Genomic DNA, 56,168 nt, shown 5'->3' on the forward strand with positions numbered 1-56,168 from the left:
CCGTGCTGGTGAGCAAGACGACGGATTTCGCCTACGCGTGAGGCGCCGGCCCGCCGGATCCTCGGGTCAAATCCGGGGATCCGGCGTCCGGGCACGCCTCGAACGCGGCGCCTGAGAAATCACTCGCTGATAATCTTGAACTTTTCGCCCGGCCGCACCGTGCTGGTCGCCGTCATGGCATTGATCAGCCGGAACAGGTCGACCTTCCTGTCCGTGCCCATCATGCGCGCGGCGAGCGACCCCACGGTATCGCCGGCGCGCGCGGCAATGACGCGAATGCGCAACGGCTTCAATGAGGCGACTTCGGCCGGCGTCAGCTTGCGGAACGATCCCTTGAGCGTTGCCGCCGTGGGTTCCAGCGCCTTCGAGCCCGCCGGCACGGCCGTCAGGAAGCGGTAGATCTGCTTGTCGATGCGCACGACCGTGACATCGAACTCCCAGCGGTCGGCGGCGGCCTTGGCGGTCGCGCCCTCCAGGCCGTTGATCGTGATGGGCCGGATCGTCTCGGGCTTGAGGCCGGTCACCCAGCCGCTCGAAATGTAGTTGACCAGGTCCTGCCCGCGGCTGTCGGCCACGCCGTCGAAGCGGATCGCCACGTCGCCCGGGCCGGTTGCCAGCACCGCGTCGGCCTTGTTGTCGATCTGGAAACCGACCGGCACGTCGAAGCGGATGCCGAGTTTTCCATGCAAGAAGGTCTGGCCGCGCACATAGCCCTCTTCCGGCGCATCGCCGTAGAGCAGGCCGTCAATGCCGGCGAGGTAATAGTCGCGGCCGCGATCGCCCACCGTGCCCTCGGCACCGAAGGCCCGCGCATGCAGCCGCGCCAGTTCCACGCGCTGCGGCGCGTTCGGATGGCTCGACAGGAAGTCGAGGCTCTGGTCGGAATCGGGGTCGACCGCCGTGAAGCGCGCATAGGCCGCCATGGAATCGAGGAAACGCGCCGCCGCATAAGCGTCGTAACCCGCTTCGCCCAGCATGCGCACGCCGATGACGTCGGCCTGGAGTTCCTGGTTGCGCGAGAAGGCGGCAAGGCGCATTTTCCCGCGCGCCAGCGCCTGCTTGCCGGCGATGTTGCTGGACAGCACTTCCGCCACCACGCGGCTCGCGATGACTTCGGCCTCTTCCTTCTTCTGCCGCTCGATGCCGTGATTGGCGGTGACGTGCGCCATTTCGTGCGACAGCACCGCCGCCACTTCCGACGCGTCATTGGCAAGCGCCAGCAGGCCGCGTGTCACGTAGAGATAACCGCCCGGCAGCGCAAACGCGTTGATCGCCGGCGAATTGAGAATGGTGATGCGGTAGGACTGGTTCGGGTTTTCCGAGACGATCGTCAGCGCGCCGGTGATGCGCGCGACAAGCCGCTCGGTCTTGGCGTCCTTGTATTCCCCGCCATAGCTCGCGACGATGCGCGGATGCTCGCGCGCGCCCATCTGCGCACGCGGGTCGTTCTTCTGCACCTCGTCGACGATCTGCGGATTGGACGACGGCGAGATCGTCGGCTCATAGGTCTGTTCGATGATCGACTGGCAGCCGGCCAAAAGCGTGCCGGCCAGCAGCAGCGCCGCGATGGGTCTGAAGACCCCGCGTCCGGATACCACTGCAGTGTCCTGCATTGCTTTCGCCATTTCCCTTGCCCACAGCCCTGACGGAGCCCGCGCCCGAACGGCAACCCTGCGGTGCAGCCCGAACATGGATCCTCGCGTCCACGAAAGGATGAGATAGACGCACCATACCCGGCCGGCAACCTCCGATTCGACAAACGCTTCCCTTGTGGCTCCGGTGACACAGGGGGGCGACCAAATTGTGGCGTCCGCGTCCTGCGAAAAACCGCCTTTCCCGCTAAAGCGTGGAATGACCGAGGAATTTTGCAACTCCCGGCGGTTCCCGTCGCGAAAGGAAGTCGCGCACCGGCTCGTCGAGCACGATCGCGCCGGCCTCCAGGAACATCACACGGTCCGCCAGCCGGCCGATATCCTCCGGCTGATGGGTGATGAACAGCATCGTGCTCTTCGTCTCGGCACGAAGCTCCAGAAGTAGCTTCGCCATGTCCGCCCGCATGGCCGGATCGAGTGCGGCAAAGGGCTCGTCGAGCAACAGGATCGGCCGGCGCCGCACCAGCGCGCGGGCCAGCGCCACACGCTGCCGCTCGCCGCCGGAGAGCGAACCGGGCAGGCGCCGCTCGAAACCACCAAGCCCGACCCGCGACAGCGCCGCAACCACGCTCTGCCGCCCCGCCGTATCCAGTTTCAGCCCCGGATGGATGCCGAGCCCGACATTGTCGGCGATCGACAGATGCGCGAAGAGATTGTTGTCCTGAAAGATGACCGAAACGGGCCGCTCGGCCGGATCACGCCCCGCCATGTCCTGCCCCAGCAGGCTGACCGTGCCCGTCGCCGGCGTCTGGAAGCCGGCGATCACGTTGAACAGCGTCGATTTTCCCGCACCCGATGGCCCCGCCACGGCAACCGCGTCGCCCGCGGCAATGGCGCAATCGAAGGCCAGCCGTTTATCCTCGAAGCGCACGGTGACATCGGTCAGGCGAACGGCAGTATCAGGCATCGGCGGCAGGTCTTTCCGTTGGGCGCTCCGGCGCAGTCGACGGCAGCGTCAGGGCCAGGCATATCACGCCGAGGATCAGCGCGATGCCCGCCGCATCCGCCGTGCGATAGCTCGCCATGCGCGAGAACAGCAGCCAGGGCAGCGTGACAAAACCCTCGGCGCCGAAGATGGCGACGGCGCCGAGATCGCCGAGCGACAGCGCCATGGCGAAGGCAAAGGCCGTCAGGAACGGTTTTCGGAGCGCCGGCCAGTCGATCCATAGCAGGCGATGCATCCCCGTGACGCCAAGGCTGAGCGCCAGCCGCGCGGTGCGGGCAAGATGCGTGCGATAGGCCGGCTCCAGCACGCGCACCACGAAGGGCAGCGCCATCAGCGCATTGATGACGGTGATGACGGCCGGCGCGAACCGCCCCGTCTCGCCAAACAGCCGCAGCACCAGAAACCAGCCGGTCGCGACGACGACGGGCGGCACGAGCAGGATGAGCGAACCGACCGCCGGCAGCGCGCGGCCCATCAGCCGCGTCGAAACACCCGCGTCACCCGCCTCCGCAAGCCGCGGCACGAGCACGACCGGCAAGGCGATCGCAAGACTAAGGCATGCGGAGGCAAACGAGATCGCAAGGCTCGTGAAAAGCGCCCGATGCAGCAGCGGATCAAGCGCCAGCCGCCCGAAATCCGCAGCCAGCCCCGCGGCAAGGGTCGCGGCGAGCGGCGCGGCGGTGAACAGCGTGAAGACGACAATGACGACCCCATCGGCAAGACGCCGCCGGCGCCCGTCGAAGCGGCGAATGGCGCGTCCGGCCGTCGCCCCTTCTTCCGGGGGGCGGGCGAAGAGCGACAGGAGCCAGAGCAACACCGCCGTCACGGCAATCTGCAGGAAGGCCAGCAGCACGGCGCGCTGCGGATCGAAATCGAAGCGCAGCGCCTGGTAGATCGCCACCTCGATCGTTGTCGCCGCCGGCCCGCCGCCGAGCGTCAGCACGATGGTGAAGCTCGTCACGCAGAGCATGAAGACGAGCCCGGCAATGCCCGGCAGCACCCGCCGGATCACCGGCCATTCGATCAGCCGGAAGACGGCGCCGCCGCCCATGCCGAGATTGGCCGACGAAAGCCAGTATTCGGCCGGAATGCGGTCGAGCGCCGCCAGCAGGAAGCGGGCGGCGAGCGGCAGGTTGAAGAAGACATGGGCAATCAGGATACCGGCGAGCCCGTAGACGCTGACCGGGTTCTGCAGACCGCCGAGCCGCAGCAGATCGTTGACCACGCCCTGCCGCCCCCAGACCTCGATGACGCCGAGGGCCGCCACCAGCGCCGGCAGCCCGAGCGGCACCACAGAGAGACGGATGATCCACACCCGCCCCCAAAAGTCCCGCTGCCGCGCCAGCGCGCGGGCGACGGGAATGGCAAGCAGGATGGAAAGCGCAGTCGAGAGCGCCGCCTGCATCAGGGTGAACTGCGCCACGCGCCAGATATAGGCGTCGAACAGCGGTGCATCGCCGCCGCCGGCATGCGCCAGCAGCATCGCCGTCGCCACGCCGACGAAAGCAAACACGCCGCCGAGGGCAAGGCCCCCGGCGACGCGCAATGTCTTTCGTTCGGCGCGTGCGAAGATCACGTTACTTGGCGCTCATCGCCGCCAGCCATTCGTCGATCCAGGCCTTGCGGTTCGCCGCCACCTCGTCGGAAGCCATCAGAAAGGTCTTTTCCGGCTTGACCAGCGCGTCGAAGGCCGCCGGCAGCGGATCCTTCGTCTTGGCGGCCGGCATCATCCAGTTGGTTTCCGGGATGATCGACTGGAAGTCAGGTCCCGTCATGAAGGTCAGGAACTGCTTCGCCAGGTCCTTGTCGTCGGAGGTGCGCGTCAGGCCGGCCACCTCGATCTGCACATAGTGCCCTTCGGAGAAGGCCGCCGCCTTGTAGCGCTCCGACTTTTCGGCGATCACATGGTAGGCCGGCGAGGTCGTGTAGGACAGCACCATCGGCGCCTCGCCCTTGGTGAACAGGCCGTACGCCTCCGACCAGCCTGGCGTCACTGTCAGGACGCGGTTCTTGAGCGTGCCCCAGGCCTCGCCCGCCTTGTCGCCATAGACCGATTTCACCCAGAGCAGCAGGCCGAGCCCCGGCGTCGAGGTGCGCGGGTCCTCGATGACGATCTTCTGCGAGGCATCGCCCTCGACCAGCTCCTTCAGGCTCGTCGGCGGATTTTTCACCGTTTCCGTGTCGTAGATGACGGCGAAATGGCCGTAATCATAGGGCAGAAACGTATCGTCGGAAAAACCGCCCGGCACCGTCAGCCCCTCGGGCGTCAGGCCATGCGCCTCGAACAGCCCGGTCGCCTTTGCCTCGGTAATCAGGTTGGTGTCGAGGCCGAGCACCAGATCGGCCTTCGTGCCCTCGCCTTCCAGCTTCAGGCGCGTCAAAAGTTCGACACCGTCGGCCACGCCGACCCATTCGACCGTGCAGCCGCAGGTCTTTTCGAAGGTTTCCTTGACCTTCGGGCCGGGACCCCATTCGGAAACGAAGCTTTCATAGGTGTAGATCGTCAGCGTCTTGTCCTGCGCCATTGCAGGCGCAGCAAGGGAAACGGCGAGTGCCGCGATCGTGGAAAGAAGTCTCATGCGCATCCGCGCCTCCTTGTCTGGTCACAAAACGGGAGTAGGGCGCTGGACTGTGCCGTCTAATCCCTCCGCCGGTACGAGCCGGATCAGGTTCTTCGGGTTGGCGAAACCGCCTCTCAGCCCATGGGTCAAAAAACCCAAGAGCACCCCGTTAGAGCAGGAAAAGGCATAGTCCCGCTTGTGACAGTGCGCAAGGGCTTGTGCGGGCGGGAGAGCGAGTTGACGCAAAACGGCACGGCATCGACCTGTTCCATGCGGAACAGCGGACGGCCGCGCCCTGTGGGAAAGTCCAGTCACCGGATGAGAGAGGCTCATCCCCAGAAATCGGAGAGACCCATGCGCAACATCATCGTTTCCGCCACCATTGCCCTCGTCGCCGCCGTTTCCTTCGCCGCCCCCTCCCAGGCCGGCTACTACAGCTACGGCCACAAGCCCTACTGCTTCATCAAGAAGGTCAAGTCCTACGACTACTACGGCAACGTCATCATCAAGAAGATCAAGGTCTGCAAATAACCCGCCCACCCACTGACCTCCCCGAAAACCCGGATGTCCCTGCATCCGGGTTTTTGCTGTTTGGCGTGTGCCATGCCGCATGGATCCTCGGGTCGAGCCCGAGGATGACAGCGGGGAGGAAAGGCCAAGGGCCAAACGAACGGCACAGCATACTGCACCATGGTGGAGCATGGAGGAGCGCGGTGCAGCATGGTGCAGCACGGTGGAGCATGTGGCTGCGCAGCGCGTGCCACCGCTTCCTGCTGCCACACCCGCCCTCCTTTCGTCATCCTCGGGCTTGACCCGAGGATCCACAATCCCTCAAATTTCCCGCATGGCGGGATATGTCTACATCACCACCAACCAGAAGCACGGCACGCTCTATATCGGCGTGACCTCCGATCTGGAGCGGCGCATTCACGAACATCGGGAAGGTCGGACACCCGGCTTCTCCTCGACATATGGCTGCTCGCGCCTCGTCTGGTATGAGGAGCACGACAGCATCGGGACGGCCATCCAGCGGGAAAAATCATTGAAACGATGGTATCGGCAATGGAAGATCGCGTTGATCGAGGCGATGAACCCGGACTGGCGGGATTTGTATCTGGATCTGTGGTGAGCGCCGTGCCGCATGGATCCTCGGGTCAAGCCCGAGGATGACAGCGGGGAGGAAAGGTCACAGACCGACCGAAACGGAGCACCAGCCGGTGCGGCATGCAGGGTGCGGATATACCGTCGCTTCCAGGGCCGCCCCTCCTCTCCTTTCGTCATCCTCGGGCTAAGGATGACAGTGGGGAGGAAAGGTCACGGGCCGACCGAAACGGAGCCCAGCGGGTGCGGCATGCAGGGTGCGGATATACCGTCGCTTCCAGGGCCGCCCCTCCTCTCCTTTCGTCATCCTCAGGCTCGACCCGAGGATCCACGCCGCACGGCACGTCCCCCACCGTCCCCGCTTTCAACCGACATTTTCCCCGCCCACCGAATCCGTGCCTACAATCTTGCCATCCCGCCGAAGGATACGCTGCCAGGCGTGGCAGTCAGGCGGGATCGGCGCTTGTGATGCGGGAAGGACGTGCACCTTCATCGCAAGGGCCTGCGGAAAATGGTCTCCCTCCGGCGATCCGGGGGATTTGGCGGGGGTGTCGGACCGGACCTGCCATTTCCCCTGATAAATTCGGCGGGCGTGCCTGTGGGGCACACAAAGGGATCGGGTTTGGCGCGGGTGACGTCCGAGGGGTTTACCCCGGTTTGCCCGGCGCGATGGAAGACGGTGCCGATCGGCAGCCATGGCTGCGGCAGCGTAAGTCTGAGGGCGTGTATGGTGCTTTCCGATGGAAAGGCACGCCACCGTTCCCATAGACCCATCCTCCCAGAGAGACCGAAGTCGCAGGCAAAAACCGCTGAACGGGGCGCTGAGAGGTGTCACCTATACCAAACCTTACGAGGCAGCTCCCAGCGCCCCGTCCGATGCTCTCGCAAACCCACGGGCGGAAAAGCCGCCGCGTGGATATCTCCGCTGGAGCACGAGGATGAACGGACAAAACGCCAAATTCTTTCCCTTTCCCGGAAACATGCGCTAAGGGCATCAGCCATGACCTTGCCGGCACCGACAGACCAGACCTTCGTCGTCCTCCTCGGAGGCGCGCTCCAGCCGACGTCGCGGCTTGCCGCGGACGTCGCCGGCGCGCGTGTCGTGGCTGCGGATGGCGGCATGCGACATGCAAAGGCCCTTGGCCTCACGCCGGAAATCTGGGTCGGCGATTTCGATTCCACGCCGCCCGAGCTGCTGGACGCCTGGCCGGATGTCGAGCGCCAACCCTATCCCACCGCCAAGAACGAGACGGATGGCGCGATCGCCGTTTCCGTCGCCACCGAGCGCGGCGCAAGACACATCGTGCTGGCCGGCGCGCTCGGCGGCGAACGCAGCGACCATGCCCTAATGCACCTCCTCCACGCCGTTTCGCTGGAGGAACAGGGGGTTGCCATCAAGCTCACCTCCGGCGAGGAAGAGGCCTGGCCGCTTCTGCCGGGCAGCCGCGCGATCGACCTGCCGAAGGGCAGCCTGTTCTCCGTTCTCGGCCTGACGCCGCTTGCCGGCCTCGATATCGGCAATGTGCGCTATCCGTTGACGAATTTTTCCCTGCCGTTCGGGGCATCCCGCACCATTTCCAACGTCGCGGAAGGCACAATCCGCCTTTCGCTCGCCTCCGGCCGCGCGATCCTGATCGCCCGGCCCTATGACCATTCAGGAGCCTGACCCTTGGCACCGCCCATTCTCAAACTCGACGACATCTTCCTCAGCTTCGGCGGCACGCCGCTGCTGGCCGGCGCGAGCCTTCAGGTGGAGCCCGGCGACCGCATCTCGCTTGTCGGCCGCAACGGCTCGGGCAAGTCGACGCTGATGAAGATCGCCGCCGGCCTGGCCGAGGCGCAGTCCGGCGAGGTGTTCCGCCACCCGTCCGCCACCATCCGCTACCTGCACCAGGCGCCGGATTTCGACGGCTACGACACGGTTGCGGCCTACGCGGAATCGGGCCTCGGCCCGAGCGACGATCCCTACCGCGTCACCTACCTGCTCGAACATCTCGGCCTCGATGGCAGCGAGGACCCGAAATCGCTGTCGGGCGGCGAAGCCCGCCGCGCCGCCCTTGCCCGCGTCATGGCGCCGGAGCCGGATATTCTGCTGCTCGACGAGCCGACCAACCATCTCGATCTGCCGACCATCGAATGGCTGGAAGGCGAGCTGCAATCGACGCGCTCGGCCCTCGTCGTCATCTCGCATGACCGGCGTTTTCTGGAAAAGGTCTCCAACGCCACCGTCTGGCTCGACCGCGGCCAGTCCCGCCGCCTCAACCGGGGTTTTGGCCATTTCGAGGCCTGGCGCGACGAGGTGCTGGAGGCGGAAGAACTGGAACAGCACAAGCTCGGCAAGGCGATCGAGCGCGAGGAACACTGGCTGCGCTACGGCGTGACCGCACGCCGCAAGCGCAACATGCGCCGCCTCGGTGCGCTGCACGACCTGCGTGCACGCTATCGCGGCCACAAAGGCCCGCAGGGCAGCGTGCAGGCCAGCGCCTCCGACGCGCAGGAGTCCGGCAAGCTGGTCATCGAGGCGGAGAAGATCACCAAGGCCTATGGCGAGCGCACCATTGTCGCGCCCTTCTCGATCCGCGTGCATCGCGGCGACTGCATCGGCCTCGTCGGCCCGAACGGCGCGGGCAAGACCACCCTGCTCAAGATGCTGACCGGCCAGTTGGAGCCGGACAGCGGCACGGTCAAACTCGGCACCAACTTGGAAATCGCCACGCTCGACCAGCGCCGCGAGGACCTGAACCTCGACGACACACTCGCCCATTATCTGACGGACGGCCGCGGCGAGACGCTCATCGTCAACGGCGAGCAGCGCCACGTCACCGGCTATATGAAGGAATTCCTGTTCCAGCCCGAACAGTCCCGCACGCCGATCCGCAACCTGTCCGGAGGCGAGCGCGCCCGCCTGATGCTGGCGCGCATCCTGTCGCGGCCGACCAACCTGCTGATCCTCGACGAACCGACCAACGACCTCGACATCGAGACGCTGGACCTGCTTCAGGAAATCGTCGCGGGTTTTGCCGGCACCGTGCTGCTCGTCAGCCACGACCGCGACTTCCTCGACCGCACCGTCACCTCGACCATCGCGCCCGCCGACCCGGAAAATCCGGACGGCCGCTGGATCGAATATGCCGGCGGCTATTCCGACATGATGGCGCAGCGTCGCGGCGCAATCGAAGAAAAGCGCAAGGCGGAAAAGGCCGAGAAGGCGAAGGCCGCCGAGACAGCCACGGCCGCGTCACCCGATAGCAAGGGCAAGGCAAAACTCTCCTACAAGCAGAAGTTCGCGCTCGAAAACCTGCCGAAGGAGATGGCGAAGACGGAAAAGGAGATCGCCGTCCGCGAGGCAAAGATGGCCGATCCCGCCCTCTTCACCAAGGACCCGGCAACCTTCAACAAACTCGCCGCCGAGATGGAAAAGCTGCGCGAGCAGCTGACGAAGATGGAAGAGGAATGGCTGGAACTGGAAATGCTGCGGGAAGAGCTGGAAGGCTGAGGTGCGGCTGAGAAAGTCGCCGCTCCTCTCTTTCGTCATGCTCGGGCCTGACCCGAGCATCCACCGGTCACGGGCGTCGCATGGATCCTCGGCTCAAGGCCGAGGATGACGTCGCGGGTGGGGCGGGACGGGTAAAACGGACGCAAAACGCCCCTGTTCCATCCGAAACAGCTTAAACGGCGGCGATATGGGAAAGTCTGATCACTGGATGAGAGGAACTCATCCTGCAACCCGAAAGAGATCAGGAGAGTCCCATGCGCAAGTTCATCATGTCCGCCGTTGTCGCCGTCGTCGCTGCTGTTTCCTTCGCCGCCCCGTCCGAAGCCGGCTACTACGGCTACAAGAGCTACGGCTACAGCAGCCATGGTTACGGCCATCACGGCTACAAGCACTACCGCGTCAAGCGCCACTATGGCCATTACGGTCATCGCTGGGGCGGCCATTGGGGCGGCAAGGTCTACTACAAGAAGCGCCACTACAGCTATTACTAAGCTGCCCGCCTTCTGAGAAATCAAAGACCCGGATGTGCCCGTCACATCCGGGTCTTGTAGACTCCGGGATAGCGGATTGATTCGCAACCGGACTGGCGCTATCTAAAACGCTCGTGGTGATTTGGCCGGCCGGCTTGCAGCCACGTTAAACAAGTCGCTAAAGGGCCGCGCGAGGAAGACCCTTACGTGGACCGGTTGCGACATCGTTGCGGCCGGTTTTTGTTTTGGATCGAGTTGAGACATGCCCATCAAGATTCCCGATACGCTCCCCGCCTTCGAAACCCTCGTTCACGAGGGCGTGCGGGTGATGACCGAAACGATGGCGATCCGGCAGGATATCCGCCCGTTGCAGATCGGGCTGCTCAACCTCATGCCGAACAAGATCAAGACGGAAGTGCAGATGGCCCGCCTCGTCGGCGCCTCGCCGCTACAGGTGGAGCTGTCGCTGGTGCGCGTCGGCGGCCACCGCGCGAAAAACACCTCGGAAGATCACCTGCTCGCCTTCTACGACACGTGGGAAGAAGTGCGTCACCGCAAGTTCGACGGTTTCATCATCACCGGCGCACCGGTGGAGACGCTCGATTACGAGGACGTCACCTACTGGGACGAGATGAAGGCGATCCTCGACTGGACGCAGACCAACGTGCATTCGACGCTGAATGTCTGCTGGGGCGGCATGGCGGCGATCTACCATTTTCACGGCGTGCCGAAGCGCACGCTGGAGGAGAAGGCCTTCGGCGTCTACCGCCACCACAACCGCAAACCGTCGTCGGTTTTCCTGAACGGCTTCTCCGACAATTTCGAGGTTCCCGTCTCGCGCTGGACGGAAATCCGCGCCGACGATATTCGCGCCGTGCCGGGGCTTGATATACTGCTGGAATCGGACGAAACGGGGGTCTGCCTGGTGCAGGACAACGCGAAGAATCTCTACATCTTCAACCATGTCGAATATGATTCGACATCGCTTGCCGACGAGTATTTCCGCGATGTCTCGGCCGGCGTGCCGATCAAGCTGCCGAAGAACTATTTCCCGCACAACGACCCGTCCCTGCCGCCGCAGAACCGCTGGCGTGGCCATGCGCACCTGCTGTTTGGCAACTGGATCAATGAAATCTACCAGACCACGCCCTATGATCTGGAAAAGATCGGAACAGGAGCCTGACCATGAGCCGTGTCGTCATTCGCCCGTTGCACAAGGATGATGAGGGCGAATGGCGGCGCCTGTGGACCGCCTATCTCGCCTTCTACAACACCGTCCTGCCCGAGGAGATCTTTGCCACCACCTTCGCCCGGCTGACGGGAGAGACGGCGGACGGCGAATATCGCGGCCTCCTTGCCACGCTCGACGGCAAGCCGGTCGGCCTTGCCCACTATCTGTTCCACCGCTCCTGCTGGACGGTCGGCAATGTCTGCTACCTGCAGGATCTTTTCGCCGACCCTGATGTGCGCGGCGCGGGCATCGGCCGGGCGCTGATCGAAGGGGTCTATGCCAAGGCGAAGGAGGCGGGCGCGCCGGAGGTCTACTGGATGACGCAGGAGTTCAACACCACCGCACGCCAGCTCTATGACCGCATCGCCGACAAGACGCCCTTCATCATCTACCAGAAGAACTTCTGAGGCCATCAAAAAGTATGACTTTTCGGTTGCAGACCGGAGAGAATTGCAGCAGTTTGCCGCCCGCGGCCGGGATTGGTGAGGAGACACGAAGCGTGGGTGCAGGCAATGAAATCTTCGGTCACCTTGAGTCCGGTGAAGCGGTGCAGCGCATCACGATCACCGGCGGCGGCCTGACCGCCCATGTCCTGACCTGGGGCGCGGTCATCCAGGATCTCCGGCTTGAGGGGCATGACGTACCCCTGGTGCTCGGTTTCGACGATCTGCCGTCCTACCTCGCCCACTCCCCCTACTTTGGCGCGACGCCGGGGCGCTGCGCCAACCGCATCGGCGGCGGCCGGTTTGCCATCGACGGCACCGAATATCAGCTCGAACGCAACGAACGTGGCGTCTCGCACCTGCATGGCGGCAGCGACGGCATCGGCCGGCAGAACTGGCATGTCGCCGGCCAGGGCGCCGACTTCGTCACACTGACGCTGAACGATCCCGCCGGCCGTGCCGGTTATCCCGGCACCTGCGCCATCACCTGCACCTATCTCTTGGCCGGCAATGGCGTGCTCTCCGTCGCCTACGAAGCGACGACGGATGCACCCACGCCCGTCAATCTCTGCCAGCACAGCTATTTCATCCTCGACGACAGCAGCGACGCGCTCGGCCACGAGATCCGCCTCAACGCCGATCACTACCTGCCGGTCGACGAGAACCTGATTCCGACCGGCGAAATCCGTTCGGTCACTGGAACGCCGTTCGATCTGTGCAATTGGACGCCGCTGCGCCGGCAGACGGAAGAGGGCGGCATCACCTTCGACCACAACTTCTGCCTCTCGCCGGAGCGCCAAAAGAAACGAGCGGTCGCCGAGGTTCGCAGCCCCCGGTCCGGCGTCTCGCTGGAGGTGCTGACCACCGAGCCCGGAGTACAACTCTACACCGGCGCGAAGGTCGCTCCGCCCGTTCCCGGGCTCGACGGTCGCCGCTATGGCCCCTTTGCGGGCTTCTGCCTGGAAACGCAGGTCTGGCCCGATTCCGTCAACCACGCCAATTTCCCCAAGGCGATACTCCGGCCCGGCGAAATATTGCGGCAGGAGACGGATTACATCTTCCGCAAAAGGTGACGCCGAAAGCGGCAACCGCCGCGCAACACAATCGAAACCTTTCTATTGGACAAACGATGCCAGATTGACCCGGAATGTTCCCGGGTTGTTTGGGATGAAGCGCGCCAGGACGGCGACAGCAGACCCCGGGGACGCTGTCCATGAAAATCTCGGATCTCTCGATTTCCCGGAAAGTCGGCCTGCTCGTGCTGTTGATGGGCCTTGCCGCCGGCACCATCGCCACTGTCGGCAGCCGCGGCCTGACCTCGCTGGGTGCCGCCCTTTCGGACACCGGAGCGCGGGAAGAAGTGGCCCGTGAAGCCATGGACCTGCGCATCGACGTCATCGCCATCAGCCGCATGACCTACCAGCTCGCCATCGCCCCGGAAAAGGCAGCAGACTTCGCCGCCGAGACGGAGAAGCGCGCCAAGGAAATGCTCGACCGCCTGCCGAAGATCGCCTCCACGGCCGATGCCAATGAGCAGAAGCTGCTCGACGGCGTTCGTGCGGCACTGGCGCCCTATTTCGAGGATATCCGCGCCATGGTGGCCGTCGCCGGCTCGGACAAGGGCCAGGACCGCGCCGCCGTTCTCGCCGCGCTCGACAAGGCGCTGGAAGGCCAGAAGGCCGTTACCGCCGCGCTCAAGGAATACACGACCTACTCCGCCGCCACGCTGTCGGAATCGCGCGCCACCGCAATCTCCCGCTCGACGACGACGCAGATCCTGCTGCTCGCAACCGCCTTCATCTGTATCGTCGCCGGCATGCTGCTCAGCATGCTCTTCGCCCGCAACGGCATCGTTCGCCCGATCCAGCTTTTGACCGGCGTGATGTCGAACCTCGCCGCCGGCAAGCTCGATGACGACATCCCCTGCACCGAGCGCAAGGACGAGATCGGCGCCATGGCGCGCACCCTCGACGTCTTCCGCGCCAACGAGATGCAGATGCGCGAAATGGAAGCCCAGGAAGCCGCCCTCCAGGCACAGAGCAAGGACCTGCAGACGAACATCAGCACGATCGTCGCGGCCGCTGCCGCCGGCGACTTCTCGCGCCGCATCACCAAGGCCTATGAGGACGAAGATCTTCGCCGCTTCGCCACGGGCGTCAACGAGCTGGTCGAGAATGTCGATCGCGGCGTCAGCGAAGTGCGCCGCGTGATCGCCTCGCTCTCGCATGCCGACCTGACGCAGGAAATGGCTGGCCACTTCCAGGGCGATTTCGCCGAGCTCCAGGCCAACGTCAATGGCGCCATGCTGACGCTGCGCAGCACGATGACCGGCATCCTGACCACTGCCGGCACGATCACCGGCAATTCCCGCGAGCTTTCCGCCGCGGCAAACCAGCTTGCCCACCGCACGGAGCAGCAGGCGGCTTCGCTTGAAGAAACGGCGGCTGCCCTCGAGGAAATCACCACTACGGTCAAAACCTCGACAAGCCGCGCGCTCGAGGCCTCGGAAATCGTGCGCGAAGCCAAGGACAGCGCCGACAAGTCGGGCGACATCGTCCAGAACGCCATCAGCGCCATGGGCCGCATCGAGCAGTCCTCGCAGAAGATCAGCCAGATCATCTCTGTCATCGACGAGATCGCCTTCCAGACCAACCTCTTGGCGCTGAATGCCGGTGTCGAGGCGGCGCGGGCCGGCGAGGCAGGGCGCGGCTTTGCGGTCGTCGCCCAGGAAGTACGCGAACTCGCGCAGCGCTCCGCCAATGCCGCCAAGGAGATCAAGACTTTGATCAACGCATCGGCCGGCGAAGTGAAGGGCGGCGTCTCGCTGGTGCTGTCGACCGGCGACGTGCTCTCGGAAATCAAGGACCTGGTGAACCGCGTCAACGACCACGTCGTCTCGATCACCCGCGCGGCCCAGGAGCAGTCCGCAGCGCTCGGCGAAATCAACACGGCCGTCAACCAGATGGACCAGATGACCCAGCAGAACGCCGCGATGGTGGAGGAAACCACGGCCGCAAGCCAGGTTCTCGCCAGCGAGGCAGCCCAGTTGCAAACCGCGCTGTCGCAGTTCCATATCGACGCGGGACGCGGCAACGCCGCCTACCAGCGCCGCGCCGCTTAAAACCCCCTGCAAACACGCCAGAGACCAGCGATCGGACACCCGACCGCTGGTCTTTCTCGTTCAGACGTCAACGATCAGAAGGAGCCTTTGAGCGTCTTCTGAAGCGCGTCCACGACTAGGCGTTTCAGCTCTTCATGGATATCCGCCCGCGGCCGGCTGGTGACTTCGTCGCAGATCGGGTCGACTTCACCCTCCGCTTTCAGCAGTTCGAGGCCGTCCGGCTTGCATTCCGGCAGGAAACTGTAGTGCCAGGAATCGGCAACCGTCGCATAGCGCGCCTGCGGCACGAGCGTCGCCAGTCCGTCCGAGATGACCGATTTGGGGATCGTGCCCGGACTGCCGAGATTGATGAAACTCAGCGGAATATCGATCGCCTTAAGGCTATCGGCCTCATAGGCCTGGGCCAGCCCCGTATCCACCAGCACCGCCGCGCGGATGCGTGGGTCGCGGTTCGACTGCTCGAAGCGCGCTTTGTCCACCTTACGCAAATCGAGCTTTTCGACCTTGATCGGCTTGCCATCGACATAGCCGACACCACGGGCAAACCAGGCGCAATCTCCCTGATCATAACCATCGCAATAGCGGGCATAGGCATCGAGATTGGCGCGAGCGCCGGAAATCTCCATCGCCGCTGCACCGCCGAGCGAGAAGCCGACGACGCCGATCCGGGCCGGGTCGAGAGCGTCACGCCATTGCGGATCGCTCGAAAGCCGATCGATCACTGCCGACAGATCGGCGGTGCGCTGCCAGAGCTTCACCGTCTCTTCCGGCGTGGAATCGCCGCTCGTCGTGCCGGGATGGTTCGGGCCGGCAACAACGAAGCCGGCTTCGGCAAGTGCGGTGGCAAGCCAGCTCATCGCATCGGCCCGCGAGCCCGAACCATGCGAGAGAAGCACAAGGGGAAAACGCCCTTTGGCAAGAGCCGCATCGCGCACCGACGGCGCGCCCTTGAACAGCTGGTTATCTCCGACCAGACTGGACGGACCGCCCGCGCCGGTGGGGTACCAGACGGTGACCTCGACTGCGCGGCCACGCTCCGGAGCGGATACGCTGATCGTACGGACGCCAACATCGGCGGCTCGGGCGGATGCAAGCGATACACCCGCGATAAAAAGGGTAGACAGAATGAAGGGGGGAAACATGGGAGCCTCGCTCGGTTGATTTGACGGGCAAATCATCGCCGCTTACGGCCCTCCGGACGTCCTCGATCATGTTTGAGGTCGCCCTTGATCGCGATCCGGATCATGATGCGCCATCGTCAACAGAACCGTTTCCGCCGTGCTCTTCATTCCCCTGCCCTTCGTCGTCGCCCTGCTGCTGGCGATCCGCTTCGTGGTGCTCCTGCGCAATCAGGAAAGCGGCAACCGGCCGTTCCTTGCCTTGATCGGGCTCTGCATCCTGCAATCCATCGTCGTCGGCCTGCGCTGGGGCTATGACCTGACCGCGCTGCGCTATGTCCTGCCCGTGCTGGCGGCGGCCGTGCCCCCGCTGGTGCTGGCGAGTTTTCGCAGCCTCATCCAGCCCGACCGGGCAGACATGCCCTGGCTCAATGGACTGCCGCCGCTCGTCGTCATGGCTTTGCTGCTGTTTGCGCCCTATTTGATCGACGTTGCCCTCGTCGTCATCTTCGTCGGCTATGCCGCGATCCTGCTGCGGCTCGCCACGGCCGGTCCTGACGGGCTGGAGGAGGCGCGGTTCGATGGCGCCGCGGGCGCGCACAAGGCCCTGCTGATTGCCGCAGGCGCGCTTTGCCTGTCCGCATCTTTCGACATCGCGGTCATGCTCGATTTCGAATGGAGCCGCGGGGAGAACGTGCCGATGATGGTCAGCAACGCCAACCTGCTGAGCCTCTTCCTGCTCGGCCTGACCGCGACCGTCGCCGCGCGCGCCCGCGCACTCCCCGCTTCGCCCGGCGAGGCGGAACAGGACCCTTCGGCGGATGAAAGAGACCGCGACGTTCTGGAGCGCGTCGACCGGCTGCTCGCCACGCAAAACCTTTTCCGCGACGAGAACCTGACGCTTGCGCGCCTGGCCCGGCGGGCGGGCGTGCCGGCCCGGCAGATTTCCGGCGCGATCAATCGCCTCGCCGGCAAGAACGTCTCGCAATATATCAACGATTTCCGCATCGCCGAGGCCTGCCGGCTGCTGCGCGAGACCGACATGCCGGTGACCGCGGCCATGTTCGAATCCGGCTTCCAGACGAAATCGAACTTCAACCGCGAATTCCGCCGGGTCACCACGCAAAGCCCCGCCAACTGGCGGGCGGACAATCGCGCGCCAAGCTTGGCGGGAGGCTGATGTTCAGGCCGGCTGCGGTTCCATCTCCGGCATTTTCGGCTCGCGGATGGTAAAGACCGCGAGCGCGCCGATGAGGCACAGCACGCCGGCGATGAAGAAGGCCGGAAGATAGCTTTCATAAGCCGTCCTGGTGAAGCCCGCGCCCCAGGCGGCGAAGGCGGCGCCAAGCTGGTGGCCGGCGAAAACCCAGCCGAACACCATGGGCGCCTTTGGTCCGAAACGATCGATGGTGAGCTTGAGGGTTGGCGGAACCGTTGCGACCCAGTCGAGACCATAGAAGACGGCGAAGATCGACAATTCGTAGAAGCTGAAGCTGGTGAAGGGCAGGTAGACCAGCGAAAGCCCGCGCAGCCCATAATACCAGAACAGCAAGGTACGGCTGTCGAACCGATCGGACAGCCAGCCCGAGCCGATCGTGCCGGCAATGTCGAAGATGCCGATGATCGCCAGCATGCCGGCCGCGGCCGTCGCCGCCATGCCGAAATCCCCGCAGAGCGAGATGAAATGAGTCTGCACCAGGCCATTCGTGCTGGCACCGCAGATGAAGAAGGTGCCGAACAGCACCCAGAAGACCCGGGTCTGTGCCGCCTCCATCAGAACCGAGATGGGCGAGGCAAGCATCGCGCCCAATGTCGCCGGCGGTGCGGGGGCGACGACCGCCCCGTCCTTGGCGCCATAGGGTGCCAAGCCGACATCCGCTGGATGGTCCTGCATGAAGACGAGGACAGCAACGGCCGCGATAAACAGCATGGCGAGAATGAGCGTCAGGGCATCGCGCCAGCCGAGGCTCTCCGTCAACGACGCCATCAGCGGCAGAAACACCAGCTGGCCGGTTGCCGTGCTGGCCGTCAAGAGGCCGACGACGAGGCCGCGGCGGGTGGCAAACCAGCGCGTGGCGACCGTCGCGCCGAGAACCATGGCCGTCAGCCCCGTGCCGAAGCCGACCACGACGCCCCAAAGCAGGGTGAGCTGCCACAGCTCCGTCATGGCGAAGGAGCCGAAAATACCGGCACCGATCAGAAGGAGCGCGATGCTTGCGACCCGGCGGATGCCGAAGCGGTTGATGAAGGCGGCGGCGAACGGCCCCATCAAGCCGAACAGCACGAGGCGGATGGCGAAGGCGGAGGAAATTTCCGACGTACTCCAGCCGAACTCCTCTTGCAGGGGACCGATCAGCACGCCCGGCGTGCCGACGGCACCCGCCGTCACCAGCATGGTCAGGAAGGTGGTGGCCGCCACCACCCAGCCATAATGGATGCCATGGCGGGCGGCAAAGCGGGAGATGGTCGTGCCGGTGGAGGGTGGGGTGTTCGGCATGCGGGCATCCAATCTGCGGGTAGATACCCGCTTAGCGATCAAAAAATCATAGCAGGCTGTTCAATTCGGTCAGAAGCGCGAGCTTTTCCGGCCCCAGGCGTGCGGCGACATCGTCCTGGCAGGTCTGCCAGAGCGGCACGGCGGTCTGGAGGATCTCGGTTCCCTGCCCGGTCAGAAGCACCAGCGCCTCGCGCTGGTCGTCTCCGCGTCCGAATTCGAGCAAACCCATGCGCTCAAGGACACGGACATTGCGTCCAAGCGTCGAGCGATCCAGTTCCATATGCCGGCCAAGCTCCGTCAGGCTCACCGGCTGGCGTCGCTCGACATTTCGCAGCAGGGAGAACTGCGCAATATTGATGCCGGTCGGCTCCAGCGCGCCATCATAGAGGGCGCTGAGCTTTCGGTTGGCCATTCTCAGACGGTTGCAATAACACGGTGCGGTCATTATGCGGGTATATGCCCACAATAGGACCGACGTCAAGCCCACCACCCTTCAACGGCCGGCAGGCGACATTGCCGGTCGACGCACATGACAGATCAAACCTGACGTAAAACCATCAACCGAAACGGCCGCGTGCCCAATCGTCCAGCCGTTGCTGGAGGATTTCCTTGTCGCCTTCGGAGAGAACGGCCCGCGTCGCGCGCAATTTCTCCAGCGCGTCTTCCCGCCCCTCACGGGAGGCAAGCGTGAACCAGAAAGCGGCCTGGAGCAGATCCTTGTCGACGCCGCGGCCCTCCTCGTACAGGTTGCCAAGATTGACATATGCGGCGACCGCGCCGAGCCGCGCCCCGCGCGAATAGAAATCGAAGGCCTTCTTCGGGTCCTTCTCGACGCCCTTGCCATCCTTGTAGAGGTTGGCAAGGTTGACCATGGCACTGCGATCGCCGAGATCCACGCCCTTCTGAAAATTATCCGCGGCGGCCTTCAGATCGACCTTCGTGTCGAGCCCCTTGAGATAGATGAGGCCCAGCTTGTCATAGGCGGCACCCCAATTCTGGTTCGCCGCCTTTTCCAGCCAGATGCGCGCCTTGCCATAATCCTGCACGACCCCCTGGCCCTGGAAATACATGTAGCCGACATTGCTCTGGTCTTCGGGATGTCCCCGTTCGGCGGCATAGAGGTAGAGCTCGAAGGCCTTTGCCAGATCGAGCTTCACGCCGAGACCCTTGCGGTAGAGATTGCCCATATTGTGATAGGCGGCCAGATTGCCGGCGGCCATGGCCACTTCATTGAGCTTGTAGGCCTCCTCGCCGCGACCGGCCTTGTCGAAGGCGCGGGCAAGCAGGGTCTTGAAGCGCATGTTGGCCGGATCGCCCGCGACAGCCGCCTCGCAGGCCGGAACGGCGATCTGCGGATCGAGATTGGCATATTCCACGCTCGGTCCAACGCGTTCCGGATCAGAGGGATGGGCCGCCGCCAGATCGCACGGCGTCGCCTCGACGACCTTGGGGCCGCCGGCCTGCGGGATGAGCACGACATCGCGGACGAGCGACGAATTTTCCCATGGAATCTGCTGGCCGCCGGTCGCCTCGACCACCCGGGCGCGCGTGTCCTTGAAGATCGCCTCGATCGACTGGCCCGGCGTGCGCAGCGCTGCGGTCAACGCCTCGGTATAGGGACTGTTGCCGCCCTTGCCGTCCTGCGCCACATCACCGGGCGAGGTGGAGAAGGCGATCAGCGTTCCCGTATGTTTGCTGGCGATGCGGGCAAGCCCGCGCGACAGGGAATCGCCGTTGCCGATGGAGCGGGTCTTGCCGTCCTTGCCGAGGAAAGGATTGTCCCGGCAGGCATCGAGGATAAAGATGATCGAGCCGGCCTTCGTACCCTCGAGCTGGCGCAGCACCTGGCTTGCCGACATGGCAACCAGCGGCAGGTCCATGGTATCGGCGATCCTGGCGTCGATCGGCACGAGGAAATTCTCTTCCGACGCCTGTAACCCATGCCCGGCATAATAGACGAGCACGACGGACTCCGGCTCGATCTTGTTGCGGAAGTCGATGAGCGCGCGCTCCATGGCGGATTTGTCGGCATCGCGCACGAGCTGCACCTCGAACCCCACGTCGCGCAACGCCGCATCCATAGCGTTCGCATCGGCCAGCGCGTTCTTGAGCGGGGGAAGATCCGTGTAGGCCTCATTGCCGAGCACGAGCGCAAGGCGCTTCACCGGAGACGTTTCGGCAAATGCCAGCCCGGGAAGGAGAACAAGAAAGAAGGAAAGGGCATAGACAAGAAGGCCATGGCGTCTCATGTCCATCAACTCCCTCTCATAGTAGTCCTATAGCACGTCCTGAAATCAGGCGGTCAATAGTTATTCCTCGATGTTTTCGACGCAGAAGTATCTGATCTTTGATTTTTTTGAACCTTGGCGACCTGCACAGGTTGTTTTTTGACAACCTTCGCGCATCGTGAAGACTTTGGATTCGCCTTGCAAATCTCCGGCGCACCGGCCGTTGTCTCACAACCGCTGATGATCATCGATGCCGTAAAAAGAGCAGCGAGGGCCGATATCTTCCCTGCCAGCAATCTCGCCATGGCCCATCCCCAATTCGCACGGTTGTGGCTCGAGAATACAATAGTATCGAAGAATTACGTGCCCTCATCCTCAAGCTTTAGCTAGTGCTTGTCAAGTTTGGAAGCATCGTGCTCTATGCTCTTTGTCGGACAATTCAAGGCGGGCTACAAAAGGGGCAATCCGGCCACGGGCGTTTCCTATGATCCTCTTCGGGAACAACAAACCGGACCGGTTGCGGCGTCTGCTGGCGCAGAGCGCCCATGCCGCACATATCGCGGGGACCATTGTCGCGCGCGCCGACGACATAAGCCGGCAGGCCCTCATCGAGCGCCGCCTTGATCCGGCGCGCGGCACCATGCTTGAGACAAGCCGGCTGCTTGGCGAGCGCATCTTCACGCTCGGTACAGCCTGGGCCGTCTCCGGCCACGCCGCTTTTCGACGCAGGATCGTCCGTGAAATCACGGCCGCTGCTCAGTTTCCCGATTGGAACCGTCAGCATTTCATCGACACCGCGGAAATCGCCGCTGCCGTGGCGATCGGCCGGGACTGGGCGCAACCTGTCATGGCGAAAAGCGAACTGTCCTTGATCGATGATGCCATCCTTCGCCATGCGCTGCTTCCGGGGCTCCAGTCGCTGCAAAGCGGATCAGACTGGGTGACGGCACGGACCAACTGGACGCTGGTGTGCTGCGGTGGCCTGATCACCTCCGCCGCGCTGACGCGCGCCGCCATGCCCGAAACCTGCGACGAACTTCTCGATCTCGCTCTTGTCCCGTTTCAATCGGCCCTGCGCGGTTTCGACGACCGGGGTGGATGGCCGGAGGGTGCTGCCTACGGCGCCTTTGCCGCGCGCTACGCCATTCTCGCGGTCGAGGCGCTGGAGGAAGCCGGCCTGCCGCACCGTGTGCCGGCCGAGATCGAGCGCCTGCCTATCCATTGGCGTTTCCAGCGGGCACTCGTCGGCCCGTCCGGCCAGGGTTTCAACGCAGGCGACGAGCCCACCGAGCACGAACGGTCCCCGATGCTGGGCTGGTTTGCCGCCCGCAGCGGAGAGACGGGGGCCGCGACGTGGCAATGGCAGGCATCGGGTGCGGCCCATCCCTTCGATCTCCTCTGGTACAACGCGCCACCCGAGCCGCCTGCCCCTGAAACGGCACCCAACATCGACGTCTTCGACGCCGGATACGCCGTCCTGCGCCACCACGCGAACGAAACGGAATGGTACCTGGCGGCGCGCGCCGGGCGCAACGCCACAAACCACTGCCATGCCGACCTCGGAAGCTTCGTGCTCGACGCCGGCAAAAACCGCCTTGTCTGCGATCTCGGGCGGGAAGACTATGCAGCGCCCGGTTACTTCGATCCCGCCCGGCGGGGATCCTATTTCCTGACGCAGACCCGCGCGCACAATGTCGCCTTTGCCGGCGAACAATCGAGCGAGGCCGAGGCGATCATCGTCGCGGACGATCCGCGCGTCGCATTGGATATCCATGACCCCGCTTCGCCGTATCGACAGCTGCGCGGCTTCGCACCCGGCGAAAACGGCGGTGTCGTCGTCGCCGACCTGATCGTGCCGAAGCGCGAGGGCGACAGGCCCTCGATCCTCTGGCAGTGCCATACGCAGGCGGCGGTCTCCTATCGCGACGGGCGGATCTGCCTCGGTGAGGACGACCATGGGATCACCGTTCGCCTTCATGCGCCCGACGCGCACCCCCTCACGATCGAGCCGGTCGCGGCCGATGAAGACCGCTTCAGCCAGATCCGGCGCCTGACGGCCCGGCTTGCGGTGCCGGCCGATGGTCTGTTCGTAACATGCCTGTTTTCCGGCCGAGAGGCTGAACCGGCTCAACAGGCCTTGGAAGCCTGGATGCGGCAGATCGCCGGCACCAGATGGCACCAGCAACCAGAGGAGGCATGAATGGATCTTCTGCGGTTCTTCCGGACCAGTCGACGCCCCGCGGCCCCGGCCGCAGAACAGAACGACCTCTACATCTACCGCTCGGCAGGGCCGAAACGCATCGTGGTGGTGACGCTCTTCGACGTCGCCCGCGACAAACACGACGAGATCATCGCCAAGGTCGGCAAGACATTTGCGGGTTACGACAAGATCGTCTACGTCACCGACCTGCCGGAATTCCTGCACTTTCGCGCCGCCGGCGCGGCCTTCGAATATTTCCCCTCGCTTGCAGAACAGAAGCGGCACCATGATACGCTGTCCTGGCGCGCCTATCTGGCGGCCCGCTGGGAGATCATCCTTGCCAAATGGCAGCCCGAACACGTGCTGGCCTATGGCGCCAACATCGATCGCTTCCTCGCCGCGGCAGAGGAACAGGCATGACGGTCTGCCGCTACGACATCGTTTTTGTTGCCGACGTGCGCTTCGAGGGGGGTACCTCCACCGCCCTTGCCGCCGAAATGACGGCGGCGGCGCGCGAAGGCTGGAGCACGGGCCTGCTCATGGTGAAGGGGCCGATCCTCGGCCTGCCCTTCCCGGTGCACGCGGATATCCGCGCCCATCTCGACAAAGGCCTGACGGAACGGGTCGATCCGGCGCAGAAAGTCGAGACCCGGCTGCTGCTGCTGCACCATCCCGGCATCCTCATAAACCCGCTGCAGCCGCGACCGGCGATCGACGCGGAAAAGGTGGTGATCGTGCTGCACCACCCCGCCGTCGACCGGGCGGGAAAGCAGCAATACGACATCGCAACCGTCGTGAAACACGCACGCTTCGCCTTCGGCAAGCCGGTGCTGCTGGCACCGGTCAGCCCGGTCGTCCGACAGAGCCTGCCACGCCACCTGCCGCAGAATTGCGCGCTGCTCGAGGAGGACTGGCACAACCTCATCGATCTCGACGACTGGCCCTGCCGCAAACCACGTGCCCTCAAAATGCCCGTGCGCATCGGCCGGCATTCCCGCCCGCATCCCCAGAAATGGCCCGACACGCTCCAGCAGGCAAAGGCCGTCTATCCGACGGATGCCCGGCGCTATGAAATCCGCATGCTGGGCGGCGAAGAGTTCCTTCAGGCCCATTACGGCGCGATTCCGGAAAACTGGAAGCTCCAGCCGTTCGGCTTTGCGGGCGTTGCGGACTTCCTCGCCGACCTTGATTTCTATGTCTACTACCACAGCGAGGCCTGGTCGGAGGCGTTCGGCCGGGCGATCCTGGAGGCGCTTGCCGCCGGCCTCGTCGTCATTCTTCCAAAACATTTCGAGCCGCTGTTCGGCGAGGCCGCGCTCTACGCCGTGCCCGATGACGTCAGGATGCTCATCGACCACCACATCGCCAATCCCGCACTCTATGCCGCGCAGAGCGAGCGCGCCCGCCGCTTTGCCGTGGAGCGGCACAGCATCGCGCGTTTTGCCGGCCGGATTACCGCCCTGATGCCTGCCACTGTCGATGGCCTGCCATCGCCGACTTCCCTTAAGCCGCCGCTGCCGTCGCGTCCCGTGCTCTTCCTGTCGTCGAACGGCATCGGCATGGGGCACATCACCCGCCAGATGGCCGTCGCCGACCGCCTGCCGCCCGATCTTGTGCCCGTTTTCGCGACCATGTCCTATGCCGCGAAGGTGGCCGTTGAAGCCGGCTACCAGACCCATTTCTTCAACCACCACCGGGCCATGGGCGCGGATACGAAGGACTGGCGCAGCGTTTTCGCCGACGAGCTTTTCGAACTCGTCAGCCATCTGAAGCCTGCCGTCATCGCCTATGACGCGACCGCCGTCTTTCCCGCCATCGCCGACGTGCTGGCGCTCTTTCCGGATATCTATGCCCTGTGGATGCGCCGGCCGATGTGGCGGGAAGGGCATCGCCTCTTCCTCGATCTGGAACGCGCCTTCGACGCCATCATCGAGCCGGGCGAGTTTGCCGAGGAGTTCGATACCGGGCCGACCAGAGACGTTCGCCACCGTGCCTATACGGTGCCGCCGGTGCTGCACATCACGCCGCAGGACCGCATGGAACGGGATGAAGCCCGCCGCCTGCTCGCCCTGCCGGCGGACAGCACGGTCGTCGCGCTACAGATCGGCTCCGGCAACAATTTCGACATGGCAGGGGTCCGCACGGCCGTCATGGATGCCGTGCTGTCCCATCCCGATACCGTCGTCGTCGAATTCCAGTCGCCGATCCGTGCGGCCATTGAGCCCATCCAGCCGGCCGGTCCGCGCCACCTGGTGCGCGAGGCCTATCCCGTCTTCCGCTACAGCCGCGCCTTCGATGCGGCCGTGTCGGCCGCCGGCTATAACGGCTTTCATGAAAACCTGCTCGGCGCCATCCCCACCCTGTTCGTGCCGAACGAGGCCGATGAAATGGACATGCAGCTCAGCCGCGCCCGCTGGGCGGAGCTCAACGGCTACGCCTGGATCATGCGGCGCGACACCGACCTGCCGCGCTGCCGCGACTTCATCACGCGACTTCTCGACCCCTGGCAACGTCGCCACATGGCGGCGCGCTGCGCGGCCATCGACTGGCAGAACGGCGCCAACAAGATCGCCGCCTTCATCACCGATCACGCCCGGCTGGTGCGGTCCGACCGCAAGGTCGTCGATTGAGCGTGTCGCAATCATCGTAAAAGCACTCGCCGCCACGCGGGCATACAGAGGCGATATGGTGCTTGCTCGACGCTGCATGAGCACTTGTGTTGAGGTAAGACCCTGGAAAATGCCGGTTCGAATTCAGCTGACCGTGCTGTGTCGGGGCCGGCAATCGCCGGCCCCGATTGATAGCCTCACATTGCCGGCAGAATGGCAATGTCCCGCACGTCGGCACCCAGGCCGGTGACGGCGCCGACTTCGGTCGCGGCTCCTGTCTCCAGATTGATGGTATAGAGCGTCTTGCCAGCCACGAGATAGGCCGCGTTTTCACCACCCTCCATGCCCTGTATGTCGAAGGCATAGGTTGCAGGCGTCTCTTTGAGGCCGAGCTTGCCGATCGCCTTCAACGTGCCGTCGTTCGGCTTCGTCTGCTGGATCAGTGCGCCGATGGTGGCGTCGATGTTGTACATTGCCGTCTTTTCCGGCTTGCCGATGGAATTCGTATAGGCCGCCGCCACGATGTTGGGCGTTTCGCCCTTATGCATATCGCCGTCCTCGAAGGCCAGGGTACCGTCGACCGTAACGGCTCCGGTATCGGGATGGACACGGTGGTTCGTCGTGCCGGTCATAAAGCGCAGACGATCAGCCATAGGGTTGAAGTCCACGACGACAGGAGCCTCCGTCATCGTCAGCATCGTGTCCATCTTGGCGACATCGGTTGCCGCGCCAGTTTCAAGATCGATGCTCACGATGCGATGATCCGGTGTGACGCCGATGGCGGTCTTGTTGCCTGGGCGGAAGTCGATACCGACGAGCTTGTCGACACCCGTGACATCCATGGTTTTTGTCACCTCAGGTTTTTCGGTGTCAAACATCACAAGCGTCTTGTCGCCTGTCAGGCCGAGGACAGGTGCGGCATAGGCTGCTGAAGCGGTTGCGGCCATGGCTGCGGAGGCGATCAGAGCGAAACGAATGGTCTTCATGTCTTTCTCCCGTGTTGTTTCACCAGGGAAGGCAGCCGGCTTTCGGCGCTTCCTCAACAACAGACACCGGGGCTAAGGCGTTTGGATGCACCTCAACAAAAAATATTTACGGCTGCATCCAAACGGGTCTTTGGCGTTTATGACTATTGAAGGAACGTGGGCGGTCTGTCCCGCGGCAACCGAAGAGGTATTGGATGCTGACGGGTCATGCGCCGGACGATCTCGACAAGGCACTTGCTGCCTGTGCCAAAGGTGATCGAACGGCCTTGCGCGGTATCTTCGATCGTGAGGCAGGCCGCCTGGTGGCCGTGGCCGAACGGATCGTCCGGCGCAGAGACCTGGCTGAAGAAGTGGTCCAGGATGCATTTATACGTATCTGGACCCACGCCCATCAATACGACCCCACGCGCGGCTCGGCACGCGGGTGGATCTACGCCATCGTCAGAAACCGGGCCCTCAATCTGCTGCGTGACGGCAAGCGTGAGCATACGGTCGAAGAGGTTGACGCCCTACGGGAAAGCGAACAGGTCAACGAGGTGATCGCTGCATGGCGCAAACTGGATCGCAATTCCCTTCTGCATGACTGCCTCGGCGCCCTTGATGAAACGAAGCGGCATGGCATCCTCATGGCCTATGTCGGCGGCTATTCCCATGGTGAGATCGCGGGACGTCTGCGTATTCCCCTCGGCACGGCCAAGTCCTGGATCAGGCGCGGGCTCGCATCGCTTCGGGAGTGCATGGCATGACGTACGATCGCAACGATACCCCTGGAACCGCCGACGAATATGTTTTGGGCCTGCTCGATCCACGAGACGCTGCGGAGGTCGAGGTGGAAATGGAACGCGATGCCGACCTGAAGGCCGCAATCGCCGCGAGCAGGGAACGTTTTTTGCCGCTAGACACCAGCATGGAGCCGGCAGCAATCAGCGAAGGGCTTTGGCGCCGGATCGAGGCTGCACTTCCCGTGCAATCGAAATCGATCGAAAAGATGCCGCCAACAAGGCCGGCCAACGACAATCGGCGTGGATGGCGCATGACGGCCCTCTTGGCCATTGCCGCCACGATCGCACTGGCCATTGGCCTTGCGGCCAGCCTGATGCGGATACAGGAACCCTTGGTGATTGCCGTGCTGCTCAACGACGCGGGCGAGGTCCAGGCCGTTGTCGAAGACTTCGGCAGCGAGAAGGCGGTGGTGCGGATGCTTGCAGACTTCGACGTGCCATCCGACAAGACGATTCAGGTCTGGACCCTGCCGTCCCGCGAAACGGGGCCTGTCTCGCTGGGCTTGATTGACGGCATCCATTCGGCAACGCTCGACGGTCCGGTTCTCCCGACACCTCAACGCGATCAACTCTATGAAATCACGCTGGAGCAGGCAGGTGGCTCACCAACCGGCCTCCCGACAGGCCCGATCCTCGCAAAGGGGTTCGCGAAATTGCCACGTTGACTGGTGGTGAATAACCAGCTCCGGTGACCGCTGTTGGCGCAAATCGGAAATTAGTGCGCGTTGCAGCGTGTAACCCGACGGTAACTGCGGCTATTTTCGCTGCTTCCGCACCCCGCGATGTCAACTGCCCCAAAACGCACAAAAGCCCCGGCGAACCGAGGCTTGCGACGTCTTGGAAGAATGGAGCGGGTGAGGCGATTCGAACGCCCGACCCCAACCTTGGCAAGGTTGTGCTCTACCCCTGAGCTACACCCGCTCATCGTCGTCGGCCTGGGGTAGTGCTTGGCCGAAGGTCGCTGCTGCGTTGCGGCGACGGGCGCTATATGGCCCAAGGCCTTTTTAAATGCAACAGGGAAATGACCGATTTTGCAGAAAAAATCGTGGCGACTTTCAAAGCGCCGGTTTTCCGGGCGGTTGCGCCGGGGCTGCCGAAGCCCTATCAGCGGGCAGGAGCAATTCATGCCGGGAAGACCAGAATGACCGATATGCAGCCGAAGACCGACAAGGACCTCTTTCAGTTTCTCGATGGGCTCGGTATCGCCCACAGCACGAAGGAACATGAACCCGTCTTCACTGTCGCCGAATCGGTGGCGCTGCGCGACGAAATTCCCGGCGGCCACACGAAGAACCTTTTCGTGAAGGACAAGAAGGACAATTATTTCCTGATGACGGTCGAGGAGCATGCGACGGTCGACCTCAAGACCATCCATGGCGTGATCGGTGCGGCAAGCCGCGTCTCCTTCGGCAAGCCGGAAAAGCTGATGGAATATCTTGGCGTCATCCCGGGCGCGGTCACCGCTTTCGGCGTGATCAACGATGTCGAGGGCAAGGTGAAGATCATCATCGATGCCGACCTGATGGCCTATGACACGATCAACGGGCATCCGTTGCGCAACGATGCGACGACCTCGATCGGCTCGAAGGACTTGCTGCGCTTTATCGAAGCGACCGGACACGAGCCGCTTGTCTTGAAAGTCACGTCCTGACATACGATTTTGGGCGCAGCGACGACGGATTAAAGGCGCGGTTCGCGCCACAGGAGAGACCCATGAGTGCAGGCGACAACCCCTATGCATCGTCCTATGGCGCGCAGATGAACGTTTCGGCGAGCTATGGCGGCGCGGCACCGGCGGCGGATGACCTGATCAAGGACACGACGACGGCGAATTTCACGCGCGACGTGCTGGAAGCCTCGCGTCAGCAGCCCGTTCTCGTCGATTTCTGGGCGCCCTGGTGCGGCCCGTGCAAACAGCTCCAGCCAATCATCGAGAAGGTCGTGCGCGAAAGCGCTGGCCGGGTGAAGCTCGTCAAGCTCAATATCGACGATCATCCCTCCATTCCCGGCCAGCTCGGCATCCAGTCGATCCCCGCCGTCGTCGCCTTCGTCGACGGCCGGCCGGCCGATGGCTTCATGGGCGCGGTGCCGGAAAGCCAGGTGCGCCAGTTCATCGACAAGATCGCCGGCCCCGCTGGCGCCGACGAGAAGGCCGAGATCGAGGCAGTGCTGGCCGAAGCCAAGACACTGTTCGATGCGGGCGATCTCGACGGCGCGGCCAATCTCTACAGCATGTTGCTGCAGGCCGATCCGGACAATGCGGCCGCGCTTGCCGGCATCGTCGAATGCATGATCGCCGTCGGCCAGCCGGAAAATGCCCGCCAGGCGCTCAGCGACCTGCCCGACGCCGTTGCGGCCGATCCAGCCATTGTCGCCGTCGTCAAAAAGCTCGACCAGATCGAGGAAGCCCGCAAGCTCGGCGATCCCGCCGCACTCGAACAGATCCTGGCCCAGAACCCCGACGACCATGCTGCGCGGCTCAACCTCGCCAAGATCCGCAATGTCGAGGGCGACCGCCAGGCGGCGGCCGATCACCTGCTGCTCATCATGAAGCGCGACCGCACCTTCGACGACGACGGCGCGCGCCGCGAGCTTTTGCAGTTCTTCGACGTCTGGGGACCGAAGGACCCGGCGACGATGGCCGCCCGGCGCAAGCTGTCGGCGATCCTGTTTTCCTGAACCATTTTTCCGTGGAACGGTGCGGTCTCCCTTGAGAAATGCCGCACCTACCCCACATTCGGGAGGAGGCGTGAGGACGAGGAGCGGGAGATTTTTCACCGCGCCGCGGAATGAGCCGGAGAATTGGAAGGCAATGCCATGCATGTGGGAAATGCGCGTTATCTGAAGCCGGCGGACCTGCCCGAGGCCATCCCCGTCTTTCCGCTGACGGGCGCCCTTCTGTTGCCCGGCGGGCAGTTGCCGCTCAACATCTTCGAGCCGCGCTATCTCTCCATGTTTGACGACGCGCTGGCCACGCACCGGCTGGTCGGCATGGTGCAGCCGGTGTTTGGCGAGCACCGCGCCGAGGATGCCGCCGGCGATACGCCGGCGCTCTGCCAGGTCGGCTGCATCGGCCGCATCACTTCGTTTGCCGAAACCGGCGACGGGCGCTACATCATTTCGCTGACCGGCGTGTGCCGCTACCGTCTGCTGGAAGAGGTGCGCGGCAGCAAATCCTACCGCAATTTCCGCATCGCCCCTTTCATCGCCGATCTGACCGCACATGACGACGAGACGAGCGTCGATCGCGACGCCTTGCTCGCCGCCTTCAAGGCCTATCTCGACGCCAACAAGCTGGAAGCCGACTGGGAGAGCGTGGAACGCGCCAGCAACACGACGCTGGTCAATTCCATGGCGATGATGTCGCCCTATGGACCGGCGGAGAAACAGGCCCTGCTGGAGGCGCCCGACCTGAAGACCCGCGCGGAAACGCTGATCGCCATCACCGAGATCGTGCTGGCACGCAGCTACGGCGACGTCGACACGATGCTGCAATAGGACGCCAGCGATGAACGCCAGCACCAGCCGGGTCGATCCCAAGCTGCTCGAACTTCTCGTCTGCCCGCTGACCAAGGGACGGCTGAGCTACAATGCGGCCACCGGCGAGTTGATTTCCGAAAAGGCAAAACTCGCCTACCCCGTCCGCGACGGCATTCCGATCATGCTGATTTCCGAGGCGCGCGAAATCAAGGATTAACGGCGGAGTACCGGGCAGTTGTCCGGGGGCATGCACTCACAGTCGTCATCCTCGGGCTTGACCCGAGGACCCATGCAGCACGGCATGCCTGGAGATTGTGGATCCTCGGGTCAAGCCCGAGGATGACGGAGAGAGGCGGGGTGCGCGTTTAGAGGTTCACCCCGAATCAGATCGGCTGCCCGACCAGCATGCGCGGATGGCCGCCGCCGGATGTGCCTTCCGCCTGACGGATGAAGAAGGATTTGAGGCCCGGCAGCCGGTCGACGACGCCGAGGCCGACATCGCGCAGCACGCGCAGCGGCGTGGCGTCGTTCGAGAACAGGCGGTTCAGCACATCCGTGGTGATGCCCATGCGCACCGTATCGAAGCGGCGCCAGGTCTCATAGCGCTCCAGCACGGAGATCGCGCCGATATCGAGGCCGAGGCGGTCGGCCTCGACGATCGTTTCGGCAAGGGCCGCCACATCCTTGAAACCGAGATTGAGGCCCTGGCCGGAAATCGGGTGGATGCCGTGTGCGGCATCGCCGGCAAGCGCAAAGCGCGGCGCGACGAAGGCGCGGGCGAGCGTCAGGCCGAGCGGAAAGGCGCGACGGCCGCCGACGACCTTGAGGCCGCCGAGCTTGTGGCCGAACCGGCGCTCCAGTTCTTCCTCGAACACCAGGTCATCGCTCTCGACGAGGCGGCGCGCGTCGTCCGTGCGCTCGGTCCAGACGAGCGATGAGCGGTTGCCGGTAAGCGGCAGCGTGGCGAAGGGGCCGGCCGGCAGGAAATGCTCTTCCGCCGTGCCATCGTGCGGTCGCTCGTGCTCGACCGTGGTGACGATGCCGGACTGGCCGTAGTCGAAGCGCACGGTCTTGATGCCGGCCATGTCGCGCAGCTTCGAGCGCACGCCATCGCAGGCGACGAGAAGGCGGGCCTGGCGCTCGGAACCATCCGAAAGACGGATCGCCGTGGCGTGCTGGCCGGTCGAAAACCCTTCCGCCGAGGTTGCCCAGCGCACGGCCACGCCAAGGCTTTCGGCTTGGCGCAGCAGGCTGCCGGTCATGGCGCGGTTCGGCACCATATGGGCGAAGGGCTGGCCGTCGTCGCCGGAACCGGCGCCTTCGAAGGTGAGGAAAACCGGGCGGACCGGATCGGCCGTGCGCGAATCGGTGATGACCATGCGGCGGATCGGTTCAGCCTCCGGGGCGATCTCGTTCCACACACCGAGCACGTCGAGCAGGTTGCGCGCAGCCGCGACGATCGCCGAGGCGCGCTCGTCCTTCTGCCAGACATGCTCCGGCGCGCCATCGACGACTTCGACGGCGAGATGCGGCGCGGCTTTCTTGATCGCAACGGCCAGCGACAGGCCGACATAACCACCGCCGGCGACAAGGACGTCGAGCATGGGGGCTTCGGGCATGGCGTTCTCCTGGACGCTTGAGGTCTGCTTTTGCTCTATATAGAGGAAGAAGGCCCGCTTTCCTACCTTGGGCCACCCTTGGGAGCCACGTCCAAATGTCGCGCCAACCTGCACAGAACCCTGCCATGGATGCCCTTTTGGAGACGCTCGACCTCGAACGGCTGGAGATCCGGCTGTTTCGCGGCCAGAGCCCGCAGGTCGGCTGGCAGCGCGTGTTCGGCGGGCAGGTGATCGGCCAAGCGCTGGTCGCAGCGACGCGGACCGTCGAGGAACCGGGCCGCTTCGTGCATTCACTGCATGCCTATTTCGTGCGGCCGGGCGATCCCGCCGTTCCGATCCTCTACGATGTCGAAAACATCCGCGACGGCGGTTCCTTCGCGACGCGCCGCGTCGTCGCCATCCAGCACGGCAAGCCGATCTACTTCATGACGGTATCCTTCCAGGACGACGAGGACGGCTTCGAGCACCAGGCACCGATGCCGGATGTGCCGCCGCCGGAACAATTGCTCGGCGAAGCGGACCTGAAGGCGCAGTTCATGACGCAGGCGCCGGCGCATATCCGCGCCTATTGGGAGCGCCCGCGGCCAATCGAGCTGCGCCCCGTCTCGCTCACCCACTATTTCTCGCGCGACAAGCTGGAGCCCAGCCAGAACATCTGGGTGCGCACCACCGGGCCGGTGCCGGCCGAACGCCATCTGCAGGCCGCCGTGCTCGCCTATCTCTCCGACATGACGCTGCTCGACACCTCGCTCTTCGCACACGGCACCTCGGTGCTCGACCGTTCGTTGCAGGTGGCAAGCCTCGACCATGCCATGTGGTTTCACCGCCCGCCCGTTCTCGACGACTGGCTGCTCTACAGCCAGGACAGTCCTTCGGCATTTGGCGGCCGCGGCATGACGCGTGGCGCAATTTTCACCCGTTCCGGCACCCTCATTGCCTCCGTCGCCCAGGAAGGGCTGATTCGGAAAAAGGCAACTGAGTAATTTTTACTCATTGGCCCATTAACGCCTATTTTTTGACCATTTGCGATGATGATTTTTTGCGCCGCAACATGGATGCGATTTTTATCGATTTAAATTCAGACCGTTAGCGGATCATTTCCGATCCGTTCGAATCTGGCACGCCCCTTGAATGTGTAGTTCCCAGTCGTTGCAATTGCCACGGCAAGGAGAGATGGCCCCGGCTGGGGACACGCACGAAGGATGGGAACCAGATGAAAATCGTAATGGCCATTATCAAGCCGTTCAAACTCGATGAGGTGCGCGAAGCCCTCACCGCCGTCGGCATCCAGGGCCTGACCGTGACCGAGGTAAAGGGTTACGGGCGCCAAAAGGGACACACCGAAATCTATCGCGGCACCGAATATGCCGTCAGCTTCCTGCCGAAACTGAAGATCGAGATCGCAGTGCCGAGCGACATCGTCGACACGGCCGTCGAAGCGATCACCTCTGCCGCCAAGACCGGTCAGATCGGCGACGGCAAGATCTTCGTCTACTCCATCGATCACGCCGTGCGCATCCGCACCGGCGAAACCGATTCCGAAGCGCTCTAAGCAAACGGCCTATCAGGGAGCCTTTTCAACATGTCGTCATTCAAGCTTACTCATTCTCTCTCCCGCATGGCCGCGGCCATGACGGCCGCGCTTGCGCCGGCCGTCGCCTTTGCGCAGGAAACCGCGCCAGCCGCCACCGAGGCCGCCGCCGCCGCACCGGTCCCGGACAAGGCGGACACCGCCTTCATGTATCTTGCCACCATTCTCGTGCTGTTCATGCTCGTCCCGGGCCTCGGCCTGTTCTACGGCGGCCTGGTGCGCGCCAAGAACATGCTGTCGGTGCTGATGCAGTGCACGGTCATCGGCGCCGTCATGATGATCGTCTGGGTCGTCTATGGCTATTCGTTCGCCTTCGGCGGCTCGACGAGCGCCTATTTCGGCGGTTTCGGAAAGCTCTTCCTGTCCGGCGTCACGCTCGACAGCACCTCGGCCACCTTCACGGATGGCGTGGTGATCTATGAATATGCCTTCATCGCCTTCCAGATGACGTTTGCCGCCATCACGCCGGCCCTCATCATCGGCGCCTTCGCCGAGCGCATCAAGTTCTCGGCCGCGGTGCTCTTCACCGTGCTCTGGGCCACATTCGTCTACTTCCCGATCGCCCACATGGTCTGGGACGCCAACGGCCTGATCTTCACCATGGGCGCCCTCGATTTCGCCGGCGGCACGGTCGTTCACATCAATGCAGGCGTCGCAGGCCTCATCGGTGCGATCATGGTCGGCAAGCGCACCGGCTTCGGCAAGGACATGATGGCCCCGCATTCGATGACGCTGACCCTCGTCGGCGCGGCGATGCTCTGGTTCGGCTGGTTCGGCTTCAATGCCGGCTCCAACCTCGAAGCGTCCGGCGGCGCGGTTCTCGCCACGATCAACACCTTCCTCGCAACCGCCGGCGCGATCGTCGCCTGGTGCCTGGCTGAAAACTTCACCCGCGGCAAGGCTTCGATGCTGGGCGCCGCCTCGGGCATGATCGCCGGTCTCGTCGTCGTCACCCCGGCCGCCGGCTCGGTCGGTCCGATCGGCGCCATCGTGCTGGGCCTCATCGCCTCGCCGGTCTGCTACTTCTTCGTCTCCACGGTGAAGAACAAGTTCGGCTTCGACGACACGGCTGACGTCTTCGGCGTTCATGGCGTCGGCGGCATCATCGGCGCTGTCGGCACCGGTATCTTCACGGCACCGAGCCTCGGCGGCACGGGCGCTGCAGATTTCTCGATCGCTTCGCAGACCTACACGCAGATCGTCGCCGTTCTCATCACCATCGTCTGGTGCGGTATCGTCTCGGCGATCCTCTACAAGATCGTCGACATGGTGGTCGGCCTGCGCGTCTCCGTCGAAGCCGAGCGCGAAGGCCTCGACCTCTCCTCGCACGGCGAAGCGGCCTACCACTCCTGAGACGCTCGCGGCGGCTTGAAGACCGCCGCCACGATCCCGTCGCGGCCATAGGAAACTATGCCGCCCTTGGCCCGGACCCAAAGTCCGGGCCCTTTTCGTTTCCGTGCCGAAAAGCACCCTTCCCCATGGCTTCGGGTGCCGCATGGTTAACGCGCCATTAAGGCTTCCTTCGTAGGGTTCACAGTCAGGCACATCCGCGAATCGCGCGGACATGATGCGATATTCCTCGGCGTAGACACAGGCTGTACCCATGAGCAGAAGCATTTCGGCAGGACTGGATAACCGTCACGACCGTTTCGTTCTGTCAGCATTCGTCTGGCGACAGATGCAGATCCTGTTCGGGCTCTGCGTCTTCCTCGGTCTTGCCTTCGCCATTGCCGCGCTCTCCACCTGGAACGTCTCCGATCCCAGCCTCTCCTATGCCTCGGGCGGCACGCCGGCCAACATTCTCGGTTATCCCGGCGCCGTCTTCGCCGATCTCTTCATGCAGTTCTTCGGCCTCGCCAGCGTGATAGCGCTGCTTCCGGTCGTCGCCTGGGGCTTAGCGCTGATCAGCGGCCGGCGCTTCAACCGCGTGCCGCAGCGCGCTGGTGCCTGGCTCGGCGGTGCGGTCCTCGCCTCCGCCGCCCTCTCCTGCGTGCCCGCGCCCGTCACCTGGCCGCTGCCGACCGGTCTTGGCGGCGTCTTCGGCGACATGATCCTGCGCTTCCCCGCCCTCTTTACCGGCGCCTACCCGACCGGCCTGTTCGCCAGCATCCTCGGCGGCATCATCGCCATCCCCGCCGCCTGGTCGATGGTGTTCAGCGCGGGCCTTATCGGCTCCGTTTCGATCGACGACGAGGAGGATTTTGCGCCCGTCCCGACACCGAGCCGCGCCCGCACCATTGCCGAGGGCAACGAGGATGACGACGACGAGCGGGAAGGCCCGCTGACCGTTCTCGCCGGCGCGATGACCCATGCCTGGTACACCGGCCATGCCCGCATGCGCCGCCTCTTCGGCCTCGGCAACCAGCGCCGCCGCGCGCGGGGTATCGAGCAGCCCTACGATTTCAACGAGGACGAGTTCGGCACGCTGAACGAACCGGCACGCGCCCGCACGCCGGTCCGCTCCACCGAACGCGTCGAGCCGTCGCTGGATGGTCGCCGCGTGGTCGCTGCCCCGCCGATGGCGGCGGATGACGATGACGACCTGCCCTTCGACATGGATGACGAACCGGTGCGCCGGCCGAGCGGCATCCTGCCCGATGACGATGCCGACGATGTCGCCGCCGACTGGGCGCCGCGCCGCGCGCCGGCCCGTCCGCCTCTTCCGGGCTCGACGGCCCGCGTCGTGCCGCCCGCCGCGCGGCCGAAACCCGGCCAGCGCATGGAGCGCGAGGCGCAGACCTCTTTCGTCGGCCCGGACGGTTTTGCCCTGCCGCCGATCCACCTGCTCGCCGAACCGCGCGGCCAGGTACGCGACGCCACGCTGTCCGCCGACGCGCTCGAGCAGAACGCCCGCATGCTGGAAGGCGTGCTGGAGGATTTCGGCGTGAAAGGCGAGATCATCCATGTCCGCCCCGGCCCGGTCGTCACGCTCTACGAACTGGAGCCCGCGCCCGGCATCAAGTCGTCGCGCGTCATCGGCCTCGCCGACGACATCGCCCGCTCGATGAGCGCGATCGCCGCCCGTGTCGCCGTCGTGCCGGGCCGCAACGCCATCGGCATCGAACTGCCGAACCAGACCCGCGAAACCGTCTACCTGCGCGAACTCATCGCCAGCCGCGACTTCGAAACCAGCAAGACGAAACTCGCCATGGCGCTCGGCAAGACGATCGGCGGCGAGCCGGTCATTACCGATATCGCCAAGATGCCCCACCTGCTCGTTGCGGGTACAACGGGCTCGGGCAAGTCGGTTGCCATCAACACCATGATCCTGTCGCTGCTTTACCGGCTGAAGCCGGAGCAGTGCCGCCTGATCATGATCGACCCGAAGATGCTGGAACTCTCAGTCTATGACGGCATCCCGCACCTGCTCTCGCCCGTCGTCACCGATCCGAAGAAGGCGGTCGTCGCCCTCAAATGGACGGTGCGCGAGATGGAGGAACGCTACAAGAAGATGTCGAAGATCGGCGTGCGCAACATCGACGGCTTCAACAGCCGCGTCGAGCAGGCGCTGGCCAAGGGCGAGCAGATCAGCCGCACGGTACAGACCGGCTTCGACCGCCAGACCGGCGAAGCGATGTACGAGACCGAGGAATTCGATCTCCAGCCGATGCCCTATATCGTCGTCATCATCGACGAAATGGCCGACCTGATGATGGTCGCCGGCAAGGACATCGAAGGTGCCGTGCAGCGTCTTGCCCAGATGGCGCGTGCCGCCGGCATCCACGTCATCATGGCCACGCAGCGTCCCTCGGTCGACGTCATCACCGGCACGATCAAGGCGAACTTCCCCACGCGCATCTCCTTCCAGGTGACGTCGAAGATCGACAGCCGCACCATTCTCGGCGAACAGGGCGCCGAACAGCTTCTCGGCATGGGCGACATGCTATACATGGCCGGCGGCGGGCGCATCCAGCGCGTGCACGGCCCGTTCGTCTCGGACGGCGAGGTGGAGGCCGTCGTGGCGCACCTGAAGACGCAGGGCGCACCGCAATATCTCGATGCCATCACGGCGGATGACGACGAGGACGGCGAGCCGGGCGGCGGCCCTGCCGGCACTGCCAATCTCGACGATTCGGACGATCCATACGACCAGGCGGTGGCCGTGGTGCTGCGCGACGGCAAGGCCTCGACATCCTATATCCAGCGCCGTCTCGGCATCGGCTACAACCGCGCCGCCTCGCTGATCGAGCGCATGGAAAAGGAAGGGCTGATCGGCCCTGCCAACCACGCGGGAAAACGCGAGATCCTCGTGCCGACGGAAGACGAAATTTCGGGACGATGACCGGGAACGCAGTGCCTTCCGCCGCGTTTCGTCCGGCAAGTCTCGCGTCAGGAGCCTGCTGCACAATGCAGCGGTTTGAAGGGCTGCAGCGTTCCTTGCGTGTCGTGTGCGACACGCGGCGCGGCAGTGCCATTATGGCGCCGCGTTTGGCCCGCATGAAACACGCATGAAGGAGACCAACATGACCCCATCCGAGAACGGCCGCGCGACGGGCACGCTGACACGCCGCAGCTTCACGTGCCTGATGGCCTTCACGCTCGCTGCCGGCCTTTCGGTGCTGTCCCCCGTCGAGGCGTCGGCGCAGGCGAGCGCGACCGCGCAGAAGATCGCCGACCACTTTTCGTCGGTAAAGACCATGATGGGCGAGTTCGTGCAGTTCGGCCCGCGCGGCGAACAGACCGGCGGCAAGTTCTTCATCGACCGCCCGGGAAAAATCCGCTTCAACTATGAAGACCCGTCGCCGATGCGCGTGATCGCCGACGGCAAGTCGGTCGTCATCGGCAACCGCAAGCTCAAGACCTGGGATATCTACCCGCTCTCCAAGACGCCGCTTAACCTGCTGCTCGGCAACAAGATCGACCTGTCCGCCAAGATGGTGCGCAACGTCAAGGAAGAGGCGGACCTGACGACCATCGTGCTCGGTGACCGCAACATGTTCGGCGATTCGACCATCACCATGATGTTCGACCCGAAGACCTACGACCTGCGCCAGTGGACGATCACCGACGCGCAGGGCAAGGATACCTCCGTGATGATCTTCAACGTCAAGACCGGCGTTCCGCTCGACGACAAGGTCTTCTCGATCCCCTACGACGAAATCCGCAACCGCGGCTCGAAGTAATAAGCCGTTTCCGTTTCGGCACACATGCGCTAAGACGCCTCGACCGGCCCGTTCTCACGGGCCGGATGTCTTTCAGGGGTACGGCATGGCACTTTCGATCGCGACGTGGAACATCAACTCCGTGCGGCTGCGCATGCCGCTCGTCGAGCATTTCCTGAAGACGTTCTCGCCGGATATCCTGTGCCTGCAGGAAACCAAGTGCCCGAACGACCTTTTCCCGTCCAAGCCGCTGAAGGCGCTCGGCTACGAGCACATCGTCATCCACGGCCAGAAGGGCTATCACGGCGTCGCAACCATCTCCCGCCTGCCGCTGACCGAGATCGTCGAGCGGCGCGACTATTGCGGCGTCGGCGATGCGCGCCATGTCTCCGTGCTCTTCCACCACCGCAACAAATCGATCCGCCTGCACAATTTCTATGTGCCGGCCGGCGGCGACGAGCCGGACCGCACCATCAACACGAAATTCGGCCACAAGCTCGATTTCATCGAGGAGATGAAGCTGTTGCATGCCGAGGCCGAAGACGGCATCTCCTCGATCCTCGTCGGCGACCTCAACATCGCCCCGCTGGAGCACGACGTCTGGTCGCACAAGCAGCTCCTGAAGATCGTCAGCCACACGCCGATCGAAACCGAAGGCCTGACCGACGTGATGACGAAGGGCGCCTGGGTCGACCTGATGCGCCGCAAGGTGCCGGCCGAGGAAAAGCTCTATACGTGGTGGAGCTACCGCTCCGCCGACTGGCAGGCCGCCAACAAGGGCCGCCGCCTCGACCATATCTGGTCCTCCGCCGACCTCGACCCGCATCTCACCGATATCAAGGTGATCCGCGAGGCCCGTGGCTGGGAACGCCCGTCGGACCACGTGCCGGTTATTGCAGAGTTCGATTTCTGAGGGTGTGTGTAGGTAGTCTTTGACTGTCGGCACCTTCTGTGGGAGGCGATTGCCCCTCATCCGGCCTGCCGGCCACCTTCTCCCCGCAAGCGGGGCGAAGGGGATATGCCGCACCGGTTTCCCCAACCAATACCATTTCGCGGGGCACGTCCCCTCTCCCCGTTTACGGGGAGAGGGTTAGGGTGAGGGGCCAAGCCTGACAGACAAAGGACCGGTCACAAGGACCTTCCCGTTCACGCAAACCGCCGGGCCAGCCCGCGCATCTGGGTAATCATCGCTGAAAGATTTTCGCGGATGCGCGCATCCACCAGCACGGCAACATCAGGATACTCTTCCAGCATGCGCCGGAACAGCGGACGGTTGATGCGGATGACCTCGCTGTCCTCAACGGCAACCGCCGTATATTTGCGCTCGACGGCCGAGATCATCGCAAGCTCGGAAAGCAGCGTGCCGGCGTCCGCCATGCCTTCCTCGCGGGTCGACCCGTCGCGCTGCGTCGAGGTGAGCTGAAACGCGCCGTAGGCGACGACGAAGCCGCAATCCGCCGACGTGCCCTCGCGAAACAGCGTCTGCCCCTCGACCAGCCGACGCCGCTCGGCGCCGAAGGCCATCAGGCGCAGCTTGTCCTCGGCAAGGCCGGCAAAAAGCGGCACCTGGGAAAGAAGGGCGATGTCGTCGGCGAGTGCCACGTCGGGCGCTCCTTTTGATTACGGTACGATCTTGTAGCCGCCGTTCTCTGTCACGAGAATCTCCGCATTGGAAGGGTCGCGCTCGATCTTCTGGCGCAGGCGGTAGACGTGGGTTTCCAGCGTGTGGGTCGTCACGCCGGAATTGTAGCCCCAGACTTCCTCGAGAAGCACGTCGCGCGTCACCACTTTCTGGTCGGCGCGGTAGAGATAGCGGATGATCGCCGCCTCCTTTTCCGTCAGCCGGATCTTCTGCCCGTTTTCCAGTGTCAGCAGCTTCTGGCCGGGCTTGAACGTGTAGGGGCCGACGCTGAAGGTGGCATCCTCGCTGCTCTCGTGCTGGCGCAACTGGGCGCGGATGCGCGCAAGCAGCACGGCGAAGCGGAACGGCTTCGTCACATAGTCATTCGCGCCGGCCTCGAGACCGAGGATCGTGTCCGAATCGGTGTCGTGCCCGGTCAGCATGATGATCGGCGCCTTGAAACCGCCCTTGCGCAGCAGCTTGACCGCCTCGCGGCCATCCATGTCCGGCAGGCCGACATCCATGATCAACAGGTCGATCTGGTTGGCGCGGGCCGCCTGGATGCCCTTGCCGGCGGTGGTTTCCTCGAGCGTGGCGAATTCCTCGTAGAGCGAAAGCTGCTCGACGAGCGTTTCACGGAGGTCGTTGTCGTCGTCAACAAGAAGGATCGTGCGGGATGTCATGCTTTACCTCTCGGCATTCTCCCGGAAAGTAAGGGAGTCGGGGCCAAAATTCAAATGGAAGGGATGGCCTTCTGGCTGCGCCTGTGTCTAAGCCTGTTCAATCGCCCGATGGCGCGAATATGGCAGGGACGGATGAGCAGGATCACTTCTCCTAAACATTGCGTGAAGACCATCCTCGTGCGCCCTGCGCCGGGCAGCAAGACCCGCGCGATCGTGCAGGTCGGCTCCTTGCGCATCTCCGCCGTCCTCGGGCGCTCCGGACGCACCAGCCGCAAGCGTGAGGGCGATGGCGCAACACCGATTGCCGCCATGCCGCTTCTCTCCGGTTTCCTGCGCGGAGATCGGCTGGCCCAGCCGAAGACGGCCTTGCCGCTGCGCCGCATCCGCCCCTCCATGCTCTGGTGCGACGATCCCGGCCATGCAAGCTACAATCGCCTCATCCGCGCCCCCTTCAAGCCGAGCCATGAGGACATGCGGCGCGAGGACGCGCTCTACGACATCTGCCTCGTGCTCGACTGGAACGTGACGTCGCGCCGCCGCAACGGCGGATCGGCGATCTTCTTTCACCTCTTCCGCCCAGACAAGCCGCAGACCGCCGGCTGCATCGCCGTTTCCCGACGAGACATGCTGCTGATCCTGCCGCATCTGCGCCGCGGCACGGTCGTGCGGGTTCTCTGAATTTTCTGCCGGAGCGCCGCTGAAATGGCGCGCCGCCGGACCTATATGCTTTCCCGACCGTCGCCGGGCTGCAAGGCGCCACGGGAAACCCGTCCGGGTTCAAGCACGCCGTCCCTTTTCACGGAGCGATTCTGATGAGCGATCAAACGACAATCACCTTTCACGACGGCAACAGCATTCCCCAGGTCGGCCTCGGCGTCTGGCAGACCCCCAACGACACGGCCGTGACCGCGGTCAAGGCGGCCCTTGCCACCGGCTACCGCCACATCGATACGGCGGCAATCTATGAGAACGAGCAGGGCGTGGGTGAAGGCATCCGCGCCTCCGGCGTCGCCCGGGCGGAAATCTTCCTGACGACAAAACTCTGGAATTCCGACCAGGGCTACGAACAGACCCTGAAAGCCTTCGATGCCAGCCTGAAGCGGCTCGGCACCGACTATGTCGATCTCTACCTCATCCACTGGCCGGCGCCGAAGCGCGACCAGTATGTCGATACCTGGAAGGCGTTCATCCAGCTGCAGAAGGAAGGCCGCGCCCGCTCGATCGGCGTGTCCAATTTCTATCCGGAACACCTGCAGCGCCTGATCGACGAGACCGGCATCACGCCCGTCATCAACCAGATCGAGCTGCACCCCGACTTCCCGCAAACACAGGCACGCGCCTACCACGACAAACACCGCATCATCACCCAGTCCTGGAGCCCGCTTGGCCAGGGCACGTTGCTGGAAAACCCGGTGGTCGCCAAGGTCGCCGCAAAACATGGCCGCACGCCGGCCCAGGTCATCACCCGCTGGCACATCGACAACGGGCTGGTGGTCATTCCGAAGTCCGTGACGCCGTCGCGCATCGAAGAAAATTTCAAGGTCTTCGACTTCAAGCTCGACGCCGACGACATGGCGACCTTTGCCGGCCTCGAAAAGGATGGCAAGCGGATCGGGCCCGATCCGATGACGGCATCGTTTTAACGACCGCAGGCGGATGCCCCCTCATCCGCCTGCCGGCACCTTCTCCCCGCTGGGGAGAAGGGGATAGGCCGCGACGTCTCGTTTCCCTTCTCCCCCGCGGGGAGAAGGTGGCCCGTAGGGCCGGATGAGGGGGGTATTTACATGGGCGCAAAAGCAACACAGGGGCCAAGACCCATCTGCCTCGCTATTTCAGTACCTTCGGCGTGACGAAGCTTTCGAGCCTGCCTGCGCCCGGCGCGACATTCTCCCAACGCGCGACATCGAAGGTGATCACCGCCAGTCCCGCTGTCGGATATTTGGTCCGCAGCCGCGCCAGCGCATCGGCATCACCGTCCGGGGCCAGGAGCGCTGCCAAACTCTCGAAGCCGGGATTGTGACCGATGGCGAGCAGCCGTTCGCTCTCCTCCGGTGCGTCCCGGATTGCCGTGAGGATCGCCTCCGGCTCGGCCTCGTAGATCGACGGCACCGTGCGGAACGGGCATGGACCCGCAAGCGCAAGCTCGACCAGCCCCCAGGTCTCCTGCGTGCGCCGCGCCGACGAGACCAGCGCGAAATCCGGCTGAAGCCCGGAGGCAGCGATGTAGGCGCCCATGCGCGGCGCGTCCCGCCGGCCACGGTTGCCCAGCGGCCGCTCGTGGTCCTCCACACCCTCCGGCCAGGCGGATTTGGCGTGACGCAGCAGAAGCAGGCGTTTCATGGGGATCTCCTGAAATGCAAAGGCCGGGAGCATGCTCCCGGCCTTCTATCACATCGGTACAAAGACCGGGATCAGTTCCACTCGCGGATATCGACGAAGTGGCCGGCAATCGCCGCGGCGGCGGCCATGGCGGGCGACACGAGGTGCGTGCGGCCCTTGAAGCCCTGACGGCCTTCGAAGTTGCGGTTCGAGGTCGAGGCGCAGCGCTCGCCCGGCTTCAGGCGGTCGTCGTTCATGGCAAGGCACATGGAGCAGCCCGGCTCGCGCCAGTCGAAGCCAGCCGCCTTGAAGATCGTGTCGAGGCCTTCGGCTTCCGCCTGCTCCTTCACGAGGCCGGAGCCCGGGACGATCATGGCGCTGACGGTGGAGGCCACCTGCTTGCCCTCGACGACGGCAGCAACGGCGCGCAGGTCCTCGATGCGGCCGTTGGTGCAGGAACCGATGAACACCCGGTCGATGGCGATGTCGGTGATCTTGGTGTCCGGCTTCAGGCCCATATAGTCGAGCGCGCGCCACTTGGAGGTGCGCTTCGTCTCGTCTTCGATCTCATCCGGGTTCGGCACCACGCCCTGCACGGAGACGACGTCTTCCGGCGAGGAGCCCCAGGAGACGATCGGCGGCAGGTTGGCGGCATCGAGCACGACGACACGGTCGAAATGCGCGCCTTCTTCCGTGTAGAGCGTCTTCCAGTAGTCGATCGCCATGTCCAGCGCCTGACCCTTCGGCGCGCGCGGCTTGCCCTTGATATAGTCGAAGGTCTTTTCGTCGGGCGCGATGAGGCCGGCGCGGGCACCGCCTTCGATCGTCATGTTGCAGATCGTCATGCGGCCTTCCATCGACAGCGAACGGATGGCCTCGCCCGCGAATTCGATGACGTGGCCGGTGCCGCCGGCCGTGCCGATCTCGCCGATGATGGCGAGAATGATGTCCTTGGCGGTGACGCCCGGCGGCAGCTGGCCGTCGACGCGCACCAGCATGTTCTTCGCCTTCTTCTGGATCAGCGTCTGGGTCGCCAGAACGTGCTCCACTTCCGACGTGCCGATGCCATGCGCCAGCGCGCCGAAGGCGCCGTGCGTCGAGGTGTGGCTGTCACCGCAGACGATGGTCATGCCCGGCAGGGTGAACCCCTGCTCCGGGCCGACGATGTGCACGATGCCCTGGCGCACGTCCTTTTCCGAATAATATTCAACGCCGAATTCCGCGGCGTTGGTGGCGAGCGCCTCGACCTGGATGCGGCTTTCCTCGTTCTTGATGCCCTGGTGGCGATCCGGCGAGGTGGGCACGTTGTGGTCGACGACGGCGAGCGTCTTTTCCGGCGCACGTACCTTGCGGCCGGCCATGCGCAGGCCTTCGAAGGCCTGCGGCGACGTCACCTCGTGAACGAGGTGACGGTCGATGTAGAGAAGACAGGTGCCGTCTTCCTGGCGGGAGACGATGTGATCGTCGAAAATCTTGTCATAGAGGGTACGGGGTGCGCTCATGGCTCTTCATCCGCTGGCATGTTGAGGGGTACAGGAATTCGGCAGGACGGGGCCTGCAGGATCGAAAGCGATCAGGCTAGGCGGCTGGTGAGCGCCCCGAAGACACGCGCAAAGAAGCGTGCCGGCAGGCGCTTGTGATCCTGCAGCACGACGACATGCTTTTCCGTGCATCCGAACTTGGATTCCATGGTTCGCATATAGCGATTTTTGCGACACTCGGCAAGTTGCCCGCCAGCGCCGTCGTTTACGCTCTTCCTAAAATTTCCGGCGGGCCTTCTTGCCGTGGCCCCGAATTTTTGACACTCGATAGACGTATCCGGCTAAGGGTCGGCCAAGGGGACAAACATGAAGACGATTACCTGGCGGGACCGCCTGCGCTACCAGTTCGACAAGAGCATGGCGGCGGGGCCGATCGCGCTGATCGGCTGGCTGACGGTGATCTCGCTGGTGGTGATCGTCATTGCGGGCCTGTTCCTGGCGATCACCGGCATTGCGCAGGAGGGCGCCGAGCCCGTCTCCTTCATCGAGGGCGCCTGGGAATCGCTGATGCGCACCATGGATGCCGGCGCCATGGGCGGCGATGTCGGCTGGGGCTTCCGTGGTGTCTCGCTCTTCGTCACCGTCGCCGGCATCTTCGTCTTCTCCGCCCTTATCGGCGTGCTGAGCTCCGGCCTCGACGAAAAGCTCGACGAACTGCGCAAGGGCCGCTCGCATGTGCTGGAGAAAGACCACACGATCATCTTCAACTGGTCGCCGTCGATCTTCGACGTGATTTCCGAACTCGTCATCGCCAACCAGAGCCGCCGCAATCCGCGCATCGTCATCATGGCCTCGAAGGACAAGGTGGAGATGGAGGACGAGATCGCCGACAAGATCGAGGATCTCGGCAACACGCGCATCATCTGCCGCAGCGGCGACCCGACGGACCTCTACGACGTCAACATCGTCAACCCGCAGGCGTCGCGCTCGATCATCGTGCTCTCGCCGGAGAGCGACTACGCGGATTCCCAGGTCATCAAGACGGTACTCGCCCTCGTCAACGATCCGGGCCGGCGCAAGGAGCCCTACCAGATCGCCGCCGAAATCCGCGATGCGAAGAACGCCGAGGTCGCCCGCATCGTCGGCGGCGGCGAGTTGCAACTGGTGCTCGCCGACGAGCTGATCTCGCGCATCGTCGTCAGCTCCAGCCGGCAGGCCGGGCTTTCCGCCGTCTATACCGAACTGCTCGATTTCGACGGCTCGGAAATCTACACCGTCGAACAGCCGGCCCTTGTCGGGAAATCCTTCGGCCATGCGGTCATGGCCTACGAGACATCGACGCTGATCGGCCTTTGCGACAATGACGGCGTGGTGCATCTCAACCCGCCGACAAACCGCATCATCCTCGCCGGCGAACGGGCCATCCTGATTGCCGAGGACGATGCGACGATCAAGCTGAGGACCGGGGACTTCGAGGTCGACCGCGACATCGTGCGCCCGCGTGTCCACCGCGAGCCGGGGCCGGAGCGCACGCTGCTGCTCGGCTGGAACCGGCGCGGGCCGATCATCACACAGGAACTGTCGCGCTACGTTTCGCCGGGCTCGGAACTGCTGATCGCCGCCAACACGCCGGACCTGGAGACGGAGGTCGCGGGGCTCACCTATTTGCAGGAGAACCTGACGGTTCGCTCGGCGGTGATCGACACGTCGAACCGCGCCGCACTCGATGCGCTCGACGTGCCCGCCTACGACCACGTGCTGGTGCTCGGCTACAGCGACCACATGGCCGCCCAGCCGGCCGATACCGCCACGCTGGTGACGCTGCTCCAGCTTCGCAAGATCGCCGAGGCCGCCAACCAGCATATCGGCATCGTCAGCGAGATGATCGACGTGCGCAACCGCAACCTCGCCGCCGTCACCCGCGCCGACGACTTCGTCGTCAGCAACAAGCTGGTGAGCCTGATGCTGGCGCAGGCTTCGGAAAACGACATGATGGCGCAGATCTTCGACGAGTTGCTCGACGAGGACGGCTCGGAAATCTACATGCGCCCGGTCACCGACTATATCGCCATCGACCGGCCGGTGAACTTCTACACCGTCAATCTTGCCGCCCTCATCCGCGGCGAGGTCGCGCTCGGCTACAGCCGCGCCAACGCGCCGGGGCATGACCCGCGCAATATGGGCGGGGTCGTCGTCAATCCGGTGAAGTCGGACAAGATCGCGTTCGACCCCACCGACCGCCTGATCATCCTTGCCCGCGAGTGAGCGGCCTCAGATGCGGCGCAGGCGTCTTTCCAGGGTGCGAAGCCCGAGCGAAAGGCCGATCGTCAGGATGAGATAGACATAGGCGACGATGGAATAGGTCTCGAAGAAGCGGAACGACCCGGAGGCGTAGACCTTGCCCATCTGCGTGATGTCGGCGACGCCGAGCACCGAGACGAGCGAACTGTCCTTCACCATCGCCACGAAATCGTTGCCGAGCGGCGGCAGGATGACACGCACCGCCTGCGGGAAGACGACGAGCCGGAAGCGCTGGAACCGCGACAAGCCCAGCGCCTTGGCCGCCTCGATCTGTCCCTTGTCCACCGCCAGAATGCCGGCACGGAAAACCTCGGCGATGAAGGCGGAATAGCCGATCATCAGCGCGAAGATCGCCCGCCACATCAGGGAAAGATCGCGCACCTGCATCGGCTCGACAAGGCCGGCGCCGACCAGCGGCGAGAGCACGAGGTTGATCAACGCCACCAGCGCCGGCGCACCGACGAAGGCGATGTAGAACAGCAGAACGAGGATCGGCACGCCACGGATCACCTCCGTATAGAAGCGGGCGATCTGGCGCAGCGCCTTGCTGTCCGACAGCGCCATCAACGCGACGCCGAGGCCAAGCAGGGTGGCGAGCAGGAAGGCGACGAGGGTCACGAAGATCGTCACCCACAGCCCCTTCAGCACGACGCTGAACACCTGCGTATAGAGATCATTGGCAATGATGACGCCGGCAAGCGCCAGCGCGATCACGCCGAGAGCGACCAGCCACCAGGGATAGTCGTCCTTCGACGCGTCAGAGGAAACGGGCGCCATGGCCGCCCGCTACTGGCCCATCTTGTAGTCGAGGAACCACTTTTTGTTGAGCCCATCGAGCGTGCCGTCGGCCTTGAGTGCGGCGATTGCCGCGTTGACGGGAGCGACGAGATCGGAGCCCTTCGGGAAGATGAAACCGAAATCCTCGGTGCCGAGCGGCTCGCCGACGACCTTCAGCTTGCCGCCGGACGCATCGACATAGCCCTTGGCGGCAACGCTGTCGGTCAGGACGAGATCGACGTCACCGCCCTGAAGCGCCTGCACCGTCGCGCCGAACGTCTCGAACAGCTTGATGCGCGGGTTCTGCTCGTTGCCGTCGAGGATTTCATAGACGGCGGTGTAGAAGGGCGAGGTGCCCGGCTGCGCGGCGATCAGCCCATCCGTCAACGCTGCAAAGGACTTCGCATCGGTGAAGCGCGTCTCGTCGGCACGCACCAGCATGAACTGCTGCGAGCGCATATAGGGGTCGGAGAAATCCACCTTCTCCTTGCGGTCGTCCTTGATGGTGATGCCGGTCATGCCGATGTTGTACTGGTTGTCGGAGACCGCCTGGATCATCGCGTCCCACGCGGTGTTCTGGTACTCGACCTTGAAGTTCAGCCGCTTGGCGATCTCGTTCATCGCGTCATATTCCCAGCCGATCTGGTTGCCGGTCTTGGGATCGACGAATTGCAGCGGCGGATAGGCATTTTCCGTGACGACAACGACCGTCTTGCCGCCGAGGTCCGGCAGATCCGCGGCGAATGCGACGGCGGGCATGAGGGCAACGGCAGCAAGGCCTGCAAGAACGGCGCGGCGGGAAAACATCAACTATGCTCCTGAATTGTGGCGGCGGAACACTGTCACAGGTTCAGGCGGGCAGGCAAGCATGACGCTTGCGTGCAAAGGCTTTTTCGTAAAACAAAAAAGCCGCCGGCCAAGGCCGACGGCTTCGATCGATCAGATCGGCGCTGATTACTCAGCGGCGGCTTCTGCAGCCTTTGCGGCTTCGTCAGCGGCTGCCTTTTCGGCAGCTTCTGCTGCGGCCTTTTCAGCGGCGAGCGCCTGGGCGGCTGCGACCTTCTCGGCTTCGAGACGGGCCTTTTCTTCGGCAACGGCGGCGCGCTCGGCGTCGTTCAGGTTGCGGGCGCGCGTGCCGGTGTTCTCGACGATACGAGCCGACTTGCCGCGACGGTCGCGCAGGTAATAGAGCTTGGCGCGGCGGACCTTACCGCGGCGCACGACTTCGACGCTTTCGACGAGCGGCGAGTAAACCGGGAAAACGCGCTCGACGCCTTCGCCGTAGGAAATCTTGCGAACGGTGAAGCTCTCGTTGATGCTACCACCCGAACGGGCGATGCAGACGCCTTCATAGGCCTGAACGCGGGTACGCGAGCCTTCCGTCACGCGGACGTTGACGCGCAGCGTGTCGCCCGGGGAGAATTCCGGAAGCTGGCGCTTGGCTTCGATCTTCGCGGCCTGTTCGGCTTCGAGCTGCTGAATGATGTTCATCGGTCTAAACCTTCTGGTTCTTCTGAAACAGCCAGAGCGCTCGACGGTCGCCTTCGAGGTCATGCCTCTTGGGTTAGCCCGTTGCCGGGCGGAGCGGATTCGCCATTCTTTGCTTGCAGGTCGGCTGGGTAATCCCAAATCCGTGCGGGCCAATACACCAATCGAACCGGCTTGTCATCCCCGACGAGCAAAGAATCCGCCGGGAACGCCGGTTTTCGGAGCTTGCCGGCCGTTTGCCGCCACGCTATCACCCAAACGGGAGAAGCGACACGGCATCCCGGCCGCTGCCGCCGGGAGTATCATGTCCATAGCCGATGCCATACTGCTTTTCGTTGCCGGATTTCTGTCCGGCGTGGTCAATGCCATTGCCGGCGGCGGTACCTTCCTCACCTTCGGCGCGATGACGCTGATCGGCCTGCCGCCGATCGTCGCCAATGCGACCTCGTCGATCACCCAGTTTCCCGGCTATGTCACCTCCTCGCTCGCCTATGCCAAGGAGATCAAGGCGGACTGGCGCGAAGCGGCGCTGCTCGGGGTCATCTCCCTCGTCGGCGGGCTTGGCGGCGCGCTCTTGCTGCTGTCGCTCGACAATCCCTCCTTCCGGTCCCTCGTGCCCTGGCTGCTGCTCGCAGCCACCGTGATCTTCGCGGCCGGCCCCTATCTCAAGCCGAAAACGCTGCATGCCGAAACGCCGGTCTCGCCGCTTGGCCTTGCCGGCCAGTTCGCAACCTCGATCTACGGCGGCTTTTTCGGCGCCGGCATGGGCATCATGATGCTCGCCGTGCTCGGCCTGACGAAGGGCGGCGACTATCATCGCCTCAATGCGCTGAAGAATTTTCTGGCCGTGGTGATCGCTGCGGTGGCCATCGTCGTCTTCGCCAGCGGCGACGTGGTCGGTTGGCCGCAGGCAGCCGTCATGGTGCCGGCGGGTGCACTTGGTGGCTGGTCCGGCGTCTGGGCCGCGCGGCGCGTGCCGCAACCGGTGATCCGCGCCCTGGTGGTCGCGGTCGGTGCGGCGCTGACGGTCTATTATTTCGTGACGGGCTGAAGGAGATCCGGCCGGCGCTCACGCGTGATTTTCTCCGCTTCCTCACGGCGCCATCTGTTGATGGCCGCGTGGTTGCCGGAGGTGAGCACGCCGGGGATTTCCTGGCCTTCCCAGACCTGCGGACGGGTATAGTGCGGATGCTCGAGCAGTCCGCCCTCGAAACTCTCGTGCTCGCCGGACAGCGCATTGCCCATCACGCCGGGCAGGATACGCACGATGGCATCGAGCAGGATCATCGCCGCCGGCTCGCCGCCCGAGAGAATGTAATCGCCGATCGACACCTCTTCGAGCTCACGCCCGTCGATGACGCGCTGGTCGACACCCTCGAAACGGCCGCAAACCACAATCACGCCCTCACCCGCAGCGAGTTCGCGCACGCGGGCCTGTGTCAGCGGCCGCCCACGCGGGCTCATCAACAAGCGCGGACGATGATCGCCCTCCGAAGCATGGTCGATTGCTTTCGCCAGCACGTCCGGCTTCAGCACCATGCCGGCACCGCCGCCGGCCGGCGTGTCGTCGACGGTGCGGTGGCGGTCGGTGGTGAAATCACGGATCTGCACGCAGTCGAGCGCCCAGTCGCCGCGATCCAGCGCCTTGCCGGACAGCGACTGGCCCAAGAGACCCGGAAACATCTCAGGATAGAGCGTCAGGATGGTGGCGCGGAAAGCCACGTCAGTCCTCGCCATCTTCCGGGGGACGGCGGCGCCGGCTGCCTGGGCCTTCCTTCTCGTCTTCCTCGAGACCGGCCGCAAAGGCGTCGATCACCAGGCGTCCGCCATCGACGTCGATTTCGAGCACGGCTGCTTCGGAGAAGGGAATGAGCACCGGGCGCTTGCCCGGCCCCTTGAGCTCCAGCAGGTCGCCTGCGCCGAAATCGAAGATGCCGGTCACCGTGCCGTGGCTGCGGCCCTGCGTATCGACGGCCTCCAGACCTTCGAGATCGGCATAGAAGAACTCGTCTTCGTCCAGTTCCTCGTCCGGCAGGTTGTCGCGGTCGATATAGAGTTCAAGGCCGTTCAGCGCCTCGGCGGCGTTGCGGTCGTTGATGCCACGGAAGCGCACCACGACGACATTCTTCGCCTCGCGCACCTCCAGCACCTCGAAGGACCGGCCGTCCTCCGTGTGCAGGTGGCCGTAATCACCGATCGCCGTCGGGTCGATGGTGTAGGATTTCACGCGCACTTCGCCGCGCAGGCCCTGGGCCGCGCCGACGGTGCCCATGAGGACAGGATTTTCCGGTTTCGCCATGGTTCGGTTCCGAACGTTCGATGAGGCTTCAGCTACGCGCAAACGCTTTACGACGTTCTTGAGCGCGATCCAAACAAAAACGGGCAAACAAAAACGGACGGCATGAAACATGCCGTCCGTTCAAGATGGTGTCAGGGAAGATTATTCGCCAGCGGCAGCAGCAGCGGCGTCTTCTTCCTTCTGCTTCTTCTCGGCAGCGCGCTCGAGAGCCTTCTTGCCCGGCTTTGCCTTGTCCGGGTTGTTGCGGGCTTCGCGCTTTGCGACGCCGGCTTCATCGAGGAAGCGGGCAACGCGGTCGGTCGGCTGGGCGCCCTTGGCGAGCCATTCCTTGATGCGGTCGGCGTCGATCTGGACGCGGTTTGCGTCTTCCTTGCCGAGCATCGGGTTCCACGAACCGACCTTCTCGAGGAAACGGCCATCGCGCGGCGAGCGGGCGTCGGCAACGACGATCTGGTAGTACGGACGCTTCTTGGAGCCACCGCGGGCGAGACGAATTTTCAATGCCATGTCATTTCTCCTTGGATAGATAGGACCGCTTGTTTCAAGCGGTATTCTGGTTTGCGCCGCTGTGTTCAGCGGCAATGGCTTCGTGGTGCCGGATCACCTCGTGGATGATGAAGTTCAAAAACTTCTCCGCGAAATCCGGATCCAGATTGGCATCCTTCGCCAGGCGGCGAAGGCGCTCGATCTGGTATTCCTCGCGCGCCGGATCGGCCGGCGGCAGTTCATGCGTCGCTTTCAGCACGCCCACTGCCTGGGTGCAGCGGAACCGTTCGGCGAGCATATGCACAAGGGCAGCGTCGATATTGTCGATCGACTGCCGGTATTCTCCCAATTGCTGCTTGACCTTCGGATCGATCGTCATGCCTCAACCCCTCACTTCTTCTTCGGCAGGCCGGGAAGGCCCGGAAAACCACCAAGACCGGGCAGGCGCCCGCCACCGAGACCGGGAAGACCGCCGCCGCCCAGGCCCGGCATGCTGCCCGGCTTGATGCCGGCGGCTTCCGCCTGCTTGGCGAGCGCTTCGAGCTGCTTCGGATCCATCTTCGACAGATCGGGCATGCCGCCCATGCCGCCGCCAAGGCCACCGAGGCCCATCTTGCCGGCAAGGCCGCCCATCATCTGCTTCATCATGCCGCCGCCCTTCTTGCCGCCCATCATCTTCATCATGTCCGCCATCTGGCGATGCATCTTCAGAAGCTTGTTGATGTCGGCCGCATCGGTGCCGGAGCCGGCGGCGATGCGCTTCTTGCGCGAATGCTTGAGGATATCCGGGTTGGCGCGCTCGGCCTTGGTCATCGAATTGATGATGGCGATCTGGCGGCCGAACAGCTTGTCGTCGAGACCGGCGGCGGACATCTTGTCCTTCATGCCGGCCATGCCGGGCATCAGCCCCATGATGCCGCCCATGCCGCCCATCTTCTGCATCTGGGCGAGCTGGTCGGCGAGGTCGTTCAGGTCGAACTTGCCCTTGGCCATCTTGGCGGCCATGGCGGCCGCCTTCTCGGCGTCGATATTCTCCGCCGCCTTCTCGACGAGTGAAACGATGTCGCCCATGCCGAGGATACGGTCGGCGACGCGGCGGGGATGGAACTCTTCGAGTTCGCCCATCTTTTCGCCGACGCCGATCAGCTTGATCGGCTTGCCGGTGACGGCGCGCATGGAAAGGGCAGCACCGCCGCGGCCGTCACCATCCATACGGGTCAAAACGAGGCCGGTAATACCGACGCGGTCGTCGAAATTGCGGGCGAGGTTGACGGCGTCCTGACCGGTCAGCGCATCGGCGACGAGCAGGATTTCGTGCGGATTGGACTTCCGCTTGATCTCCGCCATCTCGATCATCAGCGGCTCGTCGATATGGGTGCGACCGGCGGTGTCGAGGATGACGACGTCATGGCCGCCGAGCTTTGCGGCCTGCACGGCGCGTGCGGCGATATCGGTCGGCGACTGGCCGGCGATAACAGGCAGCGTGTCGATGCCGGTCTGCACGCCGAGCTGGCGAAGCTGCTCTTGTGCGGCCGGACGGCGCGTGTCGAGCGAGGCCATCAGGACCTTCTTCTTGTCACGCGTCTTCAGCCGGTTGGCGATCTTGCCCGAGGTGGTCGTCTTACCGGAGCCCTGCAGACCAACCATCATGATGACGACGGGGGCGGCCGCATTGAGGTCGATCGACACGCCTTCGGAGCCGAGCATGGAGACAAGCTCGTCATGCACCAGCTTGACGACCATCTGGCCGGGCTTGATCGACTTCAGGATTTCCGCGCCAACGGCCTTTTCACGCACCGCATCGGTGAAGGAGCGCACCACTTCCAGCGCCACGTCCGCTTCGAGCAGCGCACGGCGGACCTCGCGCAGCGCCGCCGAGACATCGGCTTCGGACAGCGCGCCACGGCCTGTCAGTCCATTCAGAATGGAGCCAAGGCGGTCCTGGAGTGTTTCAAACATCACGTCTTCCTTCTTGTTTCCGTCCGTGCCGGAAACGTCGGTGCAATCGGTGACAAAAACAAGACGCAAAGCCAAAAAGCACCCGAGGGCGCATCGCGCTGTCGGGTGTTGACCTCCGGGATCTGTTTATACCGCAATGGGTCCCGGTCGGCGGCTTCAAGCATCGTCACTTGTCGCAGATGCGCGGCTTAAACAGGAAAGAAGGCGGAAAGTCAAGGATGCGGGGCAAACCCGCGCTTTTGTCACTTTTTCGCGAGACCACTGCGGCCCGTTGCAGCGCGGCAAGGCCACGCTTATCTTTTGTCAATGAACCGTCGCAAGTTTCTCAAATGGTCCGGCATAGGCGCCCTCACGATGCTCGCGGGTGGCACATTCGCGAGCCGCAGCCTGGCGGCGAACCGCTATTATGACGGCCCGGTCAGCGACCATTTCGACGGTACCCATTTCTTCAATCCGAACGGGGAAGAACCGAACAGTTTCTTCGAGCTGATGCGCTGGCAATTCGGCGGCGGGCGCGCGGCCTGGCCGGCCGATTGGCCGAGCCCGTTTCCGGCTGCCGTGCCGGAAGCGCGCGTCGAGGGCGATCGTCTCGTCGTGACCATGGTGGGCCATGCGGCGCTGCTGATCCAGACGGCGGGCCTGAACATCCTGACCGATCCCGTCTGGAGCGACCGGGTAAGCCCCTTCTCCTTTGCCGGGCCCAAGCGCGTCAATCCGCCGGGCATCACGCTTGCCGACCTGCCGAAGATCGACGTCGTGCTCGTCACGCACAATCATTACGACCATCTCGACCTCGCGACGCTGAAGGCGCTCAGCGAGCGGGACAATTGCCTGATCTTCACGCCGCTCGGCAATGACAGGATCATGGGCCCGACCGTCGGCGAAGGCCGCATCACGACCATGGACTGGGGCGGTAGCACCCCCCTGTCCGCCGGCGTGACGCTGCATTGCGAACCCTGCCACCACTGGTCGGCGCGCGGGCTCGGCGACCGACGCATGGCGCTGTGGTCGGCCTTCCTCATCGAGACGCCGGGCGGCAAGATCTACCATATCGGCGATACCGGCTTTCACCAGGGCATAAACTACCGGGCGATCCGCGAGAAACACGGCGCGATACGGCTGGCAAACCTGCCCTTCGGCGCCTATGAGCCGCGCTGGTTCATGCGCCCGCAGCACCAGAACCCGCACGAGGCGGTGCAAGGCATGGCGGCGAGCGGAGCCGCCTATGTCGCCGGCCATCACTGGGGCACGTTCCGGCTGACCAACGAGGGCGTAGACGAGCCGTTGGCCGCACTGGAAACCGCGCTCGATGCGGCCGGCATTGCCCGGACACGCTTTCGGGCCCTTCGGCCCGGCGAGGTCTTCGAGGTGCCGCTCGCCACCACCTGAGCAAGGCACTGGAAATCCGCGGGCTTTTCCGCCATATACGCCCCCAACGGGGCCTTTTGGCCCGATCGGGCAGACGTGATGACAAAGACGGTCGAATTCGCAAAGATGAACGGGCTGGGAAACATGATCCTG

At 64.0% G+C, this 56,168-nt stretch carries 54 protein-coding genes, 1 tRNA gene, 1 pseudogene and 2 riboswitches (2 of these 58 running past the window's edge); of the genes and pseudogenes, 32 read left to right on the top strand and 24 right to left on the bottom strand.

The genetic code is table 11. From position 1 onward, the window contains the following. On the top strand, positions 1–41 hold the end of the coding sequence (locus tag GR138_RS20875) for an RNA polymerase factor sigma-32 (protein WP_160861199.1). The gene continues 820 nt to the left of window position 1, outside the view; the window shows 41 of its 861 coding nt (coding positions 821–861); its start codon lies off the left edge, out of view; it ends in the stop codon at positions 39–41. A 78-nt stretch (positions 42–119) separates the two neighbouring features. Here the strand turns inward: GR138_RS20875 and GR138_RS20880 are convergent, their stop codons facing one another. The 4 genes from GR138_RS20880 to thiB form a co-directional block, all read right to left on the bottom strand. Further along, complete coding sequence (locus GR138_RS20880; RefSeq protein ID WP_160861200.1) at positions 120–1,613, bottom strand: M48 family metalloprotease; 1,494 nt, start codon at positions 1,611–1,613, stop codon at positions 120–122. Between the two features lie 226 nt (positions 1,614–1,839). Next, positions 1,840–2,559 (bottom strand): thiamine ABC transporter ATP-binding protein, encoded by a 720-nt coding sequence (thiQ, locus tag GR138_RS20885; RefSeq protein WP_160861201.1) that lies wholly within the window; start codon positions 2,557–2,559, stop codon positions 1,840–1,842. Beyond that, positions 2,552–4,171 (bottom strand): thiamine/thiamine pyrophosphate ABC transporter permease, encoded by a 1,620-nt coding sequence (gene thiP / locus GR138_RS20890; protein ID WP_420853695.1) that lies wholly within the window; start codon positions 4,169–4,171, stop codon positions 2,552–2,554. The genes thiQ and thiP overlap by 8 nt, the downstream gene beginning before the upstream one ends. A 4-nt stretch (positions 4,172–4,175) precedes the next feature. Beyond that, positions 4,176–5,183, bottom strand: a complete 1,008-nt coding sequence (gene thiB / locus GR138_RS20895) for a thiamine ABC transporter substrate binding subunit (protein WP_160861202.1) — start codon at positions 5,181–5,183, stop codon at positions 4,176–4,178. A 40-nt stretch (positions 5,184–5,223) separates the two neighbouring features. Further along, a riboswitch (TPP riboswitch) is annotated at positions 5,224–5,338 on the bottom strand. Positions 5,339–5,513: 175 nt separating this feature from the next. Between thiB and GR138_RS20900 the strand changes: the two genes are divergently transcribed. The 9 genes from GR138_RS20900 (at position 5,514) to GR138_RS20940 (ending at position 15,021) form a co-directional block, all read left to right on the top strand. Beyond that, entirely contained in the window at positions 5,514–5,690 is a 177-nt protein-coding gene (locus GR138_RS20900; RefSeq protein ID WP_160861203.1) for a hypothetical protein, read from the top strand. A gap of 313 nt (positions 5,691–6,003) precedes the next feature. After that, entirely contained in the window at positions 6,004–6,288 is a 285-nt protein-coding gene (locus tag GR138_RS20905; protein WP_160861204.1) for a GIY-YIG nuclease family protein, read from the top strand. Between the two features lie 972 nt (positions 6,289–7,260). Further along, positions 7,261–7,926, top strand: coding sequence for a thiamine diphosphokinase (locus GR138_RS20910; protein ID WP_160861205.1), 666 nt, complete (start codon positions 7,261–7,263; stop codon positions 7,924–7,926). A gap of 3 nt (positions 7,927–7,929) precedes the next feature. Beyond that, entirely contained in the window at positions 7,930–9,756 is a 1,827-nt protein-coding gene (locus GR138_RS20915) for an ABC-F family ATP-binding cassette domain-containing protein (RefSeq protein ID WP_160861206.1), read from the top strand. Positions 9,757–10,010: 254 nt separating this feature from the next. Next, complete coding sequence (locus tag GR138_RS20920; protein ID WP_160861207.1) at positions 10,011–10,247, top strand: hypothetical protein; 237 nt, start codon at positions 10,011–10,013, stop codon at positions 10,245–10,247. A gap of 103 nt (positions 10,248–10,350) precedes the next feature. Next, positions 10,351–10,428: riboswitch (SAM riboswitch) on the top strand. A 60-nt stretch (positions 10,429–10,488) separates the two neighbouring features. Next, a complete protein-coding gene (metA, locus tag GR138_RS20925) occupies positions 10,489–11,409 on the top strand; it encodes a homoserine O-acetyltransferase MetA (RefSeq protein ID WP_160861208.1) in 921 nt (306 codons plus the stop codon). Between the two features lie 2 nt (positions 11,410–11,411). Further along, on the top strand, positions 11,412–11,864 hold the full coding sequence (locus GR138_RS20930) for a GNAT family N-acetyltransferase (RefSeq protein ID WP_160861209.1): 453 nt from the start codon (positions 11,412–11,414) through the stop codon (positions 11,862–11,864). Positions 11,865–11,956: 92 nt separating this feature from the next. Beyond that, positions 11,957–12,973, top strand: a complete 1,017-nt coding sequence (locus tag GR138_RS20935; RefSeq protein ID WP_160861210.1) for an aldose epimerase family protein — start codon at positions 11,957–11,959, stop codon at positions 12,971–12,973. A 140-nt stretch (positions 12,974–13,113) separates the two neighbouring features. Beyond that, complete coding sequence (locus GR138_RS20940) at positions 13,114–15,021, top strand: methyl-accepting chemotaxis protein (RefSeq protein ID WP_160861211.1); 1,908 nt, start codon at positions 13,114–13,116, stop codon at positions 15,019–15,021. Positions 15,022–15,095: 74 nt separating this feature from the next. Here GR138_RS20940 and GR138_RS20945 read toward each other — a convergent pair whose 3' ends face one another. Beyond that, positions 15,096–16,163, bottom strand: a complete 1,068-nt coding sequence (locus GR138_RS20945) for an alpha/beta hydrolase family protein (RefSeq protein ID WP_160861212.1) — start codon at positions 16,161–16,163, stop codon at positions 15,096–15,098. A 136-nt stretch (positions 16,164–16,299) separates the two neighbouring features. Here GR138_RS20945 and GR138_RS20950 point away from each other — a divergent pair, with 136 nt between their 5' ends. Further along, positions 16,300–17,319 carry a helix-turn-helix domain-containing protein gene (locus tag GR138_RS20950; RefSeq protein WP_160861213.1) on the top strand — a complete coding sequence of 340 codons (1,020 nt, stop codon included), beginning with the start codon at positions 16,300–16,302 and terminating at the stop codon, positions 17,317–17,319. A gap of 3 nt (positions 17,320–17,322) precedes the next feature. Here the strand turns inward: GR138_RS20950 and GR138_RS20955 are convergent, their stop codons facing one another. From GR138_RS20955 to GR138_RS20965, 3 genes are all read right to left on the bottom strand, one after another. After that, positions 17,323–18,636: an MFS transporter gene (locus tag GR138_RS20955; protein ID WP_160861214.1), complete on the bottom strand. Its 1,314-nt coding sequence runs from the start codon at positions 18,634–18,636 to the stop codon at positions 17,323–17,325. A gap of 46 nt (positions 18,637–18,682) precedes the next feature. Further along, positions 18,683–19,048, bottom strand: a complete 366-nt coding sequence (locus GR138_RS20960; RefSeq protein ID WP_246200609.1) for a MarR family winged helix-turn-helix transcriptional regulator — start codon at positions 19,046–19,048, stop codon at positions 18,683–18,685. Positions 19,049–19,193: 145 nt separating this feature from the next. Beyond that, positions 19,194–20,885, bottom strand: a complete 1,692-nt coding sequence (locus tag GR138_RS20965; RefSeq protein WP_160861216.1) for a caspase family protein — start codon at positions 20,883–20,885, stop codon at positions 19,194–19,196. A gap of 463 nt (positions 20,886–21,348) precedes the next feature. On the opposite strand from GR138_RS20965, the gene GR138_RS20970 reads away from it, so the two are divergent. Genes GR138_RS20970 through GR138_RS20980 form a run of 3 tightly spaced genes read left to right on the top strand, consistent with a single transcriptional unit; the run spans position 21,349 to position 25,694 of the window. Continuing rightward, a complete protein-coding gene (locus tag GR138_RS20970) occupies positions 21,349–23,064 on the top strand; it encodes a heparinase II/III domain-containing protein (RefSeq protein WP_160861217.1) in 1,716 nt (571 codons plus the stop codon). Further along, a complete protein-coding gene (locus GR138_RS20975; RefSeq protein ID WP_160861218.1) occupies positions 23,065–23,484 on the top strand; it encodes a hypothetical protein in 420 nt (139 codons plus the stop codon). Then, positions 23,481–25,694 carry a glycosyltransferase family 4 protein gene (locus tag GR138_RS20980; protein ID WP_160861219.1) on the top strand — a complete coding sequence of 738 codons (2,214 nt, stop codon included), beginning with the start codon at positions 23,481–23,483 and terminating at the stop codon, positions 25,692–25,694. The genes GR138_RS20975 and GR138_RS20980 overlap by 4 nt, the downstream gene beginning before the upstream one ends. Positions 25,695–25,870: 176 nt before the next feature. Here GR138_RS20980 and GR138_RS20985 read toward each other — a convergent pair whose 3' ends face one another. Beyond that, positions 25,871–26,659 (bottom strand): DUF4394 domain-containing protein, encoded by a 789-nt coding sequence (locus tag GR138_RS20985; RefSeq protein ID WP_160861220.1) that lies wholly within the window; start codon positions 26,657–26,659, stop codon positions 25,871–25,873. A 194-nt stretch (positions 26,660–26,853) separates the two neighbouring features. On the opposite strand from GR138_RS20985, the gene GR138_RS20990 reads away from it, so the two are divergent. Both GR138_RS20990 and GR138_RS20995 read left to right on the top strand, forming a co-directional pair. Continuing rightward, entirely contained in the window at positions 26,854–27,405 is a 552-nt protein-coding gene (locus GR138_RS20990) for a sigma-70 family RNA polymerase sigma factor (RefSeq protein ID WP_160861221.1), read from the top strand. Continuing rightward, entirely contained in the window at positions 27,402–28,106 is a 705-nt protein-coding gene (locus tag GR138_RS20995) for an anti-sigma factor (protein WP_160861222.1), read from the top strand. The genes GR138_RS20990 and GR138_RS20995 overlap by 4 nt, the downstream gene beginning before the upstream one ends. 181 nt (positions 28,107–28,287) lie before the next feature. On the opposite strand, the gene GR138_RS21000 is transcribed toward GR138_RS20995, so the two are convergent. Continuing rightward, positions 28,288–28,362, bottom strand: a tRNA-Gly gene (locus tag GR138_RS21000). Between the two features lie 220 nt (positions 28,363–28,582). Here GR138_RS21000 and GR138_RS21005 point away from each other — a divergent pair. From GR138_RS21005 to GR138_RS21020, 4 genes are all read left to right on the top strand, one after another. After that, positions 28,583–29,092, top strand: a complete 510-nt coding sequence (locus GR138_RS21005) for a prolyl-tRNA synthetase associated domain-containing protein (protein WP_160861223.1) — start codon at positions 28,583–28,585, stop codon at positions 29,090–29,092. A 62-nt stretch (positions 29,093–29,154) separates the two neighbouring features. Further along, positions 29,155–30,120: a thioredoxin gene (trxA, locus tag GR138_RS21010; RefSeq protein ID WP_160861224.1), complete on the top strand. Its 966-nt coding sequence runs from the start codon at positions 29,155–29,157 to the stop codon at positions 30,118–30,120. A gap of 138 nt (positions 30,121–30,258) precedes the next feature. After that, the gene (locus tag GR138_RS21015) at positions 30,259–30,939 is read left to right on the top strand and encodes an LON peptidase substrate-binding domain-containing protein (RefSeq protein ID WP_160861225.1); all 681 of its coding nucleotides are present in this window, start codon (positions 30,259–30,261) and stop codon (positions 30,937–30,939) included. Between the two features lie 10 nt (positions 30,940–30,949). Further along, a complete protein-coding gene (locus tag GR138_RS21020; RefSeq protein ID WP_160861226.1) occupies positions 30,950–31,138 on the top strand; it encodes a Trm112 family protein in 189 nt (62 codons plus the stop codon). A gap of 166 nt (positions 31,139–31,304) precedes the next feature. On the opposite strand, the gene GR138_RS21025 is transcribed toward GR138_RS21020, so the two are convergent. Then, positions 31,305–32,525 (bottom strand): ubiquinone biosynthesis hydroxylase, encoded by a 1,221-nt coding sequence (locus GR138_RS21025; protein WP_160861430.1) that lies wholly within the window; start codon positions 32,523–32,525, stop codon positions 31,305–31,307. A 110-nt stretch (positions 32,526–32,635) separates the two neighbouring features. Here GR138_RS21025 and tesB point away from each other — a divergent pair, with 110 nt between their 5' ends. The 6 genes from tesB to GR138_RS21055 all read left to right on the top strand — a co-directional run bounded on the left by tesB (position 32,636) and on the right by GR138_RS21055 (position 40,146). After that, on the top strand, positions 32,636–33,523 hold the full coding sequence (gene tesB, locus GR138_RS21030; RefSeq protein ID WP_160861227.1) for an acyl-CoA thioesterase II: 888 nt from the start codon (positions 32,636–32,638) through the stop codon (positions 33,521–33,523). 230 nt (positions 33,524–33,753) lie between these two features. Next, the gene (locus GR138_RS21035; RefSeq protein ID WP_160861228.1) at positions 33,754–34,092 is read left to right on the top strand and encodes a P-II family nitrogen regulator; all 339 of its coding nucleotides are present in this window, start codon (positions 33,754–33,756) and stop codon (positions 34,090–34,092) included. Between the two features lie 30 nt (positions 34,093–34,122). Further along, complete coding sequence (locus tag GR138_RS21040; protein ID WP_160861229.1) at positions 34,123–35,484, top strand: ammonium transporter; 1,362 nt, start codon at positions 34,123–34,125, stop codon at positions 35,482–35,484. 250 nt (positions 35,485–35,734) lie between these two features. Then, positions 35,735–38,413 carry a DNA translocase FtsK gene (locus tag GR138_RS21045; RefSeq protein WP_160861230.1) on the top strand — a complete coding sequence of 893 codons (2,679 nt, stop codon included), beginning with the start codon at positions 35,735–35,737 and terminating at the stop codon, positions 38,411–38,413. A 166-nt stretch (positions 38,414–38,579) separates the two neighbouring features. Then, positions 38,580–39,254 (top strand): outer membrane lipoprotein carrier protein LolA, encoded by a 675-nt coding sequence (locus GR138_RS21050; RefSeq protein WP_420853691.1) that lies wholly within the window; start codon positions 38,580–38,582, stop codon positions 39,252–39,254. Between the two features lie 85 nt (positions 39,255–39,339). Beyond that, complete coding sequence (locus tag GR138_RS21055; RefSeq protein WP_160861232.1) at positions 39,340–40,146, top strand: exodeoxyribonuclease III; 807 nt, start codon at positions 39,340–39,342, stop codon at positions 40,144–40,146. A 233-nt stretch (positions 40,147–40,379) separates the two neighbouring features. Here the strand turns inward: GR138_RS21055 and GR138_RS21060 are convergent, their stop codons facing one another. Continuing rightward, entirely contained in the window at positions 40,380–40,835 is a 456-nt protein-coding gene (locus GR138_RS21060; protein ID WP_160861233.1) for a cyclic nucleotide-binding domain-containing protein, read from the bottom strand. 18 nt (positions 40,836–40,853) lie between these two features. Beyond that, on the bottom strand, positions 40,854–41,537 hold the full coding sequence (locus GR138_RS21065) for a response regulator transcription factor (RefSeq protein ID WP_160861234.1): 684 nt from the start codon (positions 41,535–41,537) through the stop codon (positions 40,854–40,856). Between the two features lie 132 nt (positions 41,538–41,669). Between GR138_RS21065 and GR138_RS21070 the strand changes: the two genes are divergently transcribed. Continuing rightward, positions 41,670–42,215, top strand: a complete 546-nt coding sequence (locus tag GR138_RS21070) for a L,D-transpeptidase family protein (RefSeq protein WP_160861235.1) — start codon at positions 41,670–41,672, stop codon at positions 42,213–42,215. Between the two features lie 134 nt (positions 42,216–42,349). Then, complete coding sequence (locus GR138_RS21075) at positions 42,350–43,180, top strand: aldo/keto reductase (protein ID WP_160861236.1); 831 nt, start codon at positions 42,350–42,352, stop codon at positions 43,178–43,180. Positions 43,181–43,194: 14 nt separating this feature from the next. Here GR138_RS21075 and GR138_RS31050 read toward each other — a convergent pair. The 3 genes and pseudogenes from GR138_RS31050 to leuC all read right to left on the bottom strand — a co-directional run. Next, positions 43,195–43,317, bottom strand: a pseudogene (locus GR138_RS31050) (endonuclease domain-containing protein); the annotation flags it as partial. 47 nt (positions 43,318–43,364) lie between these two features. Continuing rightward, positions 43,365–43,877, bottom strand: coding sequence for a SixA phosphatase family protein (locus GR138_RS21080; protein ID WP_160861237.1), 513 nt, complete (start codon positions 43,875–43,877; stop codon positions 43,365–43,367). Positions 43,878–43,948: 71 nt separating this feature from the next. Then, entirely contained in the window at positions 43,949–45,358 is a 1,410-nt protein-coding gene (gene leuC, locus GR138_RS21085; protein ID WP_160861238.1) for a 3-isopropylmalate dehydratase large subunit, read from the bottom strand. A gap of 345 nt (positions 45,359–45,703) precedes the next feature. On the opposite strand from leuC, the gene GR138_RS21090 reads away from it, so the two are divergent. Next, complete coding sequence (locus GR138_RS21090) at positions 45,704–47,602, top strand: CASTOR/POLLUX-related putative ion channel (protein WP_160861239.1); 1,899 nt, start codon at positions 45,704–45,706, stop codon at positions 47,600–47,602. A 6-nt stretch (positions 47,603–47,608) separates the two neighbouring features. Here GR138_RS21090 and GR138_RS21095 read toward each other — a convergent pair whose 3' ends face one another. The 3 genes from GR138_RS21095 to rplS form a co-directional block, all read right to left on the bottom strand. After that, positions 47,609–48,415 (bottom strand): amino acid ABC transporter permease, encoded by an 807-nt coding sequence (locus GR138_RS21095; protein WP_160861240.1) that lies wholly within the window; start codon positions 48,413–48,415, stop codon positions 47,609–47,611. A gap of 9 nt (positions 48,416–48,424) precedes the next feature. Next, positions 48,425–49,222, bottom strand: a complete 798-nt coding sequence (locus tag GR138_RS21100) for a basic amino acid ABC transporter substrate-binding protein (protein WP_160861241.1) — start codon at positions 49,220–49,222, stop codon at positions 48,425–48,427. Positions 49,223–49,369: 147 nt separating this feature from the next. Next, entirely contained in the window at positions 49,370–49,906 is a 537-nt protein-coding gene (gene rplS / locus GR138_RS21105) for a 50S ribosomal protein L19 (protein WP_160861242.1), read from the bottom strand. A 301-nt stretch (positions 49,907–50,207) separates the two neighbouring features. Here rplS and GR138_RS21110 point away from each other — a divergent pair, with 301 nt between their 5' ends. Beyond that, entirely contained in the window at positions 50,208–50,954 is a 747-nt protein-coding gene (locus GR138_RS21110; protein WP_160861243.1) for a sulfite exporter TauE/SafE family protein, read from the top strand. Here GR138_RS21110 and trmD read toward each other — a convergent pair. The 5 genes from trmD to ffh all read right to left on the bottom strand — a co-directional run bounded on the left by trmD (position 50,936) and on the right by ffh (position 54,647). Then, on the bottom strand, positions 50,936–51,625 hold the full coding sequence (gene trmD, locus GR138_RS21115) for a tRNA (guanosine(37)-N1)-methyltransferase TrmD (RefSeq protein ID WP_160861244.1): 690 nt from the start codon (positions 51,623–51,625) through the stop codon (positions 50,936–50,938). The two genes, GR138_RS21110 and trmD, sit on opposite strands and share 19 nt — an antisense overlap. A gap of 1 nt (position 51,626) precedes the next feature. Then, the gene (gene rimM, locus GR138_RS21120; RefSeq protein ID WP_160861245.1) at positions 51,627–52,202 is read right to left on the bottom strand and encodes a ribosome maturation factor RimM; all 576 of its coding nucleotides are present in this window, start codon (positions 52,200–52,202) and stop codon (positions 51,627–51,629) included. A 141-nt stretch (positions 52,203–52,343) separates the two neighbouring features. Further along, entirely contained in the window at positions 52,344–52,709 is a 366-nt protein-coding gene (rpsP, locus tag GR138_RS21125; RefSeq protein ID WP_160861246.1) for a 30S ribosomal protein S16, read from the bottom strand. 34 nt (positions 52,710–52,743) lie between these two features. Continuing rightward, a complete protein-coding gene (locus GR138_RS21130; protein WP_133034523.1) occupies positions 52,744–53,067 on the bottom strand; it encodes a chorismate mutase in 324 nt (107 codons plus the stop codon). Positions 53,068–53,078: 11 nt separating this feature from the next. Next, positions 53,079–54,647 (bottom strand): signal recognition particle protein, encoded by a 1,569-nt coding sequence (ffh, locus tag GR138_RS21135; RefSeq protein ID WP_160861247.1) that lies wholly within the window; start codon positions 54,645–54,647, stop codon positions 53,079–53,081. A 306-nt stretch (positions 54,648–54,953) separates the two neighbouring features. Here ffh and GR138_RS21140 point away from each other — a divergent pair, with 306 nt between their 5' ends. Both GR138_RS21140 and dapF read left to right on the top strand, forming a co-directional pair. Next, positions 54,954–56,036, top strand: a complete 1,083-nt coding sequence (locus tag GR138_RS21140) for an MBL fold metallo-hydrolase (RefSeq protein WP_160861248.1) — start codon at positions 54,954–54,956, stop codon at positions 56,034–56,036. Between the two features lie 78 nt (positions 56,037–56,114). Further along, positions 56,115–56,168, top strand: partial view of a diaminopimelate epimerase gene (gene dapF, locus GR138_RS21145; protein WP_160861249.1) — the 5' portion only. 846 nt of this gene lie beyond the right edge of the window; the window shows 54 of its 900 coding nt (coding positions 1–54); the start codon lies at positions 56,115–56,117; its stop codon lies beyond the right edge, outside the window.

Source organism: Shinella kummerowiae, from assembly GCF_009827055.1.
GTDB classification, from domain to species: domain Bacteria; phylum Pseudomonadota; class Alphaproteobacteria; order Rhizobiales; family Rhizobiaceae; genus Shinella; species Shinella kummerowiae.

Bases quoted from the DNA above. Each gene is read 5' to 3' on its own strand.
- GR138_RS20880 (WP_160861200.1), bottom strand. From the start codon at position 1,613: ATGCAGGACACTGCAGTGGTATCCGGACGCGGGGTCTTCAGACCCATC.
- thiQ (WP_160861201.1), bottom strand. From the start codon at position 2,559: ATGCCTGATACTGCCGTTCGCCTGACCGATGTCACCGTGCGCTTCGAG.
- thiB (WP_160861202.1), bottom strand. From the start codon at position 5,183: ATGCGCATGAGACTTCTTTCCACGATCGCGGCACTCGCCGTTTCCCTT.
- GR138_RS20900 (WP_160861203.1), top strand. From the start codon at position 5,514: ATGCGCAACATCATCGTTTCCGCCACCATTGCCCTCGTCGCCGCCGTT.
- GR138_RS20905 (WP_160861204.1), top strand. From the start codon at position 6,004: ATGGCGGGATATGTCTACATCACCACCAACCAGAAGCACGGCACGCTC.
- GR138_RS20910 (WP_160861205.1), top strand. From the start codon at position 7,261: ATGACCTTGCCGGCACCGACAGACCAGACCTTCGTCGTCCTCCTCGGA.
- GR138_RS20920 (WP_160861207.1), top strand. From the start codon at position 10,011: ATGCGCAAGTTCATCATGTCCGCCGTTGTCGCCGTCGTCGCTGCTGTT.
- metA (WP_160861208.1), top strand. From the start codon at position 10,489: ATGCCCATCAAGATTCCCGATACGCTCCCCGCCTTCGAAACCCTCGTT.
- GR138_RS20930 (WP_160861209.1), top strand. From the start codon at position 11,412: ATGAGCCGTGTCGTCATTCGCCCGTTGCACAAGGATGATGAGGGCGAA.
- GR138_RS20940 (WP_160861211.1), top strand. From the start codon at position 13,114: ATGAAAATCTCGGATCTCTCGATTTCCCGGAAAGTCGGCCTGCTCGTG.
- GR138_RS20945 (WP_160861212.1), bottom strand. From the start codon at position 16,163: ATGTTTCCCCCCTTCATTCTGTCTACCCTTTTTATCGCGGGTGTATCG.
- GR138_RS20955 (WP_160861214.1), bottom strand. From the start codon at position 18,636: ATGCCGAACACCCCACCCTCCACCGGCACGACCATCTCCCGCTTTGCC.
- GR138_RS20960 (WP_246200609.1), bottom strand. From the start codon at position 19,048: ATGGCCAACCGAAAGCTCAGCGCCCTCTATGATGGCGCGCTGGAGCCG.
- GR138_RS20965 (WP_160861216.1), bottom strand. From the start codon at position 20,885: ATGAGACGCCATGGCCTTCTTGTCTATGCCCTTTCCTTCTTTCTTGTT.
- GR138_RS20970 (WP_160861217.1), top strand. From the start codon at position 21,349: ATGATCCTCTTCGGGAACAACAAACCGGACCGGTTGCGGCGTCTGCTG.
- GR138_RS20975 (WP_160861218.1), top strand. From the start codon at position 23,065: ATGGATCTTCTGCGGTTCTTCCGGACCAGTCGACGCCCCGCGGCCCCG.
- GR138_RS20980 (WP_160861219.1), top strand. From the start codon at position 23,481: ATGACGGTCTGCCGCTACGACATCGTTTTTGTTGCCGACGTGCGCTTC.
- GR138_RS20985 (WP_160861220.1), bottom strand. From the start codon at position 26,659: ATGAAGACCATTCGTTTCGCTCTGATCGCCTCCGCAGCCATGGCCGCA.
- GR138_RS20990 (WP_160861221.1), top strand. From the start codon at position 26,854: ATGCTGACGGGTCATGCGCCGGACGATCTCGACAAGGCACTTGCTGCC.
- GR138_RS20995 (WP_160861222.1), top strand. From the start codon at position 27,402: ATGACGTACGATCGCAACGATACCCCTGGAACCGCCGACGAATATGTT.
- GR138_RS21005 (WP_160861223.1), top strand. From the start codon at position 28,583: ATGACCGATATGCAGCCGAAGACCGACAAGGACCTCTTTCAGTTTCTC.
- trxA (WP_160861224.1), top strand. From the start codon at position 29,155: ATGAGTGCAGGCGACAACCCCTATGCATCGTCCTATGGCGCGCAGATG.
- GR138_RS21015 (WP_160861225.1), top strand. From the start codon at position 30,259: ATGCATGTGGGAAATGCGCGTTATCTGAAGCCGGCGGACCTGCCCGAG.
- GR138_RS21020 (WP_160861226.1), top strand. From the start codon at position 30,950: ATGAACGCCAGCACCAGCCGGGTCGATCCCAAGCTGCTCGAACTTCTC.
- GR138_RS21025 (WP_160861430.1), bottom strand. From the start codon at position 32,525: ATGCTCGACGTCCTTGTCGCCGGCGGTGGTTATGTCGGCCTGTCGCTG.
- tesB (WP_160861227.1), top strand. From the start codon at position 32,636: ATGTCGCGCCAACCTGCACAGAACCCTGCCATGGATGCCCTTTTGGAG.
- GR138_RS21035 (WP_160861228.1), top strand. From the start codon at position 33,754: ATGAAAATCGTAATGGCCATTATCAAGCCGTTCAAACTCGATGAGGTG.
- GR138_RS21040 (WP_160861229.1), top strand. From the start codon at position 34,123: ATGTCGTCATTCAAGCTTACTCATTCTCTCTCCCGCATGGCCGCGGCC.
- GR138_RS21045 (WP_160861230.1), top strand. From the start codon at position 35,735: ATGAGCAGAAGCATTTCGGCAGGACTGGATAACCGTCACGACCGTTTC.
- GR138_RS21050 (WP_420853691.1), top strand. From the start codon at position 38,580: ATGAAGGAGACCAACATGACCCCATCCGAGAACGGCCGCGCGACGGGC.
- GR138_RS21055 (WP_160861232.1), top strand. From the start codon at position 39,340: ATGGCACTTTCGATCGCGACGTGGAACATCAACTCCGTGCGGCTGCGC.
- GR138_RS21065 (WP_160861234.1), bottom strand. From the start codon at position 41,537: ATGACATCCCGCACGATCCTTCTTGTTGACGACGACAACGACCTCCGT.
- GR138_RS21070 (WP_160861235.1), top strand. From the start codon at position 41,670: ATGAGCAGGATCACTTCTCCTAAACATTGCGTGAAGACCATCCTCGTG.
- GR138_RS21075 (WP_160861236.1), top strand. From the start codon at position 42,350: ATGAGCGATCAAACGACAATCACCTTTCACGACGGCAACAGCATTCCC.
- GR138_RS21080 (WP_160861237.1), bottom strand. From the start codon at position 43,877: ATGAAACGCCTGCTTCTGCTGCGTCACGCCAAATCCGCCTGGCCGGAG.
- leuC (WP_160861238.1), bottom strand. From the start codon at position 45,358: ATGAGCGCACCCCGTACCCTCTATGACAAGATTTTCGACGATCACATC.
- GR138_RS21090 (WP_160861239.1), top strand. From the start codon at position 45,704: ATGAAGACGATTACCTGGCGGGACCGCCTGCGCTACCAGTTCGACAAG.
- GR138_RS21095 (WP_160861240.1), bottom strand. From the start codon at position 48,415: ATGGCGCCCGTTTCCTCTGACGCGTCGAAGGACGACTATCCCTGGTGG.
- GR138_RS21100 (WP_160861241.1), bottom strand. From the start codon at position 49,222: ATGTTTTCCCGCCGCGCCGTTCTTGCAGGCCTTGCTGCCGTTGCCCTC.
- rplS (WP_160861242.1), bottom strand. From the start codon at position 49,906: ATGAACATCATTCAGCAGCTCGAAGCCGAACAGGCCGCGAAGATCGAA.
- GR138_RS21110 (WP_160861243.1), top strand. From the start codon at position 50,208: ATGTCCATAGCCGATGCCATACTGCTTTTCGTTGCCGGATTTCTGTCC.
- rimM (WP_160861245.1), bottom strand. From the start codon at position 52,202: ATGGCGAAACCGGAAAATCCTGTCCTCATGGGCACCGTCGGCGCGGCC.
- rpsP (WP_160861246.1), bottom strand. From the start codon at position 52,709: ATGGCATTGAAAATTCGTCTCGCCCGCGGTGGCTCCAAGAAGCGTCCG.
- GR138_RS21130 (WP_133034523.1), bottom strand. From the start codon at position 53,067: ATGACGATCGATCCGAAGGTCAAGCAGCAATTGGGAGAATACCGGCAG.
- ffh (WP_160861247.1), bottom strand. From the start codon at position 54,647: ATGTTTGAAACACTCCAGGACCGCCTTGGCTCCATTCTGAATGGACTG.
- GR138_RS21140 (WP_160861248.1), top strand. From the start codon at position 54,954: ATGAACCGTCGCAAGTTTCTCAAATGGTCCGGCATAGGCGCCCTCACG.